Below are 56,314 nucleotides of genomic sequence, written 5' to 3'. Positions count from 1 at the left end.
ACGTTTAAAGAGGAACTCACTCCATTATTAAAGCGTGTTCATAATGGAAATGTCGAGCATCACGGTAAGGTTCCGGAACGTATGGGCGGAGCCATCCATGTAAAAAAGAAGGTATTGCAGTTGAAGTCTGAATTGCAAACGATGATTGCGGATGAAGAGTTTGAGAAAGCAGCCGAAATCCGAGACGAAATCCGCTCCCTGGAAAAGGAAATGAAGAAAGAGGGAGGCGATAACGAATGAGTCTTGAGAAATTCTTGAGTAATGCCGTCAGTTCCTGGATGAGTGAGGAGGGACCGAATTCGGATATTGTCCTCAGCTCGAGGGTAAGGCTTGCGAGGAATCTGACGGACTTCCGTTTTTCCACTCTTTATTCTTCTGAGGAAGCCCGGGAAATCGTGGATCGGGTAAAGGAGAAGCTCACATCATACCCGAAGAATTTAGGAGAATTAGAATTTTTACCTACAAGTGAGATTCAGCCTCTTCAAAAGAGGGTATTAATGGAGAAACACCTCATAAGTCCGAATCTCGCAGAGGAAACGAATTATGGAGCTGTCCTTTTATCAAGTGAGGAAGATATTAGCATAATGGTAAACGAAGAGGACCATATTCGAATACAGTGTTTATATCCAGGTCTGCAATTGAAGGAAGCTCTAAAGAAAGCCAATCAGATCGACGATTGGTTTGAAAGTGAATTTGACTTTGCGTTTGATGAGAAGCATGGCTACTTAACGACTTGTCCTACCAACGTGGGGACGGGGCTCAGGGCTTCAGTCATGATGCACTTGCCGGGACTGGTGTTGACGCAGCAATTGAACCGTATCATCCCTGCGATTAATCAACTGGGGTTAGTGGTGCGGGGGATCTACGGAGAAGGCAGCGAAGCGCTGGGGAACATCTTTCAGATCTCCAATCAAACGACACTTGGTAAGTCGGAAGAGGATATCGTAGAAGATTTGTTAAGTGTTGTGAAGCAGATCATCGAGAAAGAGCAATCGGCAAGGGATGCATTAGTTCAAACGTCAAACATACAATTAGAGGATAGGATCTTCCGTTCTCTAGGGGTGCTGGAGCATAGCAGGATCATTGAGTCCAAGGAAGCTGCGAAATGTTTATCGGATGTCAGGCTTGGAATTGATTTAGGATACATCAAAGTGATATCTAAGAATATATTGAATGAACTAATGATTTTAACCCAACCTGGTTTTTTACAACAATATTCTGGAGGTCCATTGAGACCAAATGAACGAGATATAAGAAGGTCTTCTTTGATTCGGGAGCGAATTAAGTTAGATAAAGATACATGTGAGGAGGAAAAATAATATGATGTTTGGTCGATTTACAGAAAGAGCCCAAAAAGTACTGGCATTAGCTCAAGAAGAAGCGATTCGTTTGTCGCACAGTAATATTGGTACTGAACATATTTTATTAGGACTTGTCCGCGAAGGTGAAGGAATCGCTGCCAAGGCACTTACGGCATTGGGACTGAGCCCTGAAAAGATCCAGAAGGAAGTTGAAGGATTGATCGGGAAAGGAACCGAGAAATCTCAAACGATCCATTACACACCTCGTGCGAAGAAAGTGATTGAACTTTCCATGGATGAGGCCCGTAAGCTGGGTCACTCATATGTAGGAACGGAACATATTTTACTGGGGTTGATTCGCGAGGGTGAAGGAGTGGCCGCCCGGGTACTCGGTAATCTGGGTGTCAGCTTGAATAAAGCGAGACAGCAGGTATTGCAGTTGCTTGGAAGCAATGATTCAAGCAACCATCAGGGTGGAGGCAACGCCAATGCCAATACGCCTACACTTGACAGCTTAGCCCGTGATCTGACAGCCATTGCCCGTGAAGGCAGCTTGGATCCGGTCATTGGTCGAAGCAAGGAAATTCAGCGCGTCATTGAAGTGCTGAGTCGTCGTACGAAGAATAACCCGGTGTTGATCGGTGAGCCCGGAGTAGGTAAGACAGCGATCGCAGAAGGCCTTGCACAGCAGATCATCGCCAATGAAGTGCCTGAAATCCTGCGTGACAAACGCGTGATGACCCTTGATATGGGTACGGTGGTAGCCGGTACGAAATACCGCGGAGAATTCGAGGACCGACTGAAGAAGGTCATGGATGAAATCCGTCAGGCGGGTAACATCATCCTCTTCATCGATGAGCTCCATACGTTAATCGGAGCAGGAGGGGCTGAAGGGGCGATTGATGCCTCCAACATCTTAAAGCCTTCCCTTGCACGTGGGGAATTGCAATGTATCGGTGCCACGACATTAGATGAGTACCGTAAATATATTGAAAAGGATGCAGCGCTTGAGCGCCGTTTCCAACCAATTCAAGTCAATGAACCAACGGCTGCAGAGTCCATTCAGATCCTTAAAGGATTACGTGATCGTTATGAGGCCCATCACCGCGTGTCGATTACGGATGAAGCGATTGATGCTGCAGTGAAGCTTTCTGATCGCTATATTTCAGACCGCTTCCTACCGGATAAGGCCATCGATTTAATTGATGAAGCAGGTTCCAAGGTGCGCTTACGTTCTTATACGACGCCGCCAAACTTGAAAGAGCTTGAAGCAAAGCTGGAAGAAATCCGCAAAGAGAAGGATGCAGCGGTTCAAAGCCAGGAATTTGAAAAAGCGGCTTCACTAAGAGATTCTGAGCAGAAGCTTCGTGAAGAGCTGGAAGAAACAAAGAACACATGGAAAGAAAAGCAGGGGCAGGAAAATACAGAAGTAACTGTTGAGGATATTGCGAAGGTTGTTTCGAACTGGACGGGAGTACCGGTATCGAAATTGGCTCAAACGGAAACGGATCGCTTACTCAAATTAGAGGAAATCCTTCATTCCAGAGTCATCGGACAATCAGAAGCAGTCGTTGCTGTTTCGAAAGCCGTGCGCCGTGCACGGGCCGGCTTGAAAGATCCGAAGCGTCCGATTGGTTCCTTCATTTTCTTAGGACCTACTGGAGTCGGGAAAACGGAATTGGCAAGAGCACTTGCAGAGTCCATGTTCGGTGATGAAGATGCGATGATCCGCATTGATATGTCCGAGTACATGGAGAAGCATTCGACTTCCCGTTTGGTCGGTTCTCCTCCAGGATATGTGGGATACGAGGAAGGCGGTCAGTTAACGGAAAAGGTTCGCCGCAAGCCATATTCGGTCGTTCTTTTGGATGAAATTGAAAAAGCACATCCGGATGTATTCAATATTCTCCTTCAAGTTCTGGAGGATGGCCGTTTAACAGACTCTAAAGGAAGAACGGTAGACTTCAGGAATACAGTCCTGATCATGACTTCAAACGTTGGTGCACAGTCCCTTAAGAGCAATAAATACGTAGGGTTCAATATTCAGGACGGGAAACAGGATTATAAAGATATGAAAGGAAAGGTCATGGAAGAGCTGAAACGTGCTTTCCGACCTGAGTTCCTTAACCGTATCGATGAAATCATCGTGTTCCATTCCCTTGAAAAAGACCACTTGAAAGAGATTGTGACATTGATGTCAAACCAATTGACAACCCGCTTGAAAGAACAGGATATTCATTTAGAGCTTACACCTGCTGCCAAAGAGAAGATAGCAGATGAAGGATTCGATCCTGAATACGGTGCACGACCTCTCCGTCGCGCTATCCAGAAATATGTTGAGGATAAACTGTCGGAAGAATTGTTAAGAGGGAAAGTGCTGACAGGACAGAATATTTTGATCGACGTAGAAGATAGTGAATTTGTTGTAAAGGTTAAAGAAGAGGAAGCAGCCAATACGCCGACATAATAGCAAGGATGATGAAGAGGTACACGTATATGTTTTTCGTGTACCTCTTTTATCATAATGGTTACCTTACGTGGTGGGCGGGCCTGACCAAGCCGGCTCCGCTTTTCGATTGTCTAGCTCCGCCGGCTAGAGGCTCGAGGTCATAAGCCAAGTGAACCAAAAAGGCAAAGGGCGCCTTTCCGGTTCACTCGTCTTATGCTTGTCGCCTCTACCCAAGCCGGCTCCGCTTTTCAATTGAATCTAGTACATAAAACCGATACAATCATTCCAAATGGTATTATCGTGAATAGTTAAGAGTACAAATAGGATAATAGAGGGGAAGAATAGATTGGCTAAGAAAAAGACAAAGTTTGTGTGTTCATCTTGTGGATATGAGTCTGCTAAATGGATGGGGAAATGTCCGGGGTGTAACGAATGGAATACGATGGTGGAAGAGGTTGAGATGACAGGGAAGAAACCCCGGACGTCGTTTATGCACTCAGAGAATACCGGACCATCTAAAGCAGAGAAGCTGATCTCCATCGAAACCAAGCAGGAGCCAAGGGTATTGACCGAGTCGAAAGAGTTGAACCGGGTGCTTGGGGGAGGAGTAGTACCAGGGTCGCTTATCTTGATTGGTGGAGACCCGGGGATCGGAAAATCCACTTTGCTGCTGCAGGTTTCGGCCCAGCTTGCTGATCAGAAGCAGAAGGTTTTATACATTTCCGGAGAGGAATCCATCAAGCAAACCAAGCTCCGGGCAGATCGACTGCATGTGAAATCAGATGATTTATATATATTTGCGGAAACAAATCTTGAGCTGATTCATCAAACGATTGAGCAAATCTCGCCGGATTTCGTCATCATCGACTCGATTCAGACAGTCTTTCATCCTGACGTGACGTCTGCCCCCGGCAGTGTGTCCCAGGTAAGGGAGTGTACGGCAGAACTGATGAGAATCGGGAAAACAAAGGGCATTGCCATCTTTATTGTAGGGCATGTTACCAAGGAAGGCTCGATTGCAGGACCTCGATTATTGGAGCATATGGTCGATACCGTCCTGTATTTTGAAGGCGAACGTCATCACTCCTATCGTATTTTAAGAGCGGTGAAGAACCGTTTCGGATCTACGAATGAGATGGGGATTTTTGAAATGAAGGAACTGGGCCTTGAGGAAGTGGCCAATCCGTCTGAGATATTCCTGGAGGAGCGTTCACAGGGTGCGGCAGGTTCAACGGTGGTTGCCTCGATGGAAGGAACGAGGCCGGTTCTGGTGGAGATTCAAGCTCTTGTGACCCCAACCAGTTTTAATAATCCCCGAAGGATGGCAACCGGGATCGATCATAGCCGGGTTTCATTGATCATGGCTGTGTTGGAAAAGCGGGCAGGCATGCTATTGCAGCAGCAGGATGCCTATCTGAAAGTGGCTGGCGGTGTGAAACTGGATGAACCGGCGATTGATTTGGCTGTTGCTGCAAGTATCGCTTCGAGTTTTCGTGACAGGGCGTCCAGTGCCCATGATTGCATTATCGGTGAAGTCGGTTTAACAGGTGAGATCAGAAGGGTATCAAGAATTGAGCAGCGCGTGCAGGAAGCAGCCAAGTTAGGGTTTAAGAGAGTGATTATTCCCCAGAATAACTTAAGCGGATGGCAGCCTCCTTCTGATATAGAGGTCAAAGGGGTATCTAATATCAATGAAGCACTCTCAATTATCTTAGGAGGATAAGAAATGGAAGATAAGAAGGCAAGAGATAAGTCCATGTCGGATATATTGCAATTCGTTGCTCCCGGTGCCCCGATCAGGGACGGCATTGATAATGTGCTGAGAGCCAATACGGGTGGACTTATTGTTGTTGGGTACAATGATAAGGTGAAATCTGTTCTGGACGGGGGCTTTCATATCAATTGTGCATTCTCCCCCAGCTACCTGTATGAATTGGCCAAGATGGATGGGGCCATCATCCTGAATGAAGCGGGAACGAAGATCATTTTGGCAAATGCACAGTTGGCTCCCGATGTGTACGTGCCTTCCACGGAAACGGGTATGAGACATCGGACGGCAGAACGGGTTGCGAGGCAGACAAATGCCCTTGTCATCGCCATCTCTCAACGGAGAAACGTCATCACCCTGTATCAAGGGAATTTCCGATATGCACTAAAGGACATCTCTGTCATCTTGACGAAAGCCAACCAGGCAATCCAAACCTTGGAGAAATATAAGGTGGTTCTCGATCAAAGCATTTCTAATTTATCCGTCCTTGAGTTTGAGGAGCTTGTCACCCAAAGCGACTTACTGCAGGTTCTTCACCGCTTCGAGATGGTTCTCAGGATCAAGAACGAGCTTTTGACGTATCTCAGCGAGCTCGGTGTCGAGGGCAGATTGATCCGCCTCCAGATGAATGAACTGTTGGCGGATATTGAGGATGAGGCGATGCTCATCATCCGGGACTATTCCCAGGAAAGGAATATCAAACCGTTCGAACTTCTCTATAAGTTCCAGGAGCTTGTTCATTCAGAAGTATTGGAGGATAATGTCCTTTTAAAATTACTCGGATACCACGGATATGTCCATCATGATGATGCGATCTATCCAAGGGGATACCGCGTGTTGAATAAGATCCCCCGTCTGCCGATCGTCATCATTGAAAATCTTATCACGAGATTTGAAACCCTCCCCCATGTAGTGAGGGCTTCAGTCGATGATTTGGATGAAGTCGAAGGCATCGGTGAAGTGCGGGCAAGGAAAATCAAAGAGGGGTTAAAACTGATTAAGGAACAGACGTTTGCCGATCGACAGCTGTAGGTAGAGAGGCCTATATATGCCAGAAATGGTATAATTGTATCATTTTCAAAAAATTGACAGTTTGGTTTGGACGTGTTAGCCTTCATTTAAGGAAGCTAGTAAGCTGGGATAAGTGTATCAAAATCGTATCCGTTGTATTAAATTCAAATTTTCAAGCCCTTAGACGTTTCAAAAATAGTAAATTGTTTATAATGAGTAGGAGGAGGTGAGGGAATGTTAAAAAGAATCGTTCAAGCGTGCTTCCTCATTGTCGGGGGAACACTTGGGATATTTCTGCTTCCCGAATTATTTACCGTCATAAATCTATCGGACATTCCTTTAATTAATAACCCTTATATGACTGCTATATTTGGTGCCATCATTTTTTATATTCTTACGTTTTGGGCAGTCGAGTATGTCGTCAATTTCGTCAAGTGGTTTGAAGATAGCTTGGTAAAGGCACCAGTAACGGATTTGTTATTTGGCAGTTTAGGCCTGATTATCGGTTTATTTGTTGCGTATTTGTTTGGGATCCCCTTCAATCAGATGGAGATTCCGATCGTCAATACGGTGATTCCCATTCTATTAACATTGCTTCTTGGATATTTAGGATTCCAGGTTGGATTTAAGAAAAGGGACGAATTGGTCAATCTATTCGGCACGGCAAACCGAGGTAAGAAAAAAGGGACGGAAGATGATTTGGATGAAGAGGGTGTGAAGACCCTTAAGATATTGGATACGAGCGTGATCATTGATGGCCGTATCGCGGATATCTGCCAAACAGGATTTTTAGAAGGAATCGTGGTGATTCCGCAATTCGTACTGGAAGAGCTCCAGCATATTGCCGATTCTTCCGATGTATTGAAGCGAAATCGTGGACGCCGTGGTCTGGATATTTTAAACCGTATCCAAAAAGAGCTTCCTGTTGAGGTCCAGATATATGAGGGGGACTTCGAGGAAATTCAGGAAGTGGATTCGAAGCTGGTGAAATTAGCGAAGCTTACGAATGGTATCGTTGTAACGAATGATTTTAACCTGAATAAAGTGTGTGATCTTCAAGGTGTACAAGTATTGAACATCAATGACCTGGCCAACGCCGTCAAACCGGTTGTTCTTCCTGGAGAAGAATTGAAGGTACAGGTCATCAAAGACGGTAAGGAGCATAACCAGGGAATTGCTTACCTGGATGATGGTACGATGATCGTCGTGGAAGAAGGGCGTAATTACATCGGTAAGTATATCGATGTCCTTGTCACATCCGTTCTTCAGACATCTGCAGGCAGGATGATATTTGCGAAACCGAAGCAACTGGAAAAAGCACTGTAAACCTGACTCCATTGATGCAGTAAGGTATAATGAATAGTATTACTTGTGTGTTAAAGGAGTTATATTATGGAATATGAAGTGGTCATTCCGGCTGCAGGGCAGGGAAAACGGATGAAAGCGGGCAAAAACAAACTGCTCCTTGAGTTGAATAGCTGTCCTGTCATCATTCATACATTGCGTGTGTTCGAGCATGACATCCTTTGTAAGGGAATCTATTTAGCCATCCATCCTTCAGAGCGACAAGTGTTTCAAGGACTCTTGGAGCGCTACGGCATCAAGAAGGTCGTGAAGCTTGTCGATGGTGGAGAAGAAAGACAGCATAGTGTATACAATGCATTGCTTGAGGTTGATCATGAGATTGTTCTGGTACATGACGGAGCAAGACCATTTATTAAAGAATCCACGATTCACCAATTAGTCGAAAAGACATATTCAACGGGGGCTGCCATTGCGGCGGTTCCCGTTAAAGATACGATCAAGAAAGTACTGGATGGCGAAGTCGAGGAAACGATTGAACGCTCAAGCTTGTGGATGGTTCAGACCCCACAAGCTTTTCGCGTTTCCGTTTTAACACAGGCACATAAAGAAGCCGATCAAGATGGCTTCCTCGGTACAGATGATGCTTCACTGGTGGAAAGGTCGGATATTGAGGTCGCTGTCGTTGAAAGTGATTATGACAATATTAAACTGACAACCCCTGAGGATTTATATTTTGCCGAGGCGATTTTGAAGAAGCGAGAGGATATGAGTGGAGGAGAGAATCATGTTTAGGATCGGACAAGGATTTGATGTTCATCAGTTAGTGGAAGAGAGACCCCTTATCATGGGGGGCATTACGATTCCGTATGAAAAGGGATTATTGGGGCACTCTGATGCAGATGTCCTGTTACATGCTGTAGCGGATGCGTGTCTGGGTGCCATTGCGGCAGGGGATATCGGGAAGCATTTTCCTGATACAGACCCGGAGTTCAAGGATGCTGATTCGGCAAAGCTTCTCCAGCACGTATGGGCCCTTGTGAAAGAGGAAGGCTATGAATTAGGGAATATCGATTGCACAATCATTGCCCAGAAGCCTAAGATGGCTCCTTATATTGACGAAATGAGACAAAGCATCGCCACGTTACTGGAAGCAGATATAGGGGAAGTGAACGTGAAAGCCACTACTTCCGAGAAGCTTGGCTTTACTGGAAGAGGCGAAGGGATTGCCGCCCAAACCACCATATTGATTAAAAAGAAGTAGGGGATAAATTCGCTTTATTCCCGTACTTAACGGTGTTAAAATAGGTCATAGACTTTAAAGAGTAATCATTATAGGAGGAACATACATGACAAAGGAAGTACGCGTCCGTTATGCCCCGAGTCCAACGGGTCATTTACATATTGGAAATGCAAGAACCGCTTTATTTAATTACCTGTATGCCCGCAGCACTGGTGGAAAGTTCATCATCCGTATTGAAGACACGGATAAGAAACGTAATATTGAAGGTGGGGAAGAAAGTCAGCTCAAGTATCTTCAGTGGCTGGGAATCGACTGGGATGAAAGTACAGATAAGCCGGGTGAATACGGACCTTATCGCCAGTCCGAGCGTAATCACATTTATGAGCAGTATTTAAATGAGCTGCTGGAGAGCGGACAGGCATATAAATGTTACTGTACGGAGGAAGAGCTCGAGGCGGAACGTGAGGCACAATCAGCTTCTGGTCAAATGCCCCGCTACTCCGGAAAATGCCGGAATCTGACGAAAGAGGATCAGGAGAAATTGGCAGCAGAAGGCCGCAAGCCGAGCATCCGTTTCCGTGTACCGGCAGGGAAAGTATATTCCTTCAATGATATCGTGAAAGAGGATGTCTCATTTGAATCAGATGGTATCGGTGATTTTGTCATTGCGAAAAAGGACGGTACACCGACGTATAACTTTGCCGTTGCAGTCGATGATTATCTGATGAAAATCACACATGTTCTTCGCGGAGAAGATCATATTTCCAATACACCGAAGCAGTTGATGATCTTTGAAGCACTTGGTTGGGAAGCACCTGTTTACGGACATATGACATTGATTGTCAATGAAAGCCGTAAAAAGTTGAGTAAGCGGGATGAAAGCATCATTCAGTTCATCGAGCAATACGAAGCATTGGGCTATCTGCCAGAAGCGTTGTTCAACTTCATCGCACTACTAGGCTGGTCTCCAAAAGGAGAAGAAGAGCTGTTTTCGAAAGATGAGTTCATTGAAATCTTTGATCCTGAACGTTTATCCACTTCTTCTGCCCTATTTGATAATCAGAAGCTTACATGGATGAACAATCAGTACATGAAGAACTTGGAATTGGCTCAAGTGGTGGAGCTATCCCTCCCCCATTTAATCAGTGCGGGTAAATTGGATGAGAACATGTCCGATGAGCAGCGCGAGTGGGCGAGCCGCGTCATTTCCTTATACCAGGAGCAAATGAGCTTCGGTGCTGAAATCGTGGAGCTGTCCGAAATGTTCTTCAAGACAGATCTTGAATATGATGAAGAGGCGAAAGCGGTACTCGAAGAAGAGCAAGTACCGGAAGTCCTTCAGGCTTTCTTGAATGAAATTGAAGCACTTGAAACGTACGAAGCGGCAGAGATCAAATCGTCCATCAAAGCGGTCCAGAAATCGACTGGTCATAAAGGGAAAAAGCTGTTCATGCCGATCCGTGTAGCTGTTACAGGCCAGACACATGGTCCTGAATTGCCGAATGCCATTGAGCTTTTAGGGAAAGATACAGTTAAACATCGTCTTCAAAGTCTTTTAGGTTAACATTTTGAAGGGTTTGTAATATAGTAAGAGTATCACGTTAAATGATATCGCGTTGATGAGGAGAAGTAAGAAAAGGATGCTTAATAGAGAGAACCATCACCGGCTGAAAGTGGTTTAAGCCCCTCCGATTCTGAAATGCACCTCTGAGCCCGTTACTGAAATAGAGTAGGTAAAGGCGGTTTCCTACCGTTAACAGGATTCGAGTTGGAGAAGGTTTGTCTTCTCAATCAGAGTGGAACCGCGCCTACAAGCGTCTCTGTCAGTTTATTGACAGGGGCGTTTTTTTATTGTGAAAAACGCTAATATTTTTAAAAAAGAAGGGGGATGGATCCGAATGTTTAAGTCGTTTAGGGAAGATATAGATGTGGTGTTTGATCAGGATCCGGCTGCGAGGAATTATGTGGAGGTCATCCTTACGTATTCGGGTCTTCATGCCATTTGGGCCCATCGTGTTGCCCATGCATTTTTTAAACGAAAATTCTTTTTCATTGCCCGGGTCATTTCACAGGTCAGCCGCTTCTTCACCGGAGTGGAGATCCACCCCGGAGCAAAGATCGGGCGCCGCTTTTTCATCGATCATGGAATGGGTGTGGTGATTGGCGAGACGTGTGAAATCGGAGACAATGTCACGCTCTTCCAAGGGGTCACCCTCGGTGGAACCGGGAAGGAAAAAGGGAAGCGTCACCCGACGATCCAGGATAATGCGTTGATTGCGACAGGTGCAAAAGTATTAGGATCGATCGTTGTTGGGGAAAATTCTAAGGTAGGGGCAGGATCCGTTGTCCTGAAAGATGTTCCGCCCAATTCAACCGTAGTCGGCATCCCGGGTAAGGTGGTCATTCAGGACGGTGTGAAGATACAGAAGGATCTGAACCACTGTGATCTGCCCGATCCGATGAACGACCGAATGAAACAACTTGAAAAAGAAGTGAATGAATTGAAATCATTATTAAGGGAATATGAGGGAAGGAGTCGATCATCATGACGATTCGTTTATATAACACACTGACAAGGCAGAAAGAGGAATTCAAACCCCTGGAAGAGGGTAAAGTCAAAATGTATGTGTGCGGTCCGACGGTTTATAACTATATTCATATAGGGAACGCCCGACCTGCGATTGTGTTTGACACAGTGAGACGTTATCTAGAATACAGGGGATACGATGTGCAGTTCGTCTCTAACTTCACGGATGTGGACGATAAATTAATTAGAGCGGCCAAGGAACTGGGAGAAGATGTCCCGACGATTGCCAAGCGCTTTATCGATGCTTACTTCGAAGATACGGGAGCCCTCGGTTGCCGGAAAGCCGATGTCCATCCGACTGTAACAGATAATATTGACACCATTGTTGATTTCATCTCAGCCCTTGTAGAAAAAGGTTATGCCTATGAATCCCAGGGAGACGTTTATTATCGTACCAGAAAGTTTGATGGCTACGGTAAGCTGTCTCATCAGCCGATCGATGAGCTGAAAGCGGGAGCCCGCATCGATGTGGGGGACAAAAAAGAAGATGCCCTTGATTTCGTTTTATGGAAAGCAGCGAAAGAAGGGGAGATTTCCTGGGAGAGTCCCTGGGGTGAAGGACGTCCGGGCTGGCATATCGAGTGCTCGGCTATGGCAAAGCGCTACTTGGGTGATACGATCGATATCCACGCCGGGGGACAGGATTTGACCTTCCCTCATCATGAGAATGAAATCGCCCAGTCAGAGGCCCTTACAGGTAAGGCATTCGCCAATTACTGGATGCACAATGGGTATATTAATATCGATAACGAGAAGATGTCGAAATCACTCGGTAATTTCGTATTGGTGCACGACATTATTAAAGAACAAGATCCGCAGGTACTTCGTTTCTTCATGCTATCCGTTCATTACCGTCATCCGATCAACTACAATCTTGAGCTTCTGCAGAATGCAGAGACTTCTTTGGACCGGATAAAGACAGCGTATGAGAACTTGAAGCACCGCAAGGAATCAAGTACGAACTTAACGGACAATAATCAGGAATGGCTGGACAAAATCCGTGAGTTGAAAGCTCAATTCATTACGGATATGGACGATGATTTCAATACGGCCAATGCGATTTCCATTCTATTCGAACTATCCAGACAAGCGAACTATTACTTGATGGAGAAAAATACATCAACAGAAGTCATTGACGGGTTCTTAAACCAGTTTGAAGATTTCTTCTCTGTACTTGGACTGACGCTGCAGGAAGCGGGAATACTGGATGAAGAAGTGGAAGAGATGATCGAAAAGCGTATTCAAGCCCGTAAAGACCGAAACTTCCAACTGGCAGATGAGATCCGGGATACATTGAAAGACATGGATATCATCCTGGAAGATACTCCTCAAGGCACCCGCTGGAAAAGGGGATCTTAATGCTTTACGAGACAAATGAACAAATCGATGCGAAACAAATCAATGCACTTGCACTTGCGTATATGGGGGATGCTGTATATGAAACATATGTACGGCAGCTCCTGCTAACCAAGGGGAAGATCAAACCGAATCAACTGCACAGGGCTGCGACGAAGTATGTGTCTGCTAAAGCGCAGGCGGCCATTCTCCGGACGTTGTTCGATCAGGACCTCTTATCGGAAGAAGAGATATCGATCGTCAAGCGCGGCCGGAATGCGAAATCGGGGACAACGCCTAAAAACACGGATGTACAAACGTATAAACACAGCACTGCTTTTGAGGCTCTTATTGGATATTTGTTTTTACTTAATCGGACGGATCGATTAGAGGAACTGTTGAAGATCATTTTTGAACAAGCCCAGGCAGGAAAGGAGGAACAGAAATGAGTAAAGATTTTATCGGAGGAAGAAATCCTGTCATAGAAGCGTTAAAGTCAGGAAGGGATATCAATAAGATCTGGATAGCGGAAGGTTCCCAGAAAGGCTCGATCCAGCAGATCGTCGGACTTGCCAAGGAATCCAATGTCATGGTCCAGTATGTCCCGAAGAAGAAAATCGAGCAGATGGTATCGGAGAATCACCAAGGGGTCGTCGCTTCTGTGGCCGCTTATCAGTATGCTGAACTGGATGATCTATTTCAAAAGGCAGAACAAAAAGGGGAGGATCCCTTTATCCTCATCCTGGATGAACTGGAAGATCCCCATAACCTGGGTTCCATAATGAGGACGGCTGATGCAGCGGGTGCCCACGGGATCATTATTCCGAAGCGAAGAGCGGTGGGACTTACATCAACTGTAGCCAAGGCTTCCACCGGGGCGATTGAACATATTCCCGTGGCACGTGTGACGAATCTGTCGAGAGCGGTGGATGAGTTGAAAGAACGCGGTGTATGGGTCGCCGGGACGGATGCGAAGGGTAAGCAGGATTTCCGCCAGTTGGACGGTACGCTTCCGATCGGTTTGATTATCGGAAGTGAAGGAAAAGGGATGAGCCGCATTTTGCGGGATAAATGTGATTTCCTTGTTCAGTTGCCTATGATCGGTCATGTTACATCACTAAACGCTTCGGTGGCAGCTAGTATTTTAATGTATGAGGTTTATCGTAAACGCCACCCATTGGGAGAATAGGGAAGATGGATATCCTCCTTGTGGATGGCTATAACATAATCGGTGCATGGCCGGAATTGAATGAATTGAAGCATAAGGACCTAGCCGCAGCAAGAGACCGCCTGGTGGAACAAATGGCAGAGTATCAGGGGTATACGGGCTACCGTGTCATTGTCGTGTTTGATGCATACTACGTACAGGGGATCGCCCGGAAATATCAAAATTATAAAGTGGAAGTTCTTTTCACCAGAGAAAATGAAACGGCAGATGAACGAATTGAAAGATTGGCCATTGAGTTAAGCAATATTAAAACACAGATTCATGTAGCCACTTCTGATTTCACCGAGCAATGGGCCATCTTTGGGCAGGGAGCCCTTCGCAAATCAGCGAGGGAGCTCTTGACCGAGGTGGAAGTCATTGAAAAAAAGATTGAAAGAAAAGTAAGGAATTCGAGCGAGAAACGGCCGGCTTCCAAGATTCAATTATCAGAAGAAGTTGCTGAAATTTTCGAAAAATGGCGCCGTGGAGAACAATGATAGGTTGACGATTGAATTTTCTGTAATGTATAATATTTCTATCTATTGTTTTGCTCGGGGGGATGCGTGTGAGCAATATCATCAGGACAGAAGCATTTGATAATCGATTAGAAGGCATGGATGATGAAGAGATTATAGAAGCCGTCCATCAGGGTCACAGCGAAGCGCTCGATTTTTTGATCAGGAAATACCGTAATTTCGTAAGAGCGAAAGCCCGCTCGTATTTTTTAATCGGGGCAGATAAGGAAGATATTGTCCAGGAGGGTATGATTGGTTTATACAAAGCAATCCGTGATTATAAAGAGGACAAGCTGACTTCTTTTAAAGCGTTTGCAGAGCTTTGTATCACAAGACAGATCATTACAGCCATCAAGACAGCCACGCGACAGAAGCATATACCGCTGAATTCGTATGTTTCACTGGATAAACCCATTTATGATGATGAATCTGACCGAACGCTATTAGATGTCATTTCAGGTGCGAAAGTAATGGATCCGGAAGCGCTCATTATCAATCGCGAGGAATTCGATAATATGGAAGATAAGATGGCCCAGCTGTTAAGCGATCTTGAGAGGAAAGTACTGGCCCTTTATTTGGACGGGCAGTCCTATCAGGAGATATCAGAAGAGCTGAACCGCCATGTGAAATCCATCGACAATGCATTACAGCGAGTGAAACGGAAGCTTGAACGATACTTGGAAGTCCGCGAAATAACGATGTAAAGTCATATTGACACATTTTGGTGGTCGTGTTATTTTTGATAGGACTTACTATGTATAGTATAGGTGGAATATATGACTACTAAACTAATACTGGCTTGTACGGTGTGCGGTTCCAGGAATTATTCCGTGCCGGGAAACCGTAATCAGGCCGTTCGATTAGAATTAAAAAAATTCTGTAATACATGTAATGCTCATACCCTACACAAAGAGACTAAATAAAGTGTAGAAGTCTTGCGTATTGATATTAGTTGGAGGTTACTAACGGATGTTTAAATTCTTTCGCAATGTTGCATCGGAAATGAGAAAGGTCAGCTGGCCTAAACGTAAAGAGTTAACGCGCTATACGATCACGGTTATTACGACAGTGATATTTGTTGCCCTTTTCTTTGCTGTTATCGACCTGGGCATCTCAGAACTTATGCGATTGATCATTGGTTCTAAGTAAGAGAAACATAGAATTAGTTGTATATATACCATGAAAGCATGGTATAATGAATGTTAATAGAGTACATGACCTTAGAGCCCGTTATCTTTTTACGGGTTTTTTCATTTGGAGAAAAAAGGCGAATGAGTATTCTTAAATAGCGAGGAGGGACGGACGTTTAGTCCTATGAAATGGAGAAGAATTGGTATGTAGTCCATACTTATTCAGGATACGAGAATAAGGTGAAAGCGAACCTTGAGAAGCGTGTTGAAACGATGGGGATGCAGGATAAGATCTTCCGCGTGATCGTGCCTGAAGAAGAAGAGACGGATTATAAGAATGGCAAGAAGAAAGTAATTAAGAAGAAGGTATTCCCCGGTTATGTGATCGTGGAAATCGTCATGACGGATGATTCATGGTATGTTGTCCGAAACACACCTGGAGTGACCGGTTTCGTCGGTTCATCAGGCTCAGGGTCAAAACCTACACCATTATTGCCGGAAGAAGTAACAAACCTTCTGAAACAAATGGGCATGACAGAGAAAAAGGTAGAGATCGACTTCGAATTAGGAGAAACAGTAAGGGTGAACGAAGGTCCGTTTGCGAACTTCACCGGCTCGATCGAAGAGATTGACAATGCTAAAGCAAAAGTGAAGGTACACGTTAATATGTTTGGTAGAGATACCCCGGTAGAACTGGATTTCTCCCAAATTGATAAATTATAATGGAAAAGAACTTGAAATCATTCTGAAAAAATGGTACTATTTCATAAGTCAGTGCGTCTCCACAAAGAGATACTGAACCTAATAGACGTTCTTTATGTTGATAAAGACATTTTTTACATTTGAGTGGGAGGGTGAAAAACCCAATAACCACATCACGGACTTAAGGAGGTGTGTCTCGTGGCTAAAAAAGTTATCAAAATGGTTAAATTGCAGATTCCTGCCGGTAAAGCTAATCCAGCTCCACCAGTTGGTCCTGCACTAGGTCAAGCAGGTGTTAACATCATGGGATTCTGTAAGGAATTCAATGCTCGTACAGCAGATCAAGCTGGCTTAATCATTCCTGTTGAAATCACGGTATTTGAAGACCGTTCATTTACATTCATCACAAAAACTCCACCCGCTGCTGTTCTTCTTAAGAAAGCTGCAGGTATCGAGTCTGGTTCAGGCGAACCAAACAGCAAGAAAGTGGCAACACTTAAACGCGATAAAGTACGTGAAATTGCTGAAACAAAAATGCCTGACTTAAATGCAGCTAGTGTTGAATCAGCTATGCGCATGGTAGAAGGAACTGCACGCAGCATGGGTATCGTCATCGAAGACTAATCCCTGCTTCGTTAAAGTAGAGGTTCCTGTTGAACGAGGTTGCGATGATGAAATGTACGTTTCACTCGCAACCTTATTTCGTGGGAGGTTATTCCGCTAAAACCACATATAGGAGGAAATTTATAATGGCTAAAAAAGGTAAAAAGTTTCTTGAAGCTCAAAAGCTTGTAGATCGTACTACAGCTTATTCAGTGGAAGAAGCAATCGAACTTGTTAAGAAAACAAACTTCGCTAAGTTTGACGCAACGATTGAAGTAGCGTTCCGCTTAGGTGTAGATACTCGTAAAAACGACCAGCAAATCCGTGGAGCAGTTGTACTTCCTCATGGAACTGGTAAAACTCAAAAGGTTCTTGTATTCGCTAAAGGAGATAAAGCAAAAGAAGCAGAAGCTGCTGGCGCTGATTTCGTAGGTGATGCAGAACTGATCAACAAGATCAACCAAGGTTGGTTCGAGTTCGACGTAATCGTTGCAACTCCAGACATGATGGGTGAAGTTGGTAAACTTGGTCGCGTATTGGGACCTAAAGGTTTAATGCCAAACCCTAAAACTGGAACAGTAACATTCGACGTAACGAAAGCTGTTAATGAAATCAAAGCTGGTAAAGTTGAATACCGTGCTGACAAATCAGGTAACGTTCACGTTCCTGTTGGGAAGATTTCATTCGACAACGAAAAGCTTGTTGAAAACTTTGCTACAATGTATGAAACAATGCTTAAAGTTAAACCTGCTGCTGCAAAAGGAACTTACATGAAAAATGTTTCTGTAACTTCTACAATGGGACCTGGCGTTAAAGTCGATCCTTCCACTTTCGCAGTTAAGGCATAATTTGGTATTGACTTACTGAGGACTAGTGATTATAATTAGTTCTGTTGTTAAAAAACGAATACATTTGTACCGTAGACAGTAGGTGCTCGTCATGAGCTTAATGTCCTGCCGAGGTAATTGCGATAAAATAACCGCTTATAGCGCGTTTGCGATGCCCTTATGTCTACCTTGATATAAGGGCATTTTTTATTGGATGACGGTATAAATGTTCATCAGTCAATCTACAGGAGGTGTAATGATGAGCAGCATTCTAGATCAAAAGAAACACATCGTTGGAGAAATCTCTGACAAGCTAAAAAACAGTGTATCTACAATCGTTGTAGATTACCGTGGCCTAGACGTTTCCGAAGTAACTGAACTTCGTAAACAACTTCGTGAAGCTGGCATCGAGTTCAAAGTGTACAAAAACACTATGGTACGTCGTGCAGCAGAAGAAGCTGGTCTTGAAGGGTTAAACGAATTCTTAACTGGTCCTAACGCAATCGCGTTCAGTTCAGAAGAAGTAGTTGCACCTGCAAAGATCCTTAACAGCTTCGCTAAAGAACACGAAGCACTTGAAATCAAAACGGGTGTCATCGAAGGAACGATCACTTCAGTTGAGGATGTTAAAGCAATCGCTGAACTTCCAAACCGCGAAGGACTTCTTTCTATGCTACTCAGCGTGCTACAAGCACCAATGCGCAACTTCGCGTTGGCAACAAAAGCCGTTGCAGATCAAAAAGAAGAGCAAGGCGCGTAAGCTAAAGCAAGTCGTTTAAATAAAAAAATGAAGCAAACATCACAAGGAGGAAATTTAAAATGAGTAAAGAGCAAATCATTGACGCGATTAAAGAAATGTCAGTTCTTGAACTAAATGATCTAGTTAAAGCAATCGAAGAAGAATTCGGAGTAACTGCTGCTGCACCTGTAGCTGCTGCTGCTGGTGGCGCTGACGCTGCTGCAGAACAAACTGAATTCGACGTAATCCTTGAGAGCGCTGGTTCTCAAAAAATCAAGGTTATCAAAGTTGTTCGCGAAATCACAGGTCTTGGCCTTAAAGAAGCGAAAGAAATGGTTGATAACACTCCTAAAGCTCTTAAAGAAGGTATTTCTAAAGAGGAAGCTGAAGAACTTAAAGCTAAACTTGAAGAAGTTGGAGCTGGCGTAGAAGTTAAGTAATGATTGTATAGATGAAAAGCTCGCTATATTTGGCGGGCTTTTTTCTTGTCTGGCATCTATCTTTGCCCGATTTTGGAAAAGATGGTTACCAGGCGGATCTATCGATGGATGGAGATGATATAATGACCAATCACTATTATTCCCGTAACCCCGATGTGGAAAGTAACCCGAATAAGATTGCCTTTGAATTAAGGGGGCATACATTCCGTTTTAAGACAGACCAGGGCGTCTTCTCAAAAAAGGAAGTGGACTTCGGTTCAAGAGCTTTGATTGAATCGTTTGAATTACCTGATGTTAAGGGACCGATACTTGATGTTGGCTGCGGTTATGGCCCGGTCGGATTATCCTTGGCCAAAGACTTTGGTGATCGGAGGGTCCACATGATCGATGTAAACGAGAGGGCTCTATCTTTAGCGAAAGAAAATGCTGGGGAAAATAAAGTTCAAAACGTTAAAGTCTATCAAAGTGACCGGTATACGAATGTCGTTGAAAAGGGATTTGCCGCTATTTTAACGAACCCTCCGATACGAGCAGGGAAAGAAACGGTTCATTCGATTCTTGAGAATAGTTACGAACATCTGACGGAACGCGGAGAATTGTGGGTCGTTATTCAGAAGAAGCAAGGTGCTCCCTCTGCCATGGAGAAAATGGAAAAAATCTTTTCAAATGTAGAAGTCTTCACCAGGAAAAAGGGATACTACATCTTGAAATCGGTAAAAGAAATCCGTTGACGTAGCTTAACTGCTATGATAACATTATAAAATGCAAAAATATTATTTTCCGGTATTATGTCCATATGTATACATGTTGGATAAATTGGAAAAGATTATAAAATAATAGTTCGTCATATGAAAATGAGGTTTTATCATTAAAACCCTTTTTCTTTTTGTCTTGTGTAGAGTAGAAATCCTACTTTAAGGCATATAGACACAACCAAAACGCTTGATTTGAGGGGTGAATCAGTTGACAGGTCAACTAGTTCAGTATGGACGACACCGCCAACGCAGAAGTTTTGCGCGTATCAGTGAAGTTTTAGAATTACCGAATTTAATCGAAATTCAAACTTCCTCGTATCAATGGTTTCTTGATGAGGGGTTAAGAGAAATGTTCCGTGACATTTCTCCGATTGAGGACTTCACTGGTAATCTCTCTTTGGAATTTATTGATTATAGTCTGGGAGAGCCAAAGTACTCGGTGGAAGAATCAAAGGAAAGAGATGTTACTTACTCTGCACCGCTTAGAGTAAAAGTCCGTCTTGTGAACAAGGAAACAGGAGAAGTAAAAGATCAAGACGTATTTATGGGTGATTTCCCATTAATGACAGACACAGGTACGTTTGTCATCAATGGTGCTGAGCGCGTTATCGTATCTCAGCTAGTACGTTCACCTAGTGTTTACTTTAGCGGAAAAGTAGATAAAAACGGAAAGAAAGGGTTTACTGCTACCGTTATACCAAACCGCGGAGCTTGGCTTGAGTATGAAACAGATGCAAAAGATGTTGTATATGTGCGAATTGATCGAACTCGCAAACTACCGGTAACGGTTCTTTTACGTGCCCTTGGGTTTGGCTCTGATCAAGAAATCATCGATTTGATCGGTGATAATGAGTACATTCGTAACACGCTCGAGAAAGACAACACGGAAGGTATCGACAAGGCATTGCTCGAGATTTATGAGCGTCTGCGTCCGGGAGAGCCTCCTACAGTAGAAAATGCTAAAAGTTTACTCGTTTCTCGTTTCTTTGATCCTAAGCGTTATGACTTAGCAAACGTTGGACGTTACAAAATGAACAAAAAGCTTCACATTAAGAATCGTTTATTCGGTCAAACTCTAGCAGAAACTCTAGCAGATCCGGAAACGGGCGAGATTCTGGCAGAGAAAGGCACGGTTCTTGACCGTCGCGCCCTGGATAAGGTCATCCCTTATTTAGAAAACGGCATTGGTTTCAAAAACTACCAACAGTCCGGCGGCGTATTAGAAGAAGACGTAGTTCTTCAATCTATCAAAATCTATTCTCCTAACGAAGAAGGAGATTTTGAAATCAACGTAATCAGCAACGCGTATGTTGAAGAAGAAGTTAAGTACATTACACCTGCTGATATCATCTCTTCCATTTCTTACTTCTTTAACTTATTACATGGAGTAGGACTGACAGATGATATTGACCATTTAGGTAACCGTCGTTTACGTTCGGTTGGTGAATTGCTACAGAACCAATTCCGTATTGGTTTATCACGTATGGAGCGTGTGGTCCGTGAAAGAATGTCCATTCAGGACACGAACACGATCACGCCTCAACAACTGATCAACATCCGTCCTGTTATTGCATCCATTAAAGAGTTCTTTGGAAGCTCTCAATTGTCTCAATTCATGGATCAAACGAATCCTCTTGCAGAATTAACGCACAAACGCCGTCTTTCTGCTTTAGGGCCCGGTGGATTAACACGTGAACGTGCTGGATTCGAAGTACGTGACGTCCATTATTCCCACTATGGCCGTATGTGTCCGATTGAAACACCTGAGGGTCCGAACATCGGACTGATCAACTCACTTTCCTCCTTTGCGAAAGTGAATAAATTCGGCTTTATCGAAACGCCGTATCGTCGTGTCGACCCCGATACCGGGAAAGTAACCGATCGCATCGATTACTTGACGGCAGACGAAGAAGATAACTATGTAGTGGCACAGGCGAACGCACGTCTTGGAGATGACGGCGCATTCCTTGATGAAGAAGTCATCTCCCGTTTCCGCGGTGAGAACACGGTCATCAAGCGTGAACGTCTCGACTACATGGATGTATCTCCTAAACAAGTAGTATCAGCTGCGACAGCATGTATTCCATTCTTAGAAAACGATGACTCCAACCGTGCTCTAATGGGAGCGAACATGCAGCGTCAAGCAGTACCTTTGATGAATCCGGAATCACCGATCGTCGGAACAGGTATGGAACACGTATCTGCGAAAGACTCCGGTGCAGCTGTGATCTGTAAATACGAAGGTATTGTGGAGAAGGTTGAAGCGAAACAAGTTTGGGTACGTCGTGTGAAAGAAATCGACGGTCAGGAAGTAAAAGGTGACCTCGATAAGTATCGTATGCAGAAATTCATCCGTTCTAACCAGGGTACATGTTACAACCAGCGTCCGATCGTAAGTGAAGGTGACCGTGTAGTTAAAGGAGAAATCCTTGCTGATGGTCCTTCCATGGAGAAAGGTGAACTCGCCTTGGGACGTAACGTCATGGTTGGATTCATGACTTGGGACGGTTACAACTATGAAGATGCGATCATCATGAGTGAACGTCTTGTGAAAGACGATGTCTATACTTCTATTCATATTGAAGAATATGAGTCTGAATCACGTGATACGAAATTGGGACCAGAAGAAATCACTCGTGATATTCCAAACGTTGGTGAAGATGCACTTCGCAATCTTGACGAGCGTGGAATCATCCGCATCGGTGCTGAAGTGAAAGATGGCGACCTGCTTGTCGGTAAAGTAACGCCTAAAGGTGTAACGGAACTGACGGCTGAAGAGCGTCTATTACATGCAATCTTCGGTGAGAAGGCTCGTGAAGTCCGGGATACATCCCTTCGCGTACCACACGGTGGCGGCGGAATCATCCTTGATGTGAAAGTCTTCAATCGTGAAGATGGCGATGAATTACCACCAGGTGTGAACCAGCTTGTACGTGTATACATCGTTCAGAAACGTAAGATCTCTGAAGGTGACAAAATGGCTGGTCGGCACGGTAACAAAGGTGTTATCTCAAGAATCCTTCCTGAAGAAGACATGCCGTTCTTACCAGACGGCACACCAATCGATATCATGCTTAACCCACTAGGGGTACCATCACGTATGAACATCGGTCAGGTGCTGGAGCTTCACTTGGGAATGGCAGCAAGATACCTCGGTATTCATGTCGCTTCACCAGTATTTGATGGAGCGCGTGAGGAAGATGTATGGGCAACAATTGAAGAAGCAGGTATGGCACGCGATGCCAAAACCGTTCTTTACGATGGTAGAACGGGTGAACCGTTTGATAACCGAGTATCAGTTGGAATCATGTATATGATCAAACTTGCTCACATGGTTGATGACAAACTTCACGCACGTTCGACCGGACCATATTCACTCGTTACGCAACAACCACTCGGAGGTAAAGCCCAATTCGGTGGACAGCGTTTCGGTGAGATGGAGGTATGGGCACTTGAAGCTTATGGTGCTGCTTACACTCTACAAGAAATTCTTACAGTTAAGTCCGATGACGTTGTGGGCCGTGTGAAAACATACGAAGCCATCGTCAAGGGTGAAAACGTTCCTGAACCTGGTGTTCCGGAATCATTCAAAGTTCTGATCAAAGAGCTTCAAAGTTTAGGTATGGATGTTAAGATCCTCTCTAGTAACGAAGAAGAAATCGAAATGCGGGACTTAGAGGACGAAGAAGAAGTACAACAAGCAGACACGCTAAATATCTCTGAATCTAATGCACAAGAATCCGAGACAGTAGGGTCTAAAGAATAAATTTAGAGCAATTAGGGTTAGAGCCTGTAGATTAAAAGGGAGGTAGGCCCCTTGCTAGATGTAAATAATTTTGAGTATATGAAAATTGGTTTAGCTTCCCCCGATAAGATCCGTTCATGGTCTTTCGGGGAAGTTAAAAAGCCCGAGACGATTAACTATCGTACGTTAAAACCAGAAAAAGACGGTTTGTTCTGTGAACGTATTTTCGGTCCTACGAAGGACTGGGAATGTCACTGTGGTAAATACAAGCGTGTCCGTTATAAAGGCGTCGTTTGTGACCGCTGTGGTGTCGAAGTAACAAAGGCAAAAGTTCGTCGTGAACGTATGGGTCACATTGAACTTGCCGCACCTGTTTCTCACATCTGGTACTTCAAAGGAATCCCAAGCCGTATGGGTCTTGTTTTAGACATGTCCCCGCGTGCTTTGGAAGAAGTCATCTATTTCGCTTCCTATGTTGTAACAGAACCGGGTGACACGGCTCTTGAAAGAAAGCAACTTCTTTCTGAAAAAGAATACCGTGCATACCGTGAGAAGTACGGAGTGAAATTCCAAGCTGCAATGGGAGCTGAAGCCATTAAAAAGCTTCTGCAGGACATTGACCTGGATAAAGAAGCTGATTTCTTGAAAGAAGAACTGAAAACAGCTCAAGGTCAACGCCGTACCCGTGCAATCAAACGATTGGAAGTAGTGGAATCTTTCAGAAACTCAGGAAATGATCCGGACTGGATGATTCTTGATGTCCTTCCTGTCATTCCTCCAGAGCTTCGCCCGATGGTTCAACTTGACGGTGGACGCTTTGCGACTTCTGACCTGAATGATTTATACCGTCGTGTTATTAACCGTAATAACCGTCTTAAGCGTTTATTGGACCTTGGTGCCCCAAGCATCATCGTTCAAAATGAGAAGCGTATGCTACAAGAAGCGGTTGATGCTTTAATTGATAATGGTCGTCGCGGCCGTCCAGTTACTGGACCGGGTAACCGTCCGTTAAAATCCCTTTCACATATGCTTAAAGGGAAGCAAGGTCGTTTCCGTCAGAACCTTCTTGGTAAACGTGTTGACTACTCCGGCCGTTCTGTAATCGTTGTTGGACCTAACCTTAAGATGTACCAATGTGGTCTTCCTAAGGAAATGGCTCTTGAGTTATTCAAACCATTCGTTATGAAAGAACTCGTTGAAAAAGGATTGGCCCACAACATCAAGAGTGCCAAGCGCAAGATTGAACGCGTCCAGCCGGAAGTATGGGATGTATTAGAAGGCGTCATCAAAGAACATCCGGTACTGTTAAACCGTGCACCTACACTTCACAGACTTGGTATTCAAGCATTTGAACCAACGCTTGTCGAAGGTAGAGCGATCCGTCTTCACCCACTTGTATGTACAGCATACAACGCGGATTTTGATGGTGACCAAATGGCGGTTCACGTACCACTATCTTCTGAAGCACAAGCTGAAGCGCGCATGCTCATGCTTGCTGCCCAAAACATCCTAAATCCGAAAGACGGTAAACCGGTTGTTACACCGTCCCAGGATATGGTATTAGGAAACTATTACCTGACACTTGAACGTGAAAATGCTGTTGGTGAAGGTATGATCTTCAATGATGCAAGTGAAGTCATCCTTGCATATCAAAATGGTTATGTACACTTGCATACCCGTATTGCGATCCATGCAAGCACCATCAACAACAAAACGTTCACCGAGAAGCAAAACAAACAATTATTATTAACAACGGTAGGTAAAGTCATCTTCAACGAGATCTTACCTGATACATTCCCGTTCATCAACGAACCAACAAGAACGAACTTGGAAGTTGCGACTCCTGAGAACTACTTTGTTGATCCGTCAACGGACGTGAAAGAAGTATTCCAAAGCCGTGAGTTAATCAACCCGTTCAAAAAAGGTTTCTTAGGGAATATCATCGCGGAAGTGTTCAAGAAGTTCGCCATCACGGAAACGTCTCGTATGCTTGATAAGATGAAGGACCTTGGATTCAAATATTCTACAAAAGCCGGTATTACGGTTGGTATCGCAGATATCGTCGTACTAGCGGAAAAAGAAGAAATCTTGATCGAAGCGCAAAGTAAAGTAGACAACGTCTTGAAGCAATTCAAACGCGGTCTCATTACAGAAGATGAAAGATATGATCGTGTCATCTCCATCTGGAGTGCTGCGAAAGATACGATTCAAGGTAAGTTAATGGCGACATTGGATAAACGCAACCCGATCTTCATGATGAGTGACTCAGGTGCCCGTGGTAACGCATCAAACTTCACTCAGCTTGCCGGTATGCGTGGACTGATGGCCAACCCGGCTGGACGTATCATCGAGTTACCGATCAAATCAAGTTTCCGTGAAGGTCTGACGGTTCTTGAGTACTTCATCTCTACCCATGGTGCCCGTAAAGGTCTTGCCGATACAGCACTGAAAACAGCTGACTCAGGTTACCTGACACGTCGACTTGTTGACGTTGCACAGGACGTTATCGTTCGTGAGGAAGACTGTGGAACGGACAGAGGCTTACTTGTAGGCTCCATTAAAGAGGGTACGGAAATCATCGAACCTCTTGAAGAACGTTTACTCGGTCGTTATTCCCGTAAGACATTACGTCACCCTGAAACAGATGAAATCATCATCACAGAAAACCAGCTGATCACAGAAGACTTGGCTAAGACGATCATTGACGCTGGAGTCGAACATGTTTCGATCCGTTCTGCCTTCACGTGTAACACAAGACACGGTGTATGTGAAAAATGTTACGGAACGAACCTTGCGACAGGTCAAAAAGTCGAAGTCGGGGAAGCTGTCGGTATCATCGCTGCTCAATCCATCGGGGAACCGGGTACTCAGTTAACGATGCGTACGTTCCATACAGGTGGGGTAGCAGGAGACGATATCACCCAAGGTTTACCGCGTATCCAAGAGATCTTCGAAGCGCGTAACCCTAAAGGTCAAGCTGTCATCTCTGAAATCGATGGTGTGATCACATCCATAAGTGAAGGAAAAGATCGTCAGTACGAAATTACCGTACAAGGTGATGTGGAAACGAGAAGTTACACAGCTCCTTACACAGCGCGCTTGAAGTTCGCTGTAAACGATAAAGTCGCACGCGGTCAGGAAATCACTGAAGGTTCGATCGATCCGAAAGAACTTCTTAAAGTCCGTGATGTGTCTGCCGTTCAAGAATACCTACTGCGCGAAGTACAAAAAGTATATCGTATGCAAGGGGTTGAAATCGGCGACAAACACGTTGAAGTCATGGTCCGTCAAATGTTACGTAAAGTCCGCGTCATCGATGCCGGTGAATCTGAAGTACTTCCAGGTACTCTTATGGATATCCACCAATTCAGAGATGCGAACGAAAAAGCATTGTTCGGCGGTAAGCTTCCGGCAACAGGACGTCCTGTACTGCTTGGGATCACCAAGGCTTCACTTGAAACAGATTCCTTCTTATCCGCAGCATCATTCCAGGAAACAACTCGTGTGTTAACGGACGCTGCGATCAAAGGAAAACGTGATGAGTTACTAGGATTGAAAGAAAATGTTATCATCGGTAAACTGGTTCCAGCAGGAACAGGTATGCAACGTTACCGTAAAGCAGAACCGGTTTTAGCAGAAGATACTAGTGAAGAAACAGTAACAGTAGAGTAATCTATTTAGGCTAACTCTTAGGCGGGTTTGATTGCTCAAACAGCAGCTCTAAGAGTTAGCTTTTATAAATCTTTTAAATCTTTGTTGACATAGAGATTTTAAGATGATAATATATTCAAGGTTGCTCCTATTAATAACCTGTTACTTTGGAGGATATGAAATGTCTTATGAAAAAGTAGCGCAGGCTAAAGAAATTATTGTAGGAACAAAGCAAGCAGTGAAAGCTCTAAAAACAGGTCATGTACTCGAAGTTGTGATTGCGGAGGATGCTGATCCCAAGGTTACAGCAAAAGTAGTCCAGGCCGCGATTGATCTTAATGTACCGGTTAACAAAGTGGACTCGATGAAGAAACTTGGTAAATCGTGCGGAATAGATGTTGGAGCAGCAGCTGTTGCGATTATACAGTAAAATAGTTTTTGTAGAAGCGATCTACAAAAACTTTACTTTTACCCAAAAAAGAACCACCTGGATGTGTGGGCTTACCAAATAAGAAGGGAGGAAAACAAAATGCCAACTATTAACCAATTAGTTCGCAAGCCTCGTCAGTCAAAATCAACTAAATCAAAGTCACCAGCTCTTAACAAAGGTTATAACAGCTTTAAGAAGGTGCACACGAACTTGTCTTCTCCACAAAAACGTGGTGTATGTACTCGTGTTGGTACAATGACTCCAAAGAAACCGAACTCGGCGCTACGTAAATATGCACGTGTTCGTTTAACAAATGGAATCGAGGTTACTGCTTACATCCCTGGTATCGGACATAACCTTCAAGAGCACAGTGTTGTTCTTATCCGTGGAGGACGTGTAAAGGATTTACCGGGAGTACGTTATCACATCGTACGTGGTGCGCTTGATACAGCTGGAGTTGACGGCCGTATGCAAGGACGTTCTAAATACGGAACTAAGCGCCCTAAAGCAGCTAAAAAATAATAAAACAACTATAAATTCATTTCTCGTTGAAAGGAGGAAATCACATGCCACGTAAAGGTCCTGTAGCAAAAAGAGACGTTTTACCTGATCCAATGTACAATTCTAAATTAGTTACTCGTTTAATCAACAAAATCATGATTGACGGTAAAAGAGGTAAAGCTCAAAAGAAATTATACGCAGCGTTTGATATCATTAGCGAGCGTTCAGGTAAAGATGCAATGGAAGTATTCGATGCAGCTTTAAAAAATATCATGCCGGTATTAGAAGTAAAAGCTCGTCGTGTAGGTGGTTCAAACTATCAAGTACCTGTAGAGGTGCGTCCAGAGCGTCGTACTACATTAGGTCTTCGTTGGTTAGTAAACTACTCTCGTCTTCGCGGTGAGAAGACAATGGAAGAGCGTTTAGCTAACGAAATCCTTGATGCAGCTAACAACACTGGAGCTTCTGTCAAGAAGCGTGAAGATACACACAAGATGGCTGAAGCGAACAAAGCGTTTGCTCACTATCGTTGGTAATCTGACCTTAATCAAACAAATCATTCTTTTATAAGGAAGGAGAAAGACCGCATGCCTAGAGAGTTCTCCTTAGAAAACACTCGTAATATCGGTATCATGGCTCACATCGATGCCGGTAAAACAACTGCAACTGAGCGTATCCTATTTTATACAGGTCGTATCCATAAAATTGGAGAAACTCACGAAGGTGCTTCTCAAATGGACTGGATGGAGCAAGAGCAAGAACGTGGTATCACTATCACTTCTGCTGCGACAACAGCTCAATGGAAAGGCCATCGTATCAACATCATCGATACACCGGGTCACGTAGACTTCACTGTTGAAGTTGAACGTTCCCTGCGTGTACTTGATGGTGCAGTAGCAGTACTTGATGCTCAATCTGGTGTTGAGCCTCAAACTGAAACTGTATGGCGCCAAGCAACTACTTACGGGGTTCCCCGTGTAGTGTTCGTTAACAAAATGGACAAAATCGGTGCTGACTTCCTTTACTCTGTAGGTACACTACATGAGCGTCTACAAGCTAATGCACATCCTATTCAGCTTCCAATCGGTGCTGAGGATGACTTCGAAGGAATCATCGACTTAGTAGAAATGAAAGCATATTTTTATGAAGATGACCTTGGAACTCGCGCAGAAGCTCGTGACATTCCTGAAGAGTACAAAGATCAAGCTGAAGAATACCGTGGAAAACTTATTGAAGCAGTATCTGAACTTGATGAAGAGCTTATGATGAAATACTTAGAAGGCGAAGAGCTTTCTAACCAAGAAATCAAAGCTGCTATCCGTGCGGCTACACTAACTGTCGAGTTCTACCCGGTAGTATGTGGATCTGCATTCAAAAACAAAGGGGTTCAATTACTAATTGACTCAGTTATCGATTATCTTCCAGCACCAACAGATGTTGAAGATATCAAAGGTTTTGTACCTGACACAGAAGAAGAAGTAACTCGTCCATCTGCTGACGATGCTCCATTCTCTGCATTAGCGTTCAAAGTTGCAACTGACCCTTATGTTGGTAAATTAACATTCTTCCGTGTGTACTCAGGAACATTAGATTCTGGTTCATACGTAAGAAACTCTTCTAAAGGTAAACGTGAACGTGTAGGACGTATCCTGCAAATGCACGCTAACTCCCGTGAAGAGATCTCTACTGTATACGCTGGAGACATTGCAGCAGCAGTTGGTCTGAAAGATACAAGTACTGGAGATACACTATGTGATGAAAAGAGCCTTGTTATCTTAGAATCCATGGTATTCCCAGAGCCGGTTATCTCTCTATCCGTTGAGCCTAAATCAAAGGCTGACCAAGATAAAATGACGACTGCTCTTCAAAAACTTCAAGAGGAAGATCCAACATTCCGCGCGCATACTGACCAGGAAACAGGTCAAGTTATCATCGCCGGTATGGGTGAGCTTCACTTAGATATCATCGTTGACCGTATGAGACGTGAATTCAAAGTAGAAGCAAACGTAGGTGCTCCTCAAGTATCTTACCGTGAAACTTTCCGTGATACGGCTAAAGTTGAAGGTAAGTTCGCCCGTCAATCTGGTGGACGTGGACAATTCGGACACGTTTGGATCGAATTCTCACCTAACGAAGAAGGTAAAGGATTCGAATTCGAGAACGGTATCGTCGGTGGTGTAGTTCCTCGTGAATACATCCCTGCTGTACAAGCCGGTCTATCTGACGCTTTAGAAAATGGTGTCTTAGCTGGTTTCCCACTTGTTGATGTTAAAGCAAGATTATTCGATGGTTCATACCATGACGTCGACTCATCTGAGATGGCGTTCAAAATCGCCGCATCAATGGCCCTTAAGAATGCTGCTTCTAAATGTAAGCCAGTCATCCTTGAGCCAATGATGAAGGTTGAGGTTGTTATCCCTGAGGAATACCTTGGAGATATCATGGGTGACGTTACTTCCCGTCGTGGACGCGTAGAAGGTATGGAAGCACGCGGTAACGCTCAAGTCGTTAAAGCGTTCGTACCTCTATCAGAAATGTTTGGATATGCGACTTCCCTTCGTTCTAACACACAAGGACGTGGAACATACTCCATGCACTTCGATCACTACGAAGAAGTACCTAAGTCGATTTCTGAAGAAATCATCAAAAAAAATAAAGGTGAATAATTGATTTATTCGCTTTTATAAAGTATAAATACTAATGTAAGCAATTGTTGTGTCAGAGATGGTTTTCGACTGTCTCTGAGACACCCAAAATATACTTATTTTCTTTAAAATCAAAGGAGGATTTTCAAATGGGTAAGGAAAAATTTGATCGTTCCAAGCAACATGCGAATATCGGTACAATCGGTCACGTTGACCATGGTAAAACAACTCTAACAGCTGCAATCACAACTACACTTCACAAGAAGTATGGTCGTGGAACTGCAATGGCATATGACCAAATCGACGGTGCTCCAGAAGAAAGAGAACGTGGAATCACAATCTCTACTGCGCACGTTGAGTACGAAACTGATACTCGTCACTATGCACACGTTGACTGCCCAGGACATGCTGACTATGTTAAGAACATGATCACTGGTGCTGCACAAATGGATGGTGGGATCCTAGTAGTATCTGCTGCTGACGGCCCAATGCCACAAACTCGTGAGCACATCCTTCTTTCTCGTCAAGTAGGTGTTCCATACCTAGTTGTATTCATGAACAAATGTGACATGGTAGACGACGAAGAACTACTTGAATTAGTAGAAATGGAAGTTCGTGACCTTCTTTCTGAGTACGATTTCCCTGGCGATGACGTACCAGTAATCAAAGGTTCTGCTCTTAAAGCTCTTGAAGGAGATGCTGAGTGGGAAGCGAAAATCTTCGAACTTATGGAAGCTGTAGATAGCTACATCCCAACTCCAGAGCGTGACACTGACAAGCCATTCATGATGCCTGTTGAGGACGTATTCTCAATCACAGGTCGTGGAACAGTTGCTACTGGTCGTGTTGAGCGTGGACAAGTTAAAGTTGGAGACACTATCGACATCATCGGTCTTTCTGAAGAGCCTAAATCTACAACTGTAACAGGTGTAGAAATGTTCCGTAAGCTTCTTGACTATGCTGAAGCTGGAGACAACATCGGTGCACTACTTCGTGGTGTAGCTCGTGAAGATATCCAACGTGGACAAGTACTTGCTAAGCCAGGTACAATCACTCCACACACAAAGTTCAAAGCAGAAGTTTATGTTCTTTCTAAAGAAGAAGGTGGACGTCACACTCCATTCTTCACTAACTACCGCCCACAGTTCTACTTCCGTACAACTGACGTAACTGGTATCTGTAACCTTCCTGAAGGTGTAGAAATGGTTATGCCTGGCGATAACATCGAAATGACTGTTGAGCTTATCGCTCCAATCGCTATCGAAGAAGGTACTAAGTTCTCTATCCGTGAGGGTGGACGTACTGTAGGTGCTGGAGTAGTAGCTACAATCACTGAGTAATCATTGATATCAAAAACAGATGGACCTTGTGTCCATCTGTTTTTTTATGTTCATTTTTTGAGTAGGAAGATAATTGCCTTTACCGAACGAACTGAACCTAATCTTAAGATCAATATGGATTCAGTTTGTAACACCGCTGTTGATTTCCGGGCAAGACTTCGCTTTCCTCGGGCGGAAGGCGAGCCTCCTCGTCGCTGGCGCTCCTGCGGGGTCTCACCTATTCCGCTTTTCCCGTAGGAGTCTCCGTCTTGCCCTCCAATCAACAGCTAGCGACTGCAAAATATACATTATATGCTTTTCAAAAAGCACAATAATTCCGAACGAGTTCGATGAGAAGCTCGTTCCATCAAGATGAATGATTATTTTTGCGACTTTCTTCTATATATAATGTGATAACTCCATTGTCATATATGCTCTTAGGAACTGTTATCTCTAAAACGATAACTCATAAAACCCATTGTTGATTGCAACGGAAGGCAGCTCGACTCCTGCGGGAAACGTGGGACAGGTGAGACCCCGCAGGCGAAGCCGAGGAGGCTCACCGCCCACCCCGCGGAAAGCGAGCTGCCTGCAGTGGAAATCAACATGCAGTCGCTCAAATAAATTAAATTATTCATCTTCACGAAACGGATATTCTTTTAAACAGGCAACGTTATATTAAATATTGTGAAAATACCTCATAACCTTGAAAATATCACTGTTCGTTTGTATAATAGAGAAAGTGTGCAAAACATAAAGAAATTGCAAGAAACCCTTGCTTCTTCTGGGTGTTTTAGTTATAATAGACAATGTTGGTCTTTGACTGCGATGAAACAGAAGGTTGCTGACACACACGGCCGCTTTGCCATGGCGAGTGTGTGGGAAATTTCTGTGGAGAATGTCTATTCAAAAATAGGCGATAAAGGAGGGAAAATAATGGCAAAACAAAAGATTCGTATCCGTTTAAAGGCTTATGATCACAGAATCCTTGATCAATCAGCTGAGAAAATTGTTGAAACAGCAAAACGTTCTGGTGCGGCGGTTTCTGGACCGATCCCACTACCGACTGAAAAGTCTGTTTACACAATCCTACGTGCTGTGCACAAATACAAAGATTCTCGTGAGCAATTCGAAATGCGTACTCATAAACGCTTAATCGACATTGTAAATCCGACACCACAAACAGTTGATGCGCTTATGCGTTTAGACTTACCATCAGGTGTAGATATCGAAATCAAACTTTAATTCATAAAAACCATAATAATCAGGAGGTGTGACTAATGACCAAAGGAATCTTAGGAAGAAAGATTGGTATGACTCAAGTTTTCGCTGAAAACGGTGATCTTATCCCTGTAACTGTTATCGAGGCTGCTCAAAACGTGGTACTTCAAAAGAAATCTACAGACGTTGATGGCTACGAAGCTATCCAAGTAGGTTTTGAAGACAAACGTGAAAAGCTTTCTAACAAACCAGAGAGAGGCCACGTTGCTAAAGCTGAAACTGCTCCTAAGCGCTTCATCCGTGAAATCCGCGGTGTAAACGTAGAAGAGTACGAAGTTGGTCAAGAAGTCAAAGTTGATATTTTCGCTGCAGGCGAAATCGTAGATGTAACAGGAGTTTCAAAAGGTAAAGGTTTCCAAGGTGCTATCAAGCGTCACAACCAATCACGCGGACCTATGTCCCATGGTTCTCGTTACCACCGTCGTCCCGGTTCAATGGGTCCTGTTGATCCAAACCGTGTATTCAAAGGTAAATTACTACCTGGACGTATGGGCGGAGAGCAAATTACAATTCAAAACCTTGAAATTGTAAAAGTTGATGCTGAACGTAACCTTATCTTAGTTAAAGGTAATGTACCTGGACCTAAGAAACAACTGATCAAAGTAAAGTCAGCTATTAAAGCAAACTAATAGAACTTTTCAAGAAAGGAGGAAACAAGAATGCCGAAAGTAGCATTATTTAACCAAAGCGGTTCTAAAGTTGGTGATATCGAACTTAATGACACTGTTTTTGGTATTGAACCAAACACACACGTGATGACTGAAGCAGTATTGATGCAAAGAGCGTCTTTACGCCAAGGTAATCATAAAGTAAAAAATCGTTCTGAAGTACGTGGCGGTGGGCGTAAGCCTTGGCGTCAAAAAGGAACAGGTCGTGCTCGTCAAGGGTCAATCCGTTCTCCACAATGGCGCGGTGGTGGTACTGTATTTGGACCAGTTCCACGCAGCTACAGCTACAAACTTCCTAAGAAAGTTCGTCGCTTAGCGATTAAATCTGCACTTTCTTCTAAAGTTGTAGAAGAAAACATCTTAGTATTAGAAGCATTATCATTCGATGCTCCTAAAACAAAAGAATTTGCTAGCGTTCTAAAAGGTCTTTCTGTTGATTCTAAAACATTAGTAATCACTGACGGTCTTGACGAAAACGTAGCACTTTCAGCTCGTAACATCCCTGGTGTAACTGTTGTTACTGCAGAAGGAATTAGCGTTCTGGATGTATTAGGACATGACAAACTAGTGATGACTAAATCAGCTGTTGAAAAAGTAGAGGAGGTGCTCGCATAATGGATGTACGTGAAATCATTAAGCGCCCCGTAATTACAGAGGCTTCAACTGATCTTATGTCTGAGAAAAAGTATACTTTCGAAGTTGATACTAGAGCTAACAAGACTCAAGTAAAAGACGCCGTTCAAGCAATCTTTGACGTGAAAGTAGATAAAGTAAACATCATGAACTACAAAGGTAAGTTCAAGCGCATGGGTAAACACGCTGGTTACACTAACAAGCGTCGTAAAGCTATCGTTAAGCTTACTGCTGACAGTAAAGAAATCGAATTCTTTGAAGTATAAAATTCTTTAATTAAGAAGAGGAGGGAAAAACATGGCGATTAAAAAGTATAAACCTACCTCTAATGGTCGTCGCGGCATGACTAGTTCTGATTTCGCTGAAATCACAACTGATTCTCCGGAAAAGTCACTTTTAGCACCCCTACACAAAAAGGGTGGCCGTAACAACCAAGGTAAGTTAACAGTTCGTCATCAAGGTGGCGGCCATAAGCGCCAATACCGTATCATCGATTTCAAACGTGAAAAAGATGGTATACCTGGACGCGTTGCTACGATCGAATATGATCCAAACCGCTCAGCAAATATTGCACTAATCAACTACGTTGATGGGGAAAAACGTTACATCCTTGCACCTAAAACACTTGTTGTGGGTATGGAAGTAATGTCTGGACCAGAAGCAGATATCAAAGTAGGTAATGCATTACCACTTATCAACATCCCAGTTGGTACAATCGTACACAATATTGAACTTAAACCTGGTAAAGGTGGTCAGCTAGTTCGTTCTGCTGGTACATCTGCTCAAGTACTTGGTAAAGAAGGTAAATATGTACTTGTACGTTTGAACTCTGGTGAAACTCGTATGATCCTTTCTGCTTGTCGTGCTACTGTAGGGCAAGTTGGAAATGAACAACACGAACTTATCAACATCGGTAAAGCCGGACGTTCTCGTTGGTTAGGTAAACGCCCAACAGTTCGTGGTTCTGTCATGAACCCTAACGATCACCCACACGGTGGTGGTGAAGGACGTGCTCCAATCGGACGTAAATCACCAATGTCTCCATGGGGTAAACCTACTCTTGGATACAAGACACGTAAGAAAAACAACAAATCTGATAAATTTATTGTGCGTCGTCGCAAAAAATAACGGGATTGTGCTACGGTTCCTTAAAAGAGCCGTAGGTCAATCACGAAGGGAGGTTCAAACATGGGTCGTAGCTTAAAAAAAGGACCTTTTGTTGATGATCATTTAATGACTAAGATCGAAAAATTGAACGAAACTGAAGGCAAACAAGTTGTGAAAACTTGGTCTCGTCGCTCAACGATCTTCCCAGCATTCATCGGTCACACGATCGCAGTTTACGATGGTCGTAAACATGTACCTGTATACGTCACTGAAGACATGGTAGGACACAAGCTTGGTGAATTTGCACCATCTCGTACTTACAAAGGTCACGCAAGTGATGATAAGAAAACAAGACGCTAATTGAGAGGAGGGTATCCTAATGCAAGCAAAAGCTGTTGCAAGAACAGTACGTATTGCTCCTCGTAAAGTACGTTTAGTCGTTGATCTAATCCGAGGTAAGCAAGTTGGAGAAGCGGTTGCTATCTTAAAGCACACACCTAAAGCTGCTTCACCAGTAATCGAAAAAGTACTTAAGTCTGCTATTGCGAACGCAGAGCACAACTTTGACATGGATATTAATAGCCTAGTGGTAACTGAGGCTTATGTAAATGAAGGACCAACACTTAAACGTTTCCGTCCTCGTGCGATGGGACGTGCAAGTCAAATCAACAAACGTACAAGTCACATTACACTTGTCGTATCAGAAAAGAAGGAGGGATAAGCTGTGGGTCAAAAAGTACATCCGGTCGGACTTCGTGTCGGTATAATCCGTGATTGGGAATCTAAATGGTACGCAGATAAAGATTACGCTAATCTATTACACGAAGACATTAAAGTACGTGAATATATTGCAAAACGTTTAGTTGACGCATCTGTTTCTAAAGTAGAAATCGAACGCGCAGCAAACCGTATTAACATTACCGTTCATACAGCTAAGCCTGGTATGGTTATCGGTAAAGGTGGTACAGAAGTTGAAGCACTTCGTAAAGCATTGAACGAACTTACTTCAAAACGTGTACACATCAACATCGTTGAAATCAAAAGAGCTGACGTTGATGCGAAATTAGTAGCAGAAAACATCGCTCGTCAATTAGAAAACCGTGTTTCTTTCCGTCGTGCTCAGAAGCAATCAATCCAACGTGCGATGCGTGCTGGTGCAAAAGGAATCAAAACACAAGTATCTGGTCGTTTAGGCGGAGCAGATATCGCTCGTGCAGAACATTACAGTGAAGGTACTGTTCCACTTCATACTCTACGCGCTGACATTGACTATGCTCATGCAGAAGCTGACACAACTTATGGTAAGCTTGGCGTTAAAGTATGGATCTATCGTGGAGAAGTTCTTCCTACAAGAAAGAAATCTGAGGAAGGAGGCAAATAATTATGTTATTACCTAAACGCGTTAAACATCGTCGCGAACACCGCGGAAAAATGCGTGGACGTGCTAAAGGCGGTCAAGAAGTAGCGTTCGGTGAATACGGTTTACAAGCAGTTGAGGCTTCTTGGATCACAAACCGTCAAATCGAATCAGCTCGTATCGCTATGACTCGTTACATGAAACGTGGCGGTAAAGTATGGATTAAAATCTTCCCTCATAAACCTTACACTGCAAAACCTTTAGAAGTACGTATGGGTTCAGGTAAAGGTGCTCCAGAAGGTTGGGTAGCAGTAGTTAAGCCTGGAAAAATCATGTTTGAAATCGCTGGTGTTTCTGAAGAGGTTGCTCGTGAAGCGCTTCGTCTGGCATCACATAAACTTCCAATCAAAACGAAGTTTGTAAAACGTGAGGAAATTGGTGGTGAATCAAATGAAAACTAATGAAATTCGTGACCTAACCACTGCTGAAATAGAACAAAAAGTAAAGACTCTGAAAGAAGAGTTATTTAACCTTCGCTTCCAACTTGCGACTGGACAATTAGAAAACACAGCTCGCATCCGTGAAGTCCGCAAAGGGATCGCTCGTATGAAAACTGTAATCCGTGAAAGAGAGATCGGGGTTAACAATCGATAAATGAGAGGAGGTTTGCTTAAATGAGTGACCGCAACCAACGTAAGGTATACACTGGCCGTGTTGTTTCCGACAAAATGGATAAAACAGTAACGGTTATGGTAGAAACTTATAAAAAGCATTCTCTATACGGCAAGCGCGTTAAGTACTCTAAGAAGTTTAAAACTCATGATGAGAACAACGAAGCAAAAGTAGGCGATATCGTACGTATCATGGAGACTCGTCCACTATCTGCTACAAAACGTTTCCGTTTAGTAGAAGTTGTTGAAAAAGCAGTTATTATCTAATATATTTGTTCGGATATTTTATATTCCGAAGGGAGGTTACCTACATGATTCAACAAGAATCACGTTTAAAAGTTGCTGACAACTCTGGTGCTCGTGAAGTATTAACTATCAAAGTACTTGGTGGTTCTGGACGCAAGACGGCTAACATCGGTGATGTTATCGTGTGTACAGTAAAACAAGCAACACCAGGTGGCGTTGTTAAAAAAGGTGACGTAGTGAAAGCAGTTGTTGTACGTACTAAGTCTGGTGTACGTCGTCAAGACGGTACTTACATCAAGTTCGACGAGAATGCTTGTGTCATTATCCGTGACGATAAGGGACCACGTGGAACTCGTATCTTCGGACCTGTTGCCCGTGAACTACGTGACAGCAACTTTATGAAAATTGTATCTTTAGCTCCAGAAGTTCTTTAATAGATATTAGCATTGGGCCATTCAAGGAGGTGCGATGAAATGCATGTAAAAAAAGGCGATAAAGTAATGGTCATTACTGGGAAAGACAAAGGCAAAACAGGTGTTGTTCTTGCTTCATTCCCTAAAAAAGACCGAGTGCTAGTTGAAGGTATCAACGTTGTGAAAAAACACGCTAAGCCTTCACAGATGAACCCGCAAGGTGGAATCATCAGCCAGGAAGCATCTATCCATGTATCAAATGTTATGCTTCTAGATCCGAAATCTAACGAGCCAACTCGTGTAGGTTATAAGACAGAAGACGGCAAAAAAGTACGTGTAGCAAAAAAATCAGGTGAAGTTCTAGATAAATAGTACGATTAAGAAGGGAGGTATTCTGAATGAACCGCCTAAAAGAAAAATTCCAACAAGAAATCAGTCCAGCTCTAGTTAGCAAATTCAATTACAAATCAGTAATGGAAGTACCTAAAGTTGAAAAGATCGTTGTCAACATGGGTATCGGTGATGCTGTTCAAAACTCAAAAGCTCTTGATGTAGCTGTTGATGAATTAACTCAAATCACTGGTCAAAAGCCAGTTGTAACAAAAGCTAAGAAATCAATCGCAGGCTTCCGTCTTCGTGAAGGTATGCCAATCGGTGCAAAAGTTACTCTACGCGGAGAGCGTATGTACCAATTCTTAGATAAATTAATTTCTGTTTCACTTCCACGTGTACGTGACTTCCGTGGTGTTTCTAAAAAAGCATTCGACGGTCGCGGTAACTACACATTAGGAGTTAAAGAGCAATTGATTTTCCCTGAGATTGACTATGATAAAGTGTCTAAAGTACGTGGTATGGATATCGTAATCGTAACAACTGCGAACACAGACGAAGAAGCTCGTGAATTGTTGACACAAATCGGAATGCCATTCCAAAAGTAATCGCTATATAAGGGAGGCGAAAATGTGGCTAAAAAATCTATGATTGCGAAACAAAAACGCACGCCAAAGCATAATGTTCAAGCGTATACTCGTTGCGAACGTTGCGGACGTCCTCATTCAGTTATCCGTAAATTCAAGCTTTGCCGTATTTGTTTCCGTGAACTTGCATACAAGGGTCAGATTCCTGGCGTTAAGAAAGCTAGTTGGTAATACCCTATATTGGGAAGGAGGTAAATTATTATGACAATGACAGATCCAATTGCAGATTTGCTAACTCGCATCCGTAATGCGAACATGGTTCGTCACGAAAGATTAGAAGTTCCTGCTTCTAACATCAAGAAAGAAATTGCAGAAATCCTTAAACGTGAAGGTTTCGTACGTGACGTAGAATATGTAGAAGATAACAAGCAAGGTGTTATCCGCATTTTCTTGAAATATGGAGCAAACAACGAACGAGTAATTACTGGATTAAAGCGTATCTCTAAACCTGGTTTACGTGTATATGCAAAATCAACAGAGGTACCTAAAGTACTAAACGGTTTAGGTATCGCACTTGTTTCTACTTCTACAGGTGTTTTAACTGATAAAGAAGCTCGTGCTCAACAAGTAGGCGGAGAAGTTCTAGCTTACGTTTGGTAATATTTTTTATATGAATGGAGGTGCAACAGGATGTCACGTGTAGGAAAACTACCAGTAGAAATTCCATCTGACGTTACTCTAACAGTAGGTGAAGATAACACTGTAACTGTAAAAGGACCTAAAGGGGAACTTTCTCGTACATTCAATTCTGATATTAAAGTTGAATTAGAAGGAAACGTAGCGACAGTTACTCGTCCTTCTGATGCAAAAGAACACCGCGCGTTACACGGTACAACTCGTGCCCTAATCGCGAACATGGTTGAAGGTGTATCTAAAGGATTCCAAAGAAATCTTGAGCTAGTCGGTGTAGGTTACCGTGCTCAAAAGCAAGGTACTAAGCTTGTGCTTAACGTTGGTTACTCTCACCCAGTTGAGATCGAACCAGAACAAGGTATCGAGATCGAAGTACCGGCTAATACAAAGATATCTATCAAAGGTATCGACAAAGAACGTGTTGGAGCATTAGCTGCTAACATTCGTGCTGTACGCTCTCCTGAGCCTTACAAAGGAAAAGGTATTCGCTACGAAGGTGAATATGTTCGTCGTAAAGAAGGTAAAACAGGTAAATAATGCCGCGTAGGCAAAAGAAAGGAGTGACCGTAGGTGATTACTAAGCCAGATAAGAACAAAACACGTAAGAAGAGACATGCTCGTGTCCGTTCAAAAATTACTGGAACTGAAACTCGTCCTCGTTTGAACGTTTTCCGTTCTAACAAAAATATCTACGCTCAACTTATCGATGATATGAATGGTGTTACTCTAGTTAGTGCATCTTCTCAAGATAAAGATTTCAACCTAGATTCTTCTGCTACAACTGATGCAGCAGCAAAAGTTGGAGAACTAGTTGCGAAACGTGCAGTAGAAAAAGGATTAAAATCTGTAGTATTTGACCGTGGTGGATATTTATATCATGGCCGTATCAAAGCTTTGGCTGAAGCAGCTCGTGAAAACGGCTTAGAATTTTAATAAAAAAAGGAGGGACATTCCAGATGCGTCGTATTGACTCAAGCAAACTAGAATTTGAAGAACGCGTAGTTACAATCAATCGTGTTGCGAAAGTAGTTAAAGGTGGACGTCGTTTCCGTTTCGCTGCTCTTGTAGTAGTGGGCGATAAAAACGGTCACGTTGGTTTCGGAACTGGGAAAGCTCAGGAAGTACCTGATGCGATCCGTAAAGCGATTGAAGATGCGAAAAAGAATCTAATTGAAGTTCCTATGGTTGAAGGTACTACACCTCACCTAGTAACTGGACGATTTGGTGCTGGTCAGATCCTGATCAAACCTGCTTCTGCGGGTACAGGAATCATCGCCGGTGGACCTGTTCGTGCCGTACTTGAATTAGCTGGTGTTCAAGATATCCTATCTAAATCATTAGGATCTAACACTCCAATCAACATGGTTCGCGCTACAATCGAAGGTTTAAAACAATTAAAGCGTGCTGAAGACGTAGCTAAACTACGTGGTAAATCAGTAGAAGAGATCTTAGGTTAAGGGAGGGATAACGATGGCTAACAAACTAGAAATTACCCTCACTCGCAGCATCATTGGCCGTCCTCAAGATCAACGCAAAACGGTTGAAGCTTTAGGACTTCGCAAAATGCACCAAACGGTTGAGCAACAAGATAATGCTGCTATCCGCGGTATGATCAACAAAGTCGCTCACCTTGTAACAGTAACTGAAAAATAATTCTTAACGCTTAAAAAGAAGGAGGTGCCGACATGAAATTACATGAGTTAAAGCCTACAGAAGGTTCACGTAAAGTCCGCAATCGTGTAGGACGTGGTATTGGTTCAGGTAATGGAAAGACTGCTGGTAAAGGTCATAAAGGACAAAACGCCCGTTCAGGTGGCGGAACTCGTCCTGGCTTCGAGGGTGGTCAAACACCATTGTTCCAACGTCTACCTAAACGTGGATTCACGAACATCAATCGTAAAGAATATGCAATCGTCAACCTTGACGCATTGAATCGCTTCGAAGATGGTACAGAAGTTACTCCAGCTCTACTTGTAGAATCTGGTGTAGTGAGTAACGAAAAAGCAGGAATTAAGATTCTTGGTAAAGGTAAAATCGAGAAAAAGCTTACAGTAAAAGCACAAAAATTCTCAACCACTGCTAAAGAAGCTATCGAAGCTGCTGGCGGTACATCCGAGGTGATCTAATGTTTCAAACTGTCTCCAATTTTATGCGCGTGGGTGATATAAGAAACAAAATTATCTTCACCCTTCTAATGTTAATAGTCTTTCGTCTTGGTACCTTCATTCCGGTACCAAACGTAGACGCTAATGTATTGAAAATGCAAGACCAGGCAGGGATCCTTGGATTCCTGAATACATTTGGTGGCGGTGCGTTAAAGAACTTCTCCATTTTCGCGATGGGAATCATGCCTTATATCACAGCTTCGATCATCGTGCAGCTCCTGCAAATGGATGTTGTACCGAAGTTTACTGAGTGGTCTAAGCAGGGTGAAGTCGGGCGCCGTAAATTAGCTCAGTTCACACGTTATTTCACTATCATTCTTGGATTCATCCAGGCTTTAGGAATGTCCTACGGCTTCAATAGAATTTACGGTGGAATGCTTATCCAAAGCCCCGGAGTCAGTACGTACCTACTAATAGCTTTAGTTCTAACAGCTGGTACGGCTTTTCTTATGTGGCTGGGTGAACAAATCACGGCTAAAGGCGTTGGGAATGGTATTTCGATCCTGATCTTTGCAGGTATCGTTGCTGCAATCCCCAACACTGTAAACCAAATCTATGCTCAACAAATCGAGGGAGCAGGCGAACAGCTCTTCCTTCGTATTGTGGTTCTTGCACTTCTTGTTTTAGCAGTTATTGCAATCGTGGTTGGTGTCGTGTTTATCCAACAAGCACTTCGTAAGATTCCGATTCAATATGCAAAACGTTTAGTGGGGCGTAGTCCGGTTGGTGGACAATCAACACATCTACCACTAAAGGTGAATGCTGCGGGTGTTATTCCAGTTATCTTTGCGATTTCTTTCATTATCACGCCACAGACCATTTCATCCTTTTTTGGAGACAATGATGTGACCAGTACTATCCAGTACATCTTTGATTACACCAAACCAGTTGGTATGATCATCTATGTAGCTCTGATCGTTGCCTTTACGTATTTCTATGCTTTCATTCAAGTGAATCCTGAACAAATGGCTGAAAACTTGAAGAAGCAAGGTGGATATATCCCTGGTATTCGTCCAGGTAAAACCACACAAGAGTATCTCACTCGCGTTCTGTATCGTCTAACATTTGTTGGGGCCATTTTCTTAGCTGTTATCGCAGTCCTTCCAGTTTTCTTCATTAACTTTGCAGGATTACCTCCTGCAGCTCAAATCGGTGGAACAAGCTTACTGATCGTAGTAGGGGTTGCACTTGAGACAATGAAGCAACTAGAGGCACAGTTAGTGAAACGTCACTACAAAGGATTTATTAAATAAGAGGGTTTTCGGGAACATCTTGTTCCTGAAACCATTTTATAGACAATTAGGGGGAGTACGAGTGAATATAGTTCTTATGGGCTTACCAGGCGCAGGAAAAGGCACTCAAGCTGAAAAAATCGTAGATAAGTATGGTATCCCCCATATCTCTACAGGTGATATGTTCCGTGCTGCTATCAAAGAAGGTACTGAACTAGGCTTGAAGGCTAAATCATTCATGGATAATGGCGATCTTGTTCCTGATGAAGTGACAATCGGTATCGTCGGTGAACGATTAAGCAAAGAGGACTGTGAAAAAGGCTTCTTACTGGATGGGTTTCCAAGAACGGTTGCTCAGGCAGAAGCACTTGAAAACATCCTAGCTGATCTTGGTAAAAAAATGAATTATGTCATTAATATAAATGTAGATAAGGACATCCTGATGGAGCGCTTGACAGGTCGCAGGATCTGTAAAGAGTGCGGCGCTACTTATCATCTTGTCTTTAATCCGCCAACAGAAGAGGGCGTTTGTGATCGCTGCGGCGGCGAGTTATATCAACGCGCAGATGATAACGAAGAAACGGTTCAAAACCGTTTGGACGTAAACATCAAACAAACCCAACCACTATTGGCTTACTACGAAGATAAAGGCTATCTGAAAAACATTGACGGTCAACAAGACATCCATAGAGTGTTTGATGACATTGATGAACTACTTGGAGGCCTTTCATAATGATCATTTCTAAAACTCCGAGAGAGATTGAGATTATGCGGCATGCTGGTAAGATTGTTGCATTGACTCATGCGGAATTGCAAAAGTATATTTCTCCGGGAATATCGACGAAGGAATTGGATGCAATTGCTGAAAAATTCATTCGTAAACATGATGCAATTCCATCTTTTAAAGGGTATAATGGGTTTCGTGGCAGCATCTGTGCTTCAGTCAACAATGAGTTGGTACATGGAATTCCAGGCGATCGGGTATTGAAAGATGGCGATATAATCAGCATCGATATCGGTGCTAAATATAATGGTTATCACGGTGACTCAGCTTGGACATATCCAGTTGGAACAATAGATGATGAAACCCGGAAGCTTCTTGATGTAACGGAAGAATCATTATTTCTGGGCCTCAAAGAAGCGAAACCAGGCGAGCGTCTGTCGAATATCTCTCATAGTATACAAACTTTTGTTGAAGCTAATGGCTTTTCAATCGTTCGGGAGTATGTGGGACACGGAGTTGGTCAAGACTTACATGAGGACCCGCAAATCCCTCATTATGGACCACCCAACAAAGGTCCGCGTTTAAAGCCTGGCATGGTACTGGCTATTGAACCAATGGTTAATGCAGGAAGTCGATATGTTAGAACGTTATCAGATAACTGGACAGTCGTCACAGTAGATGATAAAATGTGTGCGCACTTTGAACACACCATAGCAATTACTGAAGACGGCTATGAGATATTGACGAAAGCCTAAGTGAAGGTGATTGGATTGATCGAGTCAGAATCAACGGTTCCGAGGATAGGCCAGATTGTTCAAACCCTCAAAGGGCGAGAGACTGGAAGCTACTCGGTCGTTATTCAGCAGTTGGATGAACGTTTTGTACTGATAGCAGATGGGGATAGACGAAAGTTCGATCGCGCCAAGCGAAAGAACATCGCTCATCTTCACTTGTGTGACTATGTTTCTCCAGAAGTTCAAAACAGTATTATAGAATCAGGCAGAGTAACGAACGGTAAACTGCGTTATGCTGTTTCAAAGTTTGTTAACGAAGTATTAAATGATGAGAAGAAGGGAGACATGTTCGATGGCTAAGGATGATGTAATTGAAGTTGAAGGTAAGGTCGCCGAGACTTTGCCCAATGCGATGTTTAAGGTAGAATTAGAAAATGGTCATACAGTACTGGCACATGTTTCAGGAAAGATCCGTATGCATTTCATTCGTATCCTACCTGGTGACAAGGTAACAGTGGAATTATCACCGTATGACTTAACTCGTGGTAGAATCACTTATCGTTATAAATAATCTATTGCACTCCGTACTATTAAGGAGGTTAGAATAAGATGAAAGTTAGACCATCTGTTAAACCAATCTGCGAAAAATGTAAAGTTATTCGTAGAAAAGGTAAAGTCATGGTTATCTGTGAAAACCCTAAACACAAACAAAAACAAGGCTAATCTTAAAGGAGGTGCGCTATCACTATGGCACGTATTGCTGGTGTAGACATTCCACGTGACAAACGTGTTGTCATTTCATTAACATACATCTACGGTATTGGTAAAAATACTGCAGCGAAAATCTTATCTGAAGCTGGTGTATCCGAGGATACTCGCGTTCGCGATCTTACTGATGACGAACTAGGAAAGATTCGTGATATCGTTGATAAATTAAAAGTAGAAGGTGATCTTCGTCGTGAAGTATCACTAAACATCAAACGTCTTATGGAAATCGGTTCATACCGCGGTCTTCGTCACCGTCGTGGACTACCTGTTCGTGGACAACATACGAAGAACAATGCTCGTACACGTAAAGGTCCTCGTAAGACTGTAGCTAACAAGAAAAAATAATAGGTAAAGGAGGTTACTTCTTAGTATGGCACGTAAAACTAATACTCGTAAACGTCGTGTGAAAAAGAATATCGAAGCTGGTATTGCACACATTCGTTCTACATTCAATAACACAATCGTAACTATTACTGATGTTCACGGAAATGCTGTTGCATGGTCAAGTGCAGGTTCACTAGGATTCAGAGGTTCTCGTAAATCCACTCCATTCGCAGCACAAATGGCAGCTGAAACAGCAGCTAAAGCTTCTCAGGAACACGGTCTAAAAACTCTTGAAGTAACAGTTAAAGGTCCTGGTGCTGGTCGTGAAGCAGCTATCCGTGCTCTTCAAGCAGCAGGTCTAGAAGTTACTGCAATCAGAGACGTTACTCCAGTTCCTCATAATGGATGCCGTCCGCCAAAACGTCGCCGCGTTTAATTTTCTGTATAAATTTTGTATCGTTGTCTATAATGGGATATGATACAAGATACGTTCATTCAGAAAAGTAACCAGTTGTTGGTGCACAATAGGGAACGTAAACATGGGGAATTTCGGACTTTATCTTATTTAGCCCGGAGTTTCGACGTTTTGAAGGAGGGTAAATATTAATGATCGAAATTGAAAAGCCAAAAATTGAAACGGTTGAGATCAGCGATGATGCCACATATGGAAAGTTCGTCGTAGAACCACTTGAGCGTGGATATGGTACAACTTTGGGTAACTCCTTACGTCGTATCCTATTATCGTCACTCCCAGGTGCTGCTGTCACATCTATTCAAATAGATGGAGTACTGCATGAGTTTTCAACAATTGAAGGCGTCGTAGAGGATGTCACATCCATCATTTTGAATATCAAGAAGCTGGCGTTGAAGATCTACTCTGATGAAGAAAAAACGCTGGAGATTGATGTACAGGGCGAAGGAGTCGTAACGGCTGCTGATATTACTCATGATAGTGATGTTGAAGTGTTAAATCCTGATTTACACATCGCAACATTATCTAAGAGTGGTCACTTCCGAGTACGTTTAAGTGCATCCCGTGGTCGTGGGTACAGACCAGCAGACCAAAACAAACGTGAGGATCTTCCTATTGGCGTGATCCCAATCGATTCTATTTACACTCCAGTTTCACGCGTTAACTATCAAATAGAAAATACTCGTGTTGGTCAAATGACGAACTACGATAAACTTTCTCTTGATGTATGGACTGATGGAAGTATTGGACCAAAAGAAGCGATTTCTTTAGGTGCTAAGATTCTAACAGAACACTTAAATATTTTCGTTGGCCTTACAGATGAAGCGCAGAATGCTGAAATCATGGTAGAAAAAGAAGAAGACCAAAAAGAAAAAGTTCTTGAGATGACGATCGAAGAATTGGATCTTTCTGTTCGTTCTTATAACTGCCTGAAGCGTGCTGGAATCAATACTGTTCAAGAGCTTGCTAACAAGACTGAAGAAGATATGATGAAAGTGCGTAACCTAGGACGTAAATCCCTTGAAGAGGTTAAAGTTAAACTTGAAGACCTTGGACTTGGATTACGTAAAGACGACTGATAACATCTTCTTTCATATATAGACTCAACAAAGGAGGGAACCCTTAATGGCTTACAGAAAGTTAGGACGTACCAGTGCTCAACGTAAAGCAATGCTACGTGATTTAGCTACAGACCTAATCATTAACGAGCGCATCGAAACAACTGAAACTCGTGCGAAAGAGCTTCGTTCAGTTGTGGAAAAAATGATCACACTCGGTAAACGTGGTGACATTCACGCGCGTCGTCAAGCTGGTGCATTCATTCGTAAAGAAGTTGCAAACGCTGAAAACAACCAAGATGCTTTACAAAAGTTATTCTCTGACATCGCTCCACGTTACACAGAGCGTCAAGGCGGATATACTCGCATTATGAAGGTTGGTCCTCGCCGTGGTGACGGTGCTCCAATGGCAATCATCGAATTAGTTTAATAATTCGTGACTTCTAACATTAAGGGCGGGACAGTTAATCCTTAACTGCTTCTTTGCCCTTTTTGTATAAGTGCATGTGATGAAAAGCAGAGCGTTACGATGAGCAGCGCTGTCTGACTCGTCTAGCTCGTGCACCCCTTCCAACTTCTATATTCATAGAAGCTGTTCAATGGATGAACAAGAAAAGATGTTCTTTTCTTTGGTCGGGGTGCAGGCTTTTTTTTATATGCAAAGGTTTTTAGCAGAGCTGAGTAAGGATAGCGTAGAGGAGGTTACACAATTGAAGGAAATCATTAAAGTGGACGATGTGCACTTCAGATACCCTGATCAGAGTACGTATGCCCTAAAAGGCATCAGCCTGACGGTCAATCAAGGTGAGTGGCTCGCAATCGTCGGACATAACGGATCCGGTAAATCCACCCTTGCCAAGATGCTGAATGGGCTTCATTTCCCCGAGAAGGGACTAGTGACGGTTGACGGGATCACTCTTGAGGAAAGTTCTATCTGGGACATCCGTTCAAAGCTGGGTATGGTTTTTCAGAATCCCGATAATCAATTTGTTGGTGCTACAGTAGAGGATGATGTGGCTTTTGGGTTAGAAAACCATGGAGTACCTTATGAATCGATGGTACAGAGAGTCAATGATGCTTTAAAAAGTGTCCATATGGAAGATTTTCTTGATCAAGAGCCGCACCATTTATCAGGGGGCCAGAAGCAGCGTGTGGCGATTGCAGGAGTAGTAGCACTGCAGCCATCCATCATCATATTGGATGAAGCCACATCGATGCTTGACCCTAAGGGAAGACAGGAAGTTCTTGAAACAGTCAGGAAGTTGAAAGAAGAAGAGAACCTGACGGTGATCTCCATCACCCATGACCTGGAGGAAGCAACGAAGGCAGATCGTATGATTGTCTTGAATCAAGGCAGTGTCTTTAAGGAAGGGATACCGGAAGAAATATTCCTATTAGAGGATGAGCTCATAAAGCTTGGATTGGATTCTCCTTTCACCATCAAGCTTGCCGGTGCACTGAAGGAAGCAGGGATTCCCCTGTCTAAAACATACTTTACAGAAGAAGAGTTGGTGGATGAATTATGCAGATCACATTTCAACAGGTAGAATACCGATATTCATTCAACACTCCATTCGAGAAACTTGCCCTTCAAGATATCAACCTTTCAATTCCAACCGGTCAGTTTCTCGCTGTGATCGGTCACACAGGTTCAGGCAAGTCTACACTGTTGCAGCATCTCAATGGATTATTAAAGCCTACAGAAGGGCTTGTGCAAGTAGGCGAGCACGAAATCAAGGCAAAGGAAAAGGCAAAGAATTTAAAGCCTGTCAGACAGAAGGTAGGGATCGTCTTTCAATTTCCTGAGCATCAGCTTTTTGAAGAAACCGTCCTTAAGGATATTTGCTACGGCCCCATGAATTTCGGGGTGCCGGAGGATGAAGCCATCCAAAGAGCCAAAGAGCTGATTGTTAAAGTAGGACTGTCAGAGGATGTATTACAGAAATCCCCGTTTGATTTATCTGGTGGACAAATGAGACGTGTTGCCATTGCAGGTGTACTGGCTATGAATCCCGAGATCATTGTCCTGGACGAGCCGACGGCAGGACTCGACCCAAGAGGACAGAGGGAGATCATGGACATGTTCTATGCCCTTCATAAGGAAAAAGGGCTGACCACCATTCTCGTCACTCATAGCATGGAAGACGCCGCTCACTATGCAGAAGAGATCGTCATCATGCAAAAGGGGCGTTTAAAACGAAAAGGAACCCCTGAAGAAATCTTCTCCCAGACGGACGAACTGTTTGAGATGGGACTGGACGTACCGGATGTGGTTCGTTTTCAATACCGGTTTGAAAAAGAGACCGGTAAGAAACTTCCGAAGACGTGTCTGACAATAGACGAATTAGCTTCAGCCATCCGTGCAATCCAGGTCGGAGGTGAAGGACTATGATGGAAAAAATGATCTTCGGCCGTTATGTACCGGCCAAATCCATTCTTCACCAAATGGACCCCAGGGCAAAGCTTTTATTTATTTTCGGATTTATATGTGTCGTCTTTCTGGCCAATAATGCTGTAACATACGCACTGCTCGGTCTTTTTACGTTTAGCGCACTCATACTATCCAACCTATCCATCCGTTTTATCATCGGAGGATTGAAGCCTATTCTATGGTTGATTTTATTTACGTTTTTCTTACATGTGTTTTTTACAAAGGAAGGTCCCGTCATTTTGGACATGGGTATCTTGTCGGTGCATGAAGAAGGGCTGAGACAGGGGATCTTTATATCATTACGATTTTTTTATCTAATCCTTGTTACTTCATTATTAACGCTCACGACCTCACCCATTACGATTACGGACGGGCTTGAAACGCTTTTGAATCCATTGAAAAAAGTAAAATTCCCTGTACATGAATTGGCACTCATGATGTCGATTTCCCTGCGGTTCATTCCAACCCTGATGGAGGAAACCGATAAAATCATGAAGGCACAGATTGCCAGGGGGGCAGAGTTTTCATCAGGTCCCATCAAAGATCGGATCAAAGCGATCATCCCTTTATTGATTCCACTCTTCGTCAGTGCATTTAAACGCGCCGAAGACCTGGCCACGGCCATGGAAGCAAGAGGGTATCAAGGCGGGGAGGGCAGGACGAAATACCGCCTCTTATCCTGGCAGAAGAAGGATACGGGAGCGTTAATCGTTCTTGCCCTCCTCACAACGGTATTAATTATTTTCAGAGGATAACGGGAGTGTCACGTATGCAGAGAGTGAAGTGTACCATCGCCTATGATGGGACATATTTTCATGGTTATCAGGTACAACCAAGAGAGCGTACCGTCCAGGGACTTATAGAAAGCATCTTGTCCACTATCCATAAAGGCGCTTCTGTCCGGATCAGCGGGTCTGGCCGGACCGACGCAGGTGTCCATGCAAACGGTCAGGTCTTTCATTTTGACACACCATTATCCATTCCAGAAGAGAAATGGCCGATCGTACTGAATACAAGGTTACCGGATGAAGTGACCGTGAAAGAAGCCGTGTTTGTTTCAACAGACTTCCACTCACGGTTTTCCGTGGAGCAGAAAGAATACCGTTACCGGGTTTATACAGGAGAGTCAAGAAGTCCGTTCAACAGGCATTTTGCCCTTCACTATCCCCATACGCTTTCCGTTCCTGATATGGAGCGCGCTGCCCGGCACCTGATCGGGGAGCACGACTTCACAAGCTTTTGTTCAGCGAAAACGGAAGTCGAAGACAAAGTACGAACCATTCATCGTATTGAAATTCAGGAACACGAAGAAGAAATCATTTTTTCTTTTGTGGGCAACGGATTCCTATATAATATGGTGAGGATCCTGGTCGGTACTTTATTGGAGATAGGTTCTGGGAATATACCAGTGGATGAGATACCAGGAATACTGGAAGCACGAGATCGCAACCGTGCAGGAAAGACCGCACCGCCACATGGATTGTATTTGTGGAAAGTGGATTATGGTTCTGATGAGTTCTAGCGTGTGTTTAGCATTTTGAAAAAGGGGTTAGAAGCACCCTTTTGTTGATTGTACCGGAAGGTGCTCGACTCCTGCGGGAAACGCTGGACAGGTGAGACCCCGCAAGGCGAAGCCTGAGGAGGCTCACCGCCAGCCCCGCGGAAAGCGAGCACCTGTAGTGGAAATCAACCACCGCTTTCCATGTTCAGAAGACCAGTTTATTAAGCGCAAACCTGGAACATGTATTATAAATGATAATCATGTTCCAAAAAAAATACTAAAACAACTAATCCTGGTGTAACATTCTCTTGACAATAGACTGGGAACAAGATAATATAGCATATGGTATGTTATTAACCCCACGATAAGCCCCGGAAACTTATTGTGATTAGAAAATAAATACTACGGATTCATTAAATAGGAGGTTAAATCATGCGTACAACGTATATGGCAAAAGCCAACCAAATCGATCGTAAATGGTTCGTTGTAGATGCTGAAGGTAAAACTCTTGGACGTCTATCCAGTGAAGTTGCTTCAATTCTACGCGGAAAACACAAACCAACATTCACACCACATGTTGACACTGGTGATCATGTAATCATTCTTAATGCTTCAAAAATTGAACTAACTGGGAAGAAGTTAACGGACAAGATCTACTACCGTCACACTAATCACCCTGGTGGTTTAAAACAACGTACAGCATTAGAAATGCGTACAAACTACTCAGAGAAAATGCTTGAGCTTACTATCAAAGGTATGCTTCCAAAAGGTTCTCTAGGTCGTCAAATGTTCAAGAAATTACATGTATATGCTGGAGCAGAGCATCCACATCAAGCACAACAACCTGAAGTTTACGAACTTCGTGGATAATTAATAAGAGGAGGTTATTATCTTGGCTCAAGTTCAATATTACGGAACTGGTCGTCGTAAGAGCTCAGTAGCTCGTGTACGTTTAGTACCAGGTAACGGAAACATTGTTATCAATGATCGTGAAGTAGAAGTTTATATCCCATTCGCAGCACTAAGAGAAGTAATTAAGCAACCATTAGTTGCAACTGAAACTCTTGGTAACTATGACGTTTTAGTAAACGTTAATGGTGGAGGCTATGCTGGTCAAGCTGGTGCGATCCGTCACGGAATCGCTCGTGCTTTACTACAAGCAGACCCTGAATACCGTGGAACTCTAAAACGCGCTGGATTATTAACTCGTGACTCTCGTATGAAAGAGCGTAAAAAATACGGTCTTAAAGGTGCACGTCGCGCGCCACAATTCTCTAAGCGTTAATTATTATTTCACACAAAAGCTCAGCCGATTCTGTCGGTTGGGCTTTTTTTTTATATGGGTTTGAGGGACGGACCTCCATTTTGCCTATCATTCAGCTTCAGAATCCATTTATATCAGGAAATGACACCTTACAGAAGCGTCGATCTGGAGGTCCGTCCCTCCGAGAAAATTGGTAACAGTTACTCGAATGAAGTGGTGGGTTAAGTAGGAAAATACGTTCAAAGGGGTGAATGATTTTTGAACGTTATTACAACTTTCAATACAAAGAGAAGAGAGAAGCAGATCAAGACGGAAAGAACGTTACTGAAAGAAATTTCAATTAAGATGCTGCAGGATAGTGTCAGGCGGCATTTTGGATATATAAAGGTTCAAGGCGGCGTATTCATGCAGCAGGGATTTGATGAGGCGTGTTTTGATGTTGCCATAGAAGCTTACCTCCTTGGAGGGAAAATCAGTAAATTCGGATACTCAGGTGAAGATACTGAATTAGTGAAAAAGCGTTGTGAGGAAGAAATGAAGCATTTCATTGATACCCTTTATAATTTCTGGCTGTACTGGTCTGAGATGGGTGTATCGAATGAAGTAGATGAGTCCTTTTATTTCTGCTGTGAGCATTTTGTGGAAACATGGTGGTCGGAAGGGTACGAAAAAGGCATCAAGCGTCACAAATTACGGTTGCATTAATTTCAGTTCTAAAACCCATTCTTGTCCCATATTTTTTAGTAAAGGCATCGGGGTTTCTTCCGTCGCCAAGACTTGAAATAGGAGGACTGGAATGGTTCAGAAACTGAAAGTTATCGGGATAATTTCTGCACTGGCTATTTTATTATTCATCATTCAATATAAAATATTAGACAAAGATACATGGGATTCGTGGAATCTCCCCCTATCAGGAAAGATCATATATATAGATCCGGGACATGGTGGACCGGACGGCGGGGCGGGAGATGAGAAGGCACTGGAGAAGGACATTGCATTGAATGTCTCACTGATGATAAGGGATTATCTTCAGGAACAAGGTGCCCTCGTGATTCTGACGCGTGAGAAGGATGAAGATCTTGCTGATGAAGGTACTAGGGGATACAGCCGAAGAAAAGTGGAAGATCTTAAGAAAAGGCTGAGTTTGATCAATGAATCCCAAGCGGATATGTTTCTCAGCATCCACTTGAATTCGATTCCATCTGCGAAATGGAGCGGGGCCCAGACTTTCTACAATCCAAAGTATGAAGAAAATAAAGTCCTCGCCAAAGCGATCCAAGCAGAGCTGATACGAAATCTGGAAAACACGACCCGGGAAGCAAAGGGTCTGCAAAATGTCTATGTCCTGAAACATGCTAAAAAGTCGGGAGCCCTCGTGGAAATCGGTTTCCTCTCCAACCCGGGAGAGCGTGCCAACCTCCTTAAAGAGGACTATCAGCAAAAGATTGCTGCCTCCGTCTACCAAGGGGTACTCAACTACCTGACCGCGGACAATGAAGACAAAGAAAAAGCTGACGAGGAATAACCTCTCAGCTTTTTTTATTATTCGGCAAAAGCATTCAAAACCTTTTGAGCATTCATTCAACGGAGAATATGTTATACTGAAAACAGGTGATTGAAAACGAATACATAGAAAAGGGTGGTTATTCATGTTATCGGAACAACAAACACGCGAACTTTTATTTGGATTGAAAGATCCTTTTTTAAATAAAACTTTACAAGAAACAAATGGTGTTGTAGACATCTCCGTTAAAGAAGAAAAGAACCATGTCAGTGTGAAAATTGCCATCGCCAAAACGGGTACCGGGGAGCAAATGCAATTCCAACAGCAGATTGTACAAGTATTAAAGGAGAATGGAGCGGAATCTGTGGGGATCCGTTTCACCGAGCTTCCGGAAGAGGAGCTTGAAAAGCATAGAGGAGCAGGCGGGGAAGGGACGGACCTGTTATCCCCTGCAAGTAAGACGACCTTCATTGCGATTGCCAGCGGAAAAGGCGGAGTAGGAAAATCAACGGTTTCGGTTAACCTTGCCGTATCACTTGCCCGTCAAGGCAAAAAGGTGGGTCTTGTGGATGCCGATATTTACGGATTCAGTGTTCCCGATATGATGGGGATCGTGAAGAGACCGGTCGTACGCGGGGAAAGAATTATTCCAGTAGAACGATTCGGCGTGAAGGTCATCTCCATGGGGTTCTTCGTAGAGGATAATGCCCCTGTTATTTGGAGAGGGCCGATGCTTGGTAAGATGCTGAATAACTTCTTCTCTGAAGTCGAGTGGGGCGACCTGGATTATTTACTGCTGGACCTGCCACCGGGAACAGGGGACGTTGCTCTGGATCTTCATACAATGCTTCCACACTGTAAGGAAATCATCGTGACGACACCTCATCCGACAGCGGCATTCGTTGCAGCCCGTGCAGGCGCCATGGCCCTTCAAACCGACCATGACATCCTTGGTGTGGTAGAAAACATGTCTTACTTTGAAAGCAAACTGACAGGTGAAAAAGAATTCGTCTTCGGTCAAGGCGGTGGAGAGAAGCTTACAGAAGAGCTCCGTACCGATTTACTTGGCAAGCTTCCACTCCAGCAGCCGGACTGGGATGAAGCGGATTTCGCCCCTTCCATTTATGCAGAGGATCACCGACTCGGTCAGATATATGGGGAAATCGCTCACAAAGTAATTGAAAAACTGTCCTAAAGAAGCAAAAAAGGGACCAATGCTGAGATATGCATTTGGTCCCTTTTTATATTTGTCACATTGACAGGAGGAAGGTCTCTACTGCCCTCCGCTGCCTGTACCACCGGAGTCTCCGGAACCACCCTGGTCACTGCCGGAGGATTGACTGCTGCTGCCTTCACTTTTTCCGCCATCTTTGATTTCCCCTGCAGCCTTCAATAAAACATCCTGCAGCTTCGCCTTGAATAACGGACTTTGGAAGGTTTCTGTAATCACCTTTTGCAGATGTTCTTTGTATTCCTGGCTCTTTAATACCTCGGTAAGCTCTTTCTTGAATTCCGGATCTTTTAAAAGGTCCATCATCATCCCTTGGTACTCAGGATCCTTCATGAGGTCTTTGAGCAATTTTTCATTGCCATCCTTCATGCTTTTTGCCATGGCTTCAGCAAACTTCGGATCTTCAAAGGATTTCTTCCAGAATTCTGTTCCCTTATCGGATGTGAGGGTTTTGGATATCGTATCGGTTACCACACCCTGATCCATAATAAGCTCTGACTTCATTTTTTCATCAGACATGACTTGTTGGATGGCTTTTTTACCATCATCCGTCTTTAATATATCAACAACCATCTTTTTGGTTTCTTCATAATCCATTTTGCCACTGCCCGTATCCCCACCACCGCCACAAGCGGATAGAAGAAGAAGGGGCAATAGAAAAAGAAAGGAATATCTTTTCATGGGTAGGCTCCTTCCATACAAATTCCCTTACCCT

Annotated in this window: 71 protein-coding genes and 2 other annotated features (1 of these 73 cut by a window edge); of the genes, 70 read left to right on the top strand and 1 reads right to left on the bottom strand. The window is 43.5% G+C overall.

The genetic code is table 11. The features are described from left to right. The 70 genes from N5C46_RS14130 to N5C46_RS13785 form a co-directional block, all read left to right on the top strand. Positions 1-240: the final stretch of a protein-arginine kinase activator protein McsA gene (locus N5C46_RS14130; RefSeq protein ID WP_261749118.1), read on the top strand. 309 nt of this gene lie to the left of the window's left edge; the window shows 240 of its 549 coding nt (coding positions 310-549); its start codon lies beyond the left edge, outside the window; the stop codon is at positions 238-240. Beyond that, positions 237-1,319 carry a protein-arginine kinase McsB gene (locus N5C46_RS14125; protein ID WP_261749117.1) on the top strand — a complete coding sequence of 361 codons (1,083 nt, stop codon included), beginning with the start codon at positions 237-239 and terminating at the stop codon, positions 1,317-1,319. The genes N5C46_RS14130 and N5C46_RS14125 overlap by 4 nt, the downstream gene beginning before the upstream one ends. 1 nt (position 1,320) lies before the next feature. Then, entirely contained in the window at positions 1,321-3,768 is a 2,448-nt protein-coding gene (gene clpC, locus N5C46_RS14120) for an ATP-dependent protease ATP-binding subunit ClpC (RefSeq protein WP_261749116.1), read from the top strand. A gap of 328 nt (positions 3,769-4,096) precedes the next feature. Then, complete coding sequence (gene radA / locus N5C46_RS14115; protein WP_034766026.1) at positions 4,097-5,473, top strand: DNA repair protein RadA; 1,377 nt, start codon at positions 4,097-4,099, stop codon at positions 5,471-5,473. Positions 5,474-5,476: 3 nt separating this feature from the next. Further along, positions 5,477-6,550, top strand: a complete 1,074-nt coding sequence (gene disA, locus N5C46_RS14110; RefSeq protein ID WP_258265271.1) for a DNA integrity scanning diadenylate cyclase DisA — start codon at positions 5,477-5,479, stop codon at positions 6,548-6,550. Between the two features lie 213 nt (positions 6,551-6,763). Continuing rightward, on the top strand, positions 6,764-7,855 hold the full coding sequence (locus tag N5C46_RS14105; RefSeq protein WP_261749115.1) for a PIN/TRAM domain-containing protein: 1,092 nt from the start codon (positions 6,764-6,766) through the stop codon (positions 7,853-7,855). A gap of 66 nt (positions 7,856-7,921) precedes the next feature. Next, complete coding sequence (gene ispD / locus N5C46_RS14100; RefSeq protein ID WP_261749114.1) at positions 7,922-8,626, top strand: 2-C-methyl-D-erythritol 4-phosphate cytidylyltransferase; 705 nt, start codon at positions 7,922-7,924, stop codon at positions 8,624-8,626. After that, positions 8,619-9,095 carry a 2-C-methyl-D-erythritol 2,4-cyclodiphosphate synthase gene (gene ispF / locus N5C46_RS14095; RefSeq protein ID WP_261749113.1) on the top strand — a complete coding sequence of 159 codons (477 nt, stop codon included), beginning with the start codon at positions 8,619-8,621 and terminating at the stop codon, positions 9,093-9,095. The genes ispD and ispF overlap by 8 nt, the downstream gene beginning before the upstream one ends. Before the next feature lie 85 nt (positions 9,096-9,180). Then, a complete protein-coding gene (gene gltX / locus N5C46_RS14090) occupies positions 9,181-10,638 on the top strand; it encodes a glutamate--tRNA ligase (protein WP_034766018.1) in 1,458 nt (485 codons plus the stop codon). A gap of 43 nt (positions 10,639-10,681) precedes the next feature. Beyond that, positions 10,682-10,899 (top strand) — a binding site (T-box leader). Between the two features lie 73 nt (positions 10,900-10,972). Further along, on the top strand, positions 10,973-11,623 hold the full coding sequence (gene cysE / locus N5C46_RS14085) for a serine O-acetyltransferase (RefSeq protein ID WP_034766017.1): 651 nt from the start codon (positions 10,973-10,975) through the stop codon (positions 11,621-11,623). Next, positions 11,620-13,020, top strand: a complete 1,401-nt coding sequence (gene cysS / locus N5C46_RS14080) for a cysteine--tRNA ligase (protein WP_261749112.1) — start codon at positions 11,620-11,622, stop codon at positions 13,018-13,020. Before cysE ends, cysS begins: the two co-directional genes overlap by 4 nt. Continuing rightward, positions 13,020-13,445 (top strand): Mini-ribonuclease 3, encoded by a 426-nt coding sequence (locus tag N5C46_RS14075; RefSeq protein WP_034766015.1) that lies wholly within the window; start codon positions 13,020-13,022, stop codon positions 13,443-13,445. The genes cysS and N5C46_RS14075 overlap by 1 nt, the downstream gene beginning before the upstream one ends. Continuing rightward, a complete protein-coding gene (rlmB, locus tag N5C46_RS14070; protein ID WP_201716410.1) occupies positions 13,442-14,185 on the top strand; it encodes a 23S rRNA (guanosine(2251)-2'-O)-methyltransferase RlmB in 744 nt (247 codons plus the stop codon). The genes N5C46_RS14075 and rlmB overlap by 4 nt, the downstream gene beginning before the upstream one ends. A 5-nt stretch (positions 14,186-14,190) precedes the next feature. Further along, positions 14,191-14,700, top strand: coding sequence for an NYN domain-containing protein (locus tag N5C46_RS14065; RefSeq protein WP_261749111.1), 510 nt, complete (start codon positions 14,191-14,193; stop codon positions 14,698-14,700). Positions 14,701-14,816: 116 nt separating this feature from the next. After that, positions 14,817-15,422: an RNA polymerase sporulation sigma factor SigH gene (gene sigH, locus N5C46_RS14060; protein ID WP_229597131.1), complete on the top strand. Its 606-nt coding sequence runs from the start codon at positions 14,817-14,819 to the stop codon at positions 15,420-15,422. A 72-nt stretch (positions 15,423-15,494) separates the two neighbouring features. Beyond that, complete coding sequence (gene rpmG, locus N5C46_RS14055) at positions 15,495-15,641, top strand: 50S ribosomal protein L33 (protein ID WP_079534455.1); 147 nt, start codon at positions 15,495-15,497, stop codon at positions 15,639-15,641. Positions 15,642-15,687: 46 nt separating this feature from the next. After that, complete coding sequence (gene secE, locus N5C46_RS14050) at positions 15,688-15,867, top strand: preprotein translocase subunit SecE (RefSeq protein ID WP_034766010.1); 180 nt, start codon at positions 15,688-15,690, stop codon at positions 15,865-15,867. 170 nt (positions 15,868-16,037) lie between these two features. Further along, a complete protein-coding gene (gene nusG, locus N5C46_RS14045; protein WP_261749110.1) occupies positions 16,038-16,571 on the top strand; it encodes a transcription termination/antitermination protein NusG in 534 nt (177 codons plus the stop codon). Between the two features lie 177 nt (positions 16,572-16,748). Then, positions 16,749-17,174: a 50S ribosomal protein L11 gene (rplK, locus tag N5C46_RS14040; RefSeq protein ID WP_032085258.1), complete on the top strand. Its 426-nt coding sequence runs from the start codon at positions 16,749-16,751 to the stop codon at positions 17,172-17,174. An 80-nt stretch (positions 17,175-17,254) separates the two neighbouring features. After that, positions 17,255-18,001, top strand: coding sequence for a 50S ribosomal protein L1 (gene rplA, locus N5C46_RS14035; RefSeq protein ID WP_269146717.1), 747 nt, complete (start codon positions 17,255-17,257; stop codon positions 17,999-18,001). Between the two features lie 51 nt (positions 18,002-18,052). Further along, positions 18,053-18,197 (top strand) — a sequence feature (ribosomal protein L10 leader region). A 42-nt stretch (positions 18,198-18,239) separates the two neighbouring features. Further along, positions 18,240-18,740, top strand: coding sequence for a 50S ribosomal protein L10 (rplJ, locus tag N5C46_RS14030; RefSeq protein ID WP_034766005.1), 501 nt, complete (start codon positions 18,240-18,242; stop codon positions 18,738-18,740). A gap of 59 nt (positions 18,741-18,799) precedes the next feature. Continuing rightward, a complete protein-coding gene (gene rplL / locus N5C46_RS14025; protein WP_034766003.1) occupies positions 18,800-19,159 on the top strand; it encodes a 50S ribosomal protein L7/L12 in 360 nt (119 codons plus the stop codon). A 122-nt stretch (positions 19,160-19,281) separates the two neighbouring features. Beyond that, positions 19,282-19,890 carry a class I SAM-dependent methyltransferase gene (locus N5C46_RS14020; RefSeq protein ID WP_261749109.1) on the top strand — a complete coding sequence of 203 codons (609 nt, stop codon included), beginning with the start codon at positions 19,282-19,284 and terminating at the stop codon, positions 19,888-19,890. A 232-nt stretch (positions 19,891-20,122) separates the two neighbouring features. After that, complete coding sequence (gene rpoB / locus N5C46_RS14015) at positions 20,123-23,680, top strand: DNA-directed RNA polymerase subunit beta (protein WP_034766001.1); 3,558 nt, start codon at positions 20,123-20,125, stop codon at positions 23,678-23,680. 51 nt (positions 23,681-23,731) lie between these two features. Beyond that, positions 23,732-27,331, top strand: a complete 3,600-nt coding sequence (rpoC, locus tag N5C46_RS14010; protein WP_060674131.1) for a DNA-directed RNA polymerase subunit beta' — start codon at positions 23,732-23,734, stop codon at positions 27,329-27,331. Positions 27,332-27,491: 160 nt separating this feature from the next. After that, positions 27,492-27,740, top strand: coding sequence for a 50S ribosomal protein L7ae-like protein (locus N5C46_RS14005; protein WP_034765997.1), 249 nt, complete (start codon positions 27,492-27,494; stop codon positions 27,738-27,740). A gap of 99 nt (positions 27,741-27,839) precedes the next feature. Further along, positions 27,840-28,262: a 30S ribosomal protein S12 gene (rpsL, locus tag N5C46_RS14000; RefSeq protein WP_034765995.1), complete on the top strand. Its 423-nt coding sequence runs from the start codon at positions 27,840-27,842 to the stop codon at positions 28,260-28,262. A 44-nt stretch (positions 28,263-28,306) separates the two neighbouring features. After that, positions 28,307-28,777 carry a 30S ribosomal protein S7 gene (gene rpsG, locus N5C46_RS13995; protein WP_034765993.1) on the top strand — a complete coding sequence of 157 codons (471 nt, stop codon included), beginning with the start codon at positions 28,307-28,309 and terminating at the stop codon, positions 28,775-28,777. A gap of 51 nt (positions 28,778-28,828) precedes the next feature. Beyond that, positions 28,829-30,907, top strand: a complete 2,079-nt coding sequence (fusA, locus tag N5C46_RS13990) for an elongation factor G (protein WP_261749108.1) — start codon at positions 28,829-28,831, stop codon at positions 30,905-30,907. Positions 30,908-31,035: 128 nt separating this feature from the next. Next, positions 31,036-32,226, top strand: a complete 1,191-nt coding sequence (tuf, locus tag N5C46_RS13985) for an elongation factor Tu (RefSeq protein ID WP_034765989.1) — start codon at positions 31,036-31,038, stop codon at positions 32,224-32,226. A 915-nt stretch (positions 32,227-33,141) separates the two neighbouring features. Then, complete coding sequence (gene rpsJ, locus N5C46_RS13980; RefSeq protein WP_007085291.1) at positions 33,142-33,450, top strand: 30S ribosomal protein S10; 309 nt, start codon at positions 33,142-33,144, stop codon at positions 33,448-33,450. 35 nt (positions 33,451-33,485) lie between these two features. Beyond that, complete coding sequence (gene rplC / locus N5C46_RS13975; RefSeq protein WP_060674124.1) at positions 33,486-34,115, top strand: 50S ribosomal protein L3; 630 nt, start codon at positions 33,486-33,488, stop codon at positions 34,113-34,115. A gap of 30 nt (positions 34,116-34,145) precedes the next feature. Continuing rightward, positions 34,146-34,769, top strand: coding sequence for a 50S ribosomal protein L4 (rplD, locus tag N5C46_RS13970; RefSeq protein ID WP_034765984.1), 624 nt, complete (start codon positions 34,146-34,148; stop codon positions 34,767-34,769). Beyond that, positions 34,769-35,053, top strand: a complete 285-nt coding sequence (gene rplW, locus N5C46_RS13965) for a 50S ribosomal protein L23 (RefSeq protein WP_034765982.1) — start codon at positions 34,769-34,771, stop codon at positions 35,051-35,053. Before rplD ends, rplW begins: the two co-directional genes overlap by 1 nt. A gap of 31 nt (positions 35,054-35,084) precedes the next feature. Then, positions 35,085-35,915, top strand: a complete 831-nt coding sequence (gene rplB / locus N5C46_RS13960; RefSeq protein WP_173104358.1) for a 50S ribosomal protein L2 — start codon at positions 35,085-35,087, stop codon at positions 35,913-35,915. Positions 35,916-35,975: 60 nt separating this feature from the next. Further along, positions 35,976-36,254, top strand: a complete 279-nt coding sequence (gene rpsS / locus N5C46_RS13955) for a 30S ribosomal protein S19 (RefSeq protein WP_034765978.1) — start codon at positions 35,976-35,978, stop codon at positions 36,252-36,254. Between the two features lie 19 nt (positions 36,255-36,273). Further along, entirely contained in the window at positions 36,274-36,615 is a 342-nt protein-coding gene (gene rplV / locus N5C46_RS13950) for a 50S ribosomal protein L22 (RefSeq protein ID WP_034765976.1), read from the top strand. Positions 36,616-36,618: 3 nt separating this feature from the next. Beyond that, complete coding sequence (gene rpsC / locus N5C46_RS13945) at positions 36,619-37,275, top strand: 30S ribosomal protein S3 (protein ID WP_034765973.1); 657 nt, start codon at positions 36,619-36,621, stop codon at positions 37,273-37,275. Between the two features lie 2 nt (positions 37,276-37,277). Then, the gene (rplP, locus tag N5C46_RS13940) at positions 37,278-37,712 is read left to right on the top strand and encodes a 50S ribosomal protein L16 (protein ID WP_034765971.1); all 435 of its coding nucleotides are present in this window, start codon (positions 37,278-37,280) and stop codon (positions 37,710-37,712) included. Then, complete coding sequence (gene rpmC, locus N5C46_RS13935; protein WP_032085278.1) at positions 37,702-37,905, top strand: 50S ribosomal protein L29; 204 nt, start codon at positions 37,702-37,704, stop codon at positions 37,903-37,905. Before rplP ends, rpmC begins: the two co-directional genes overlap by 11 nt. A gap of 20 nt (positions 37,906-37,925) precedes the next feature. Next, complete coding sequence (gene rpsQ / locus N5C46_RS13930; RefSeq protein ID WP_032085279.1) at positions 37,926-38,189, top strand: 30S ribosomal protein S17; 264 nt, start codon at positions 37,926-37,928, stop codon at positions 38,187-38,189. 44 nt (positions 38,190-38,233) lie between these two features. After that, complete coding sequence (rplN, locus tag N5C46_RS13925; protein ID WP_032085280.1) at positions 38,234-38,602, top strand: 50S ribosomal protein L14; 369 nt, start codon at positions 38,234-38,236, stop codon at positions 38,600-38,602. 39 nt (positions 38,603-38,641) lie between these two features. Continuing rightward, on the top strand, positions 38,642-38,953 hold the full coding sequence (gene rplX, locus N5C46_RS13920) for a 50S ribosomal protein L24 (RefSeq protein ID WP_034765969.1): 312 nt from the start codon (positions 38,642-38,644) through the stop codon (positions 38,951-38,953). A 26-nt stretch (positions 38,954-38,979) separates the two neighbouring features. Continuing rightward, the gene (rplE, locus tag N5C46_RS13915; protein WP_034765967.1) at positions 38,980-39,519 is read left to right on the top strand and encodes a 50S ribosomal protein L5; all 540 of its coding nucleotides are present in this window, start codon (positions 38,980-38,982) and stop codon (positions 39,517-39,519) included. 24 nt (positions 39,520-39,543) lie between these two features. Further along, positions 39,544-39,729, top strand: coding sequence for a type Z 30S ribosomal protein S14 (locus N5C46_RS13910; protein ID WP_010191505.1), 186 nt, complete (start codon positions 39,544-39,546; stop codon positions 39,727-39,729). Between the two features lie 30 nt (positions 39,730-39,759). After that, positions 39,760-40,158 (top strand): 30S ribosomal protein S8, encoded by a 399-nt coding sequence (rpsH, locus tag N5C46_RS13905; RefSeq protein ID WP_034765964.1) that lies wholly within the window; start codon positions 39,760-39,762, stop codon positions 40,156-40,158. A 30-nt stretch (positions 40,159-40,188) separates the two neighbouring features. Next, a complete protein-coding gene (rplF, locus tag N5C46_RS13900; RefSeq protein WP_034765962.1) occupies positions 40,189-40,728 on the top strand; it encodes a 50S ribosomal protein L6 in 540 nt (179 codons plus the stop codon). A 33-nt stretch (positions 40,729-40,761) separates the two neighbouring features. Continuing rightward, complete coding sequence (gene rplR / locus N5C46_RS13895) at positions 40,762-41,124, top strand: 50S ribosomal protein L18 (RefSeq protein WP_034765960.1); 363 nt, start codon at positions 40,762-40,764, stop codon at positions 41,122-41,124. A 23-nt stretch (positions 41,125-41,147) separates the two neighbouring features. Beyond that, a complete protein-coding gene (gene rpsE, locus N5C46_RS13890; protein WP_034765958.1) occupies positions 41,148-41,648 on the top strand; it encodes a 30S ribosomal protein S5 in 501 nt (166 codons plus the stop codon). Between the two features lie 13 nt (positions 41,649-41,661). Beyond that, positions 41,662-41,844 (top strand): 50S ribosomal protein L30, encoded by a 183-nt coding sequence (gene rpmD, locus N5C46_RS13885; protein WP_034765956.1) that lies wholly within the window; start codon positions 41,662-41,664, stop codon positions 41,842-41,844. A 32-nt stretch (positions 41,845-41,876) separates the two neighbouring features. Further along, complete coding sequence (gene rplO / locus N5C46_RS13880) at positions 41,877-42,317, top strand: 50S ribosomal protein L15 (RefSeq protein ID WP_034765954.1); 441 nt, start codon at positions 41,877-41,879, stop codon at positions 42,315-42,317. After that, the gene (gene secY, locus N5C46_RS13875) at positions 42,317-43,609 is read left to right on the top strand and encodes a preprotein translocase subunit SecY (RefSeq protein WP_261749107.1); all 1,293 of its coding nucleotides are present in this window, start codon (positions 42,317-42,319) and stop codon (positions 43,607-43,609) included. The genes rplO and secY overlap by 1 nt, the downstream gene beginning before the upstream one ends. Positions 43,610-43,670: 61 nt before the next feature. Next, positions 43,671-44,321 carry an adenylate kinase gene (locus N5C46_RS13870; RefSeq protein ID WP_229597121.1) on the top strand — a complete coding sequence of 217 codons (651 nt, stop codon included), beginning with the start codon at positions 43,671-43,673 and terminating at the stop codon, positions 44,319-44,321. Further along, positions 44,321-45,067 carry a type I methionyl aminopeptidase gene (gene map / locus N5C46_RS13865; RefSeq protein ID WP_034765949.1) on the top strand — a complete coding sequence of 249 codons (747 nt, stop codon included), beginning with the start codon at positions 44,321-44,323 and terminating at the stop codon, positions 45,065-45,067. Before N5C46_RS13870 ends, map begins: the two co-directional genes overlap by 1 nt. Positions 45,068-45,082: 15 nt before the next feature. Further along, positions 45,083-45,406, top strand: coding sequence for a KOW domain-containing RNA-binding protein (locus N5C46_RS13860; protein ID WP_034765947.1), 324 nt, complete (start codon positions 45,083-45,085; stop codon positions 45,404-45,406). Continuing rightward, the gene (gene infA / locus N5C46_RS13855) at positions 45,399-45,617 is read left to right on the top strand and encodes a translation initiation factor IF-1 (protein ID WP_034765945.1); all 219 of its coding nucleotides are present in this window, start codon (positions 45,399-45,401) and stop codon (positions 45,615-45,617) included. The genes N5C46_RS13860 and infA overlap by 8 nt, the downstream gene beginning before the upstream one ends. A 38-nt stretch (positions 45,618-45,655) precedes the next feature. Continuing rightward, entirely contained in the window at positions 45,656-45,769 is a 114-nt protein-coding gene (rpmJ, locus tag N5C46_RS13850) for a 50S ribosomal protein L36 (protein ID WP_003156543.1), read from the top strand. Between the two features lie 24 nt (positions 45,770-45,793). Continuing rightward, positions 45,794-46,159: a 30S ribosomal protein S13 gene (gene rpsM, locus N5C46_RS13845; RefSeq protein ID WP_034765943.1), complete on the top strand. Its 366-nt coding sequence runs from the start codon at positions 45,794-45,796 to the stop codon at positions 46,157-46,159. Between the two features lie 25 nt (positions 46,160-46,184). Next, positions 46,185-46,574 (top strand): 30S ribosomal protein S11, encoded by a 390-nt coding sequence (rpsK, locus tag N5C46_RS13840; protein WP_032085294.1) that lies wholly within the window; start codon positions 46,185-46,187, stop codon positions 46,572-46,574. A gap of 170 nt (positions 46,575-46,744) precedes the next feature. After that, positions 46,745-47,689, top strand: coding sequence for a DNA-directed RNA polymerase subunit alpha (locus N5C46_RS13835; protein WP_034765941.1), 945 nt, complete (start codon positions 46,745-46,747; stop codon positions 47,687-47,689). 46 nt (positions 47,690-47,735) lie between these two features. Then, positions 47,736-48,098, top strand: a complete 363-nt coding sequence (rplQ, locus tag N5C46_RS13830; protein WP_034765940.1) for a 50S ribosomal protein L17 — start codon at positions 47,736-47,738, stop codon at positions 48,096-48,098. A 280-nt stretch (positions 48,099-48,378) separates the two neighbouring features. Next, a complete protein-coding gene (locus N5C46_RS13825; protein ID WP_336275498.1) occupies positions 48,379-49,215 on the top strand; it encodes an energy-coupling factor ABC transporter ATP-binding protein in 837 nt (278 codons plus the stop codon). Continuing rightward, entirely contained in the window at positions 49,191-50,060 is an 870-nt protein-coding gene (locus N5C46_RS13820) for an energy-coupling factor ABC transporter ATP-binding protein (protein ID WP_261749106.1), read from the top strand. Before N5C46_RS13825 ends, N5C46_RS13820 begins: the two co-directional genes overlap by 25 nt. Continuing rightward, positions 50,057-50,854 carry an energy-coupling factor transporter transmembrane component T family protein gene (locus N5C46_RS13815; RefSeq protein ID WP_261749105.1) on the top strand — a complete coding sequence of 266 codons (798 nt, stop codon included), beginning with the start codon at positions 50,057-50,059 and terminating at the stop codon, positions 50,852-50,854. The genes N5C46_RS13820 and N5C46_RS13815 overlap by 4 nt, the downstream gene beginning before the upstream one ends. Positions 50,855-50,868: 14 nt before the next feature. Beyond that, a complete protein-coding gene (gene truA, locus N5C46_RS13810) occupies positions 50,869-51,621 on the top strand; it encodes a tRNA pseudouridine(38-40) synthase TruA (protein ID WP_261749104.1) in 753 nt (250 codons plus the stop codon). Positions 51,622-52,032: 411 nt separating this feature from the next. After that, positions 52,033-52,470 (top strand): 50S ribosomal protein L13, encoded by a 438-nt coding sequence (gene rplM / locus N5C46_RS13805; protein ID WP_034765935.1) that lies wholly within the window; start codon positions 52,033-52,035, stop codon positions 52,468-52,470. A 22-nt stretch (positions 52,471-52,492) separates the two neighbouring features. Then, complete coding sequence (rpsI, locus tag N5C46_RS13800; protein WP_034765933.1) at positions 52,493-52,885, top strand: 30S ribosomal protein S9; 393 nt, start codon at positions 52,493-52,495, stop codon at positions 52,883-52,885. 237 nt (positions 52,886-53,122) lie between these two features. Next, positions 53,123-53,569, top strand: a complete 447-nt coding sequence (locus tag N5C46_RS13795; RefSeq protein WP_261749103.1) for a YbaK family protein — start codon at positions 53,123-53,125, stop codon at positions 53,567-53,569. 91 nt (positions 53,570-53,660) lie between these two features. After that, positions 53,661-54,389, top strand: coding sequence for an N-acetylmuramoyl-L-alanine amidase CwlD (cwlD, locus tag N5C46_RS13790; protein WP_261749102.1), 729 nt, complete (start codon positions 53,661-53,663; stop codon positions 54,387-54,389). Between the two features lie 124 nt (positions 54,390-54,513). Further along, positions 54,514-55,563 carry an Mrp/NBP35 family ATP-binding protein gene (locus N5C46_RS13785; RefSeq protein WP_261749101.1) on the top strand — a complete coding sequence of 350 codons (1,050 nt, stop codon included), beginning with the start codon at positions 54,514-54,516 and terminating at the stop codon, positions 55,561-55,563. 78 nt (positions 55,564-55,641) lie between these two features. On the opposite strand, the gene gerD is transcribed toward N5C46_RS13785, so the two are convergent. After that, complete coding sequence (gerD, locus tag N5C46_RS13780) at positions 55,642-56,280, bottom strand: spore germination lipoprotein GerD (protein ID WP_261749100.1); 639 nt, start codon at positions 56,278-56,280, stop codon at positions 55,642-55,644. Positions 56,281-56,314: the final 34 nt, after the last annotated feature.

The organism is Rossellomorea vietnamensis, assembly GCF_025398035.1.
Lineage (GTDB): Bacteria > Bacillota > Bacilli > Bacillales > Bacillaceae_B > Rossellomorea > Rossellomorea vietnamensis_B.
This window is presented reverse-complemented; position numbering and strand designations above follow the sequence as displayed.

Excerpts from the sequence above, each read along its gene's own strand:
- N5C46_RS14125 (WP_261749117.1), top strand. The coding sequence starts at position 237 with ATGAGTCTTGAGAAATTCTTGAGTAATGCCGTCAGTTCCTGGATGAGT.
- clpC (WP_261749116.1), top strand. The coding sequence starts at position 1,321 with ATGATGTTTGGTCGATTTACAGAAAGAGCCCAAAAAGTACTGGCATTA.
- disA (WP_258265271.1), top strand. The coding sequence starts at position 5,477 with ATGGAAGATAAGAAGGCAAGAGATAAGTCCATGTCGGATATATTGCAA.
- N5C46_RS14105 (WP_261749115.1), top strand. The coding sequence starts at position 6,764 with ATGTTAAAAAGAATCGTTCAAGCGTGCTTCCTCATTGTCGGGGGAACA.
- ispD (WP_261749114.1), top strand. The coding sequence starts at position 7,922 with ATGGAATATGAAGTGGTCATTCCGGCTGCAGGGCAGGGAAAACGGATG.
- ispF (WP_261749113.1), top strand. The coding sequence starts at position 8,619 with ATGTTTAGGATCGGACAAGGATTTGATGTTCATCAGTTAGTGGAAGAG.
- gltX (WP_034766018.1), top strand. The coding sequence starts at position 9,181 with ATGACAAAGGAAGTACGCGTCCGTTATGCCCCGAGTCCAACGGGTCAT.
- cysE (WP_034766017.1), top strand. The coding sequence starts at position 10,973 with ATGTTTAAGTCGTTTAGGGAAGATATAGATGTGGTGTTTGATCAGGAT.
- cysS (WP_261749112.1), top strand. The coding sequence starts at position 11,620 with ATGACGATTCGTTTATATAACACACTGACAAGGCAGAAAGAGGAATTC.
- N5C46_RS14075 (WP_034766015.1), top strand. The coding sequence starts at position 13,020 with ATGCTTTACGAGACAAATGAACAAATCGATGCGAAACAAATCAATGCA.
- rlmB (WP_201716410.1), top strand. The coding sequence starts at position 13,442 with ATGAGTAAAGATTTTATCGGAGGAAGAAATCCTGTCATAGAAGCGTTA.
- N5C46_RS14065 (WP_261749111.1), top strand. The coding sequence starts at position 14,191 with ATGGATATCCTCCTTGTGGATGGCTATAACATAATCGGTGCATGGCCG.
- sigH (WP_229597131.1), top strand. The coding sequence starts at position 14,817 with ATGGATGATGAAGAGATTATAGAAGCCGTCCATCAGGGTCACAGCGAA.
- rpmG (WP_079534455.1), top strand. The coding sequence starts at position 15,495 with ATGACTACTAAACTAATACTGGCTTGTACGGTGTGCGGTTCCAGGAAT.
- secE (WP_034766010.1), top strand. The coding sequence starts at position 15,688 with ATGTTTAAATTCTTTCGCAATGTTGCATCGGAAATGAGAAAGGTCAGC.
- nusG (WP_261749110.1), top strand. The coding sequence starts at position 16,038 with ATGGAGAAGAATTGGTATGTAGTCCATACTTATTCAGGATACGAGAAT.
- rplJ (WP_034766005.1), top strand. The coding sequence starts at position 18,240 with ATGAGCAGCATTCTAGATCAAAAGAAACACATCGTTGGAGAAATCTCT.
- rplL (WP_034766003.1), top strand. The coding sequence starts at position 18,800 with ATGAGTAAAGAGCAAATCATTGACGCGATTAAAGAAATGTCAGTTCTT.
- N5C46_RS14020 (WP_261749109.1), top strand. The coding sequence starts at position 19,282 with ATGACCAATCACTATTATTCCCGTAACCCCGATGTGGAAAGTAACCCG.
- N5C46_RS14005 (WP_034765997.1), top strand. The coding sequence starts at position 27,492 with ATGTCTTATGAAAAAGTAGCGCAGGCTAAAGAAATTATTGTAGGAACA.
- rpsL (WP_034765995.1), top strand. The coding sequence starts at position 27,840 with ATGCCAACTATTAACCAATTAGTTCGCAAGCCTCGTCAGTCAAAATCA.
- rpsG (WP_034765993.1), top strand. The coding sequence starts at position 28,307 with ATGCCACGTAAAGGTCCTGTAGCAAAAAGAGACGTTTTACCTGATCCA.
- fusA (WP_261749108.1), top strand. The coding sequence starts at position 28,829 with ATGCCTAGAGAGTTCTCCTTAGAAAACACTCGTAATATCGGTATCATG.
- tuf (WP_034765989.1), top strand. The coding sequence starts at position 31,036 with ATGGGTAAGGAAAAATTTGATCGTTCCAAGCAACATGCGAATATCGGT.
- rpsJ (WP_007085291.1), top strand. The coding sequence starts at position 33,142 with ATGGCAAAACAAAAGATTCGTATCCGTTTAAAGGCTTATGATCACAGA.
- rplC (WP_060674124.1), top strand. The coding sequence starts at position 33,486 with ATGACCAAAGGAATCTTAGGAAGAAAGATTGGTATGACTCAAGTTTTC.
- rplD (WP_034765984.1), top strand. The coding sequence starts at position 34,146 with ATGCCGAAAGTAGCATTATTTAACCAAAGCGGTTCTAAAGTTGGTGAT.
- rplW (WP_034765982.1), top strand. The coding sequence starts at position 34,769 with ATGGATGTACGTGAAATCATTAAGCGCCCCGTAATTACAGAGGCTTCA.
- rplB (WP_173104358.1), top strand. The coding sequence starts at position 35,085 with ATGGCGATTAAAAAGTATAAACCTACCTCTAATGGTCGTCGCGGCATG.
- rpsS (WP_034765978.1), top strand. The coding sequence starts at position 35,976 with ATGGGTCGTAGCTTAAAAAAAGGACCTTTTGTTGATGATCATTTAATG.
- rplV (WP_034765976.1), top strand. The coding sequence starts at position 36,274 with ATGCAAGCAAAAGCTGTTGCAAGAACAGTACGTATTGCTCCTCGTAAA.
- rplP (WP_034765971.1), top strand. The coding sequence starts at position 37,278 with ATGTTATTACCTAAACGCGTTAAACATCGTCGCGAACACCGCGGAAAA.
- rpmC (WP_032085278.1), top strand. The coding sequence starts at position 37,702 with ATGAAAACTAATGAAATTCGTGACCTAACCACTGCTGAAATAGAACAA.
- rpsQ (WP_032085279.1), top strand. The coding sequence starts at position 37,926 with ATGAGTGACCGCAACCAACGTAAGGTATACACTGGCCGTGTTGTTTCC.
- rplN (WP_032085280.1), top strand. The coding sequence starts at position 38,234 with ATGATTCAACAAGAATCACGTTTAAAAGTTGCTGACAACTCTGGTGCT.
- rplX (WP_034765969.1), top strand. The coding sequence starts at position 38,642 with ATGCATGTAAAAAAAGGCGATAAAGTAATGGTCATTACTGGGAAAGAC.
- rplE (WP_034765967.1), top strand. The coding sequence starts at position 38,980 with ATGAACCGCCTAAAAGAAAAATTCCAACAAGAAATCAGTCCAGCTCTA.
- rpsH (WP_034765964.1), top strand. The coding sequence starts at position 39,760 with ATGACAATGACAGATCCAATTGCAGATTTGCTAACTCGCATCCGTAAT.
- rplF (WP_034765962.1), top strand. The coding sequence starts at position 40,189 with ATGTCACGTGTAGGAAAACTACCAGTAGAAATTCCATCTGACGTTACT.
- rpsE (WP_034765958.1), top strand. The coding sequence starts at position 41,148 with ATGCGTCGTATTGACTCAAGCAAACTAGAATTTGAAGAACGCGTAGTT.
- rpmD (WP_034765956.1), top strand. The coding sequence starts at position 41,662 with ATGGCTAACAAACTAGAAATTACCCTCACTCGCAGCATCATTGGCCGT.
- rplO (WP_034765954.1), top strand. The coding sequence starts at position 41,877 with ATGAAATTACATGAGTTAAAGCCTACAGAAGGTTCACGTAAAGTCCGC.
- secY (WP_261749107.1), top strand. The coding sequence starts at position 42,317 with ATGTTTCAAACTGTCTCCAATTTTATGCGCGTGGGTGATATAAGAAAC.
- map (WP_034765949.1), top strand. The coding sequence starts at position 44,321 with ATGATCATTTCTAAAACTCCGAGAGAGATTGAGATTATGCGGCATGCT.
- infA (WP_034765945.1), top strand. The coding sequence starts at position 45,399 with ATGGCTAAGGATGATGTAATTGAAGTTGAAGGTAAGGTCGCCGAGACT.
- rpmJ (WP_003156543.1), top strand. The coding sequence starts at position 45,656 with ATGAAAGTTAGACCATCTGTTAAACCAATCTGCGAAAAATGTAAAGTT.
- rpsM (WP_034765943.1), top strand. The coding sequence starts at position 45,794 with ATGGCACGTATTGCTGGTGTAGACATTCCACGTGACAAACGTGTTGTC.
- rpsK (WP_032085294.1), top strand. The coding sequence starts at position 46,185 with ATGGCACGTAAAACTAATACTCGTAAACGTCGTGTGAAAAAGAATATC.
- N5C46_RS13835 (WP_034765941.1), top strand. The coding sequence starts at position 46,745 with ATGATCGAAATTGAAAAGCCAAAAATTGAAACGGTTGAGATCAGCGAT.
- rplQ (WP_034765940.1), top strand. The coding sequence starts at position 47,736 with ATGGCTTACAGAAAGTTAGGACGTACCAGTGCTCAACGTAAAGCAATG.
- N5C46_RS13820 (WP_261749106.1), top strand. The coding sequence starts at position 49,191 with ATGCAGATCACATTTCAACAGGTAGAATACCGATATTCATTCAACACT.
- N5C46_RS13815 (WP_261749105.1), top strand. The coding sequence starts at position 50,057 with ATGATGGAAAAAATGATCTTCGGCCGTTATGTACCGGCCAAATCCATT.
- truA (WP_261749104.1), top strand. The coding sequence starts at position 50,869 with ATGCAGAGAGTGAAGTGTACCATCGCCTATGATGGGACATATTTTCAT.
- rplM (WP_034765935.1), top strand. The coding sequence starts at position 52,033 with ATGCGTACAACGTATATGGCAAAAGCCAACCAAATCGATCGTAAATGG.
- cwlD (WP_261749102.1), top strand. The coding sequence starts at position 53,661 with ATGGTTCAGAAACTGAAAGTTATCGGGATAATTTCTGCACTGGCTATT.
- N5C46_RS13785 (WP_261749101.1), top strand. The coding sequence starts at position 54,514 with ATGTTATCGGAACAACAAACACGCGAACTTTTATTTGGATTGAAAGAT.
- gerD (WP_261749100.1), bottom strand. The coding sequence starts at position 56,280 with ATGAAAAGATATTCCTTTCTTTTTCTATTGCCCCTTCTTCTTCTATCC.